This is a genomic window from Streptomyces phaeoluteigriseus, assembly GCF_001896135.2.
GTDB lineage: Bacteria > Actinomycetota > Actinomycetes > Streptomycetales > Streptomycetaceae > Streptomyces > Streptomyces phaeoluteigriseus.
In genome coordinates, this window is the sequence record NZ_MPOH02000019.1 from 110578 (window position 1) to 168248 (window position 57671).

46 protein-coding genes and 5 pseudogenes (1 of these 51 running past the window's edge) are annotated in these 57671 nt (G+C 70.9%); 15 read left to right on the plus strand and 36 right to left on the minus strand.

All coding sequences use genetic code 11. The features are described from left to right. From BM536_RS43340 to BM536_RS30100, 4 genes and pseudogenes are all read right to left on the minus strand, one after another. Positions 1–478, minus strand: a pseudogene (locus BM536_RS43340) (hypothetical protein); the annotation flags it as partial. Positions 479–632: 154 nt separating this feature from the next. Continuing rightward, positions 633–1043, minus strand: coding sequence for a DUF6113 family protein (locus BM536_RS30090; RefSeq protein ID WP_073498767.1), 411 nt, complete (start codon positions 1041–1043; stop codon positions 633–635). Then, positions 1043–1906, minus strand: coding sequence for an N-acetyl-1-D-myo-inositol-2-amino-2-deoxy-alpha-D-glucopyranoside deacetylase (gene mshB / locus BM536_RS30095; protein WP_073498769.1), 864 nt, complete (start codon positions 1904–1906; stop codon positions 1043–1045). Before mshB ends, BM536_RS30090 begins: the two co-directional genes overlap by 1 nt. A 77-nt stretch (positions 1907–1983) precedes the next feature. Then, positions 1984–2178: a hypothetical protein gene (locus BM536_RS30100; RefSeq protein ID WP_073498771.1), complete on the minus strand. Its 195-nt coding sequence runs from the start codon at positions 2176–2178 to the stop codon at positions 1984–1986. A 179-nt stretch (positions 2179–2357) separates the two neighbouring features. On the opposite strand from BM536_RS30100, the gene BM536_RS30105 reads away from it, so the two are divergent. Then, positions 2358–4511 carry a S9 family peptidase gene (locus BM536_RS30105; protein WP_073498772.1) on the plus strand — a complete coding sequence of 718 codons (2154 nt, stop codon included), beginning with the start codon at positions 2358–2360 and terminating at the stop codon, positions 4509–4511. A gap of 195 nt (positions 4512–4706) precedes the next feature. On the opposite strand, the gene BM536_RS30110 is transcribed toward BM536_RS30105, so the two are convergent. From BM536_RS30110 to BM536_RS30165, 12 genes are all read right to left on the minus strand, one after another. Continuing rightward, a complete protein-coding gene (locus tag BM536_RS30110; RefSeq protein WP_073498774.1) occupies positions 4707–5810 on the minus strand; it encodes an ABC transporter ATP-binding protein in 1104 nt (367 codons plus the stop codon). Next, positions 5803–6777, minus strand: coding sequence for an ABC transporter ATP-binding protein (locus tag BM536_RS30115; RefSeq protein WP_073498781.1), 975 nt, complete (start codon positions 6775–6777; stop codon positions 5803–5805). Before BM536_RS30115 ends, BM536_RS30110 begins: the two co-directional genes overlap by 8 nt. A gap of 7 nt (positions 6778–6784) precedes the next feature. After that, positions 6785–7798 (minus strand): ABC transporter permease, encoded by a 1014-nt coding sequence (locus tag BM536_RS30120; protein WP_073498776.1) that lies wholly within the window; start codon positions 7796–7798, stop codon positions 6785–6787. Continuing rightward, positions 7791–8714, minus strand: coding sequence for an ABC transporter permease (locus BM536_RS30125; RefSeq protein ID WP_073498778.1), 924 nt, complete (start codon positions 8712–8714; stop codon positions 7791–7793). The genes BM536_RS30120 and BM536_RS30125 overlap by 8 nt, the downstream gene beginning before the upstream one ends. 6 nt (positions 8715–8720) lie before the next feature. Further along, positions 8721–10349, minus strand: a complete 1629-nt coding sequence (locus BM536_RS30130) for a peptide ABC transporter substrate-binding protein (RefSeq protein WP_073498779.1) — start codon at positions 10347–10349, stop codon at positions 8721–8723. Between the two features lie 851 nt (positions 10350–11200). Next, a complete protein-coding gene (locus tag BM536_RS30135; RefSeq protein ID WP_073491987.1) occupies positions 11201–12337 on the minus strand; it encodes an ABC transporter ATP-binding protein in 1137 nt (378 codons plus the stop codon). 13 nt (positions 12338–12350) lie between these two features. Beyond that, entirely contained in the window at positions 12351–13412 is a 1062-nt protein-coding gene (locus BM536_RS30140; RefSeq protein ID WP_073491988.1) for an ABC transporter ATP-binding protein, read from the minus strand. A gap of 15 nt (positions 13413–13427) precedes the next feature. After that, positions 13428–14405, minus strand: coding sequence for an ABC transporter permease (locus BM536_RS30145; protein WP_073491989.1), 978 nt, complete (start codon positions 14403–14405; stop codon positions 13428–13430). 99 nt (positions 14406–14504) lie between these two features. Next, positions 14505–16298 (minus strand): ABC transporter substrate-binding protein, encoded by a 1794-nt coding sequence (locus BM536_RS30150; protein ID WP_073491990.1) that lies wholly within the window; start codon positions 16296–16298, stop codon positions 14505–14507. Between the two features lie 101 nt (positions 16299–16399). After that, positions 16400–17446: an ABC transporter permease gene (locus BM536_RS30155; protein WP_073491991.1), complete on the minus strand. Its 1047-nt coding sequence runs from the start codon at positions 17444–17446 to the stop codon at positions 16400–16402. Positions 17447–17864: 418 nt separating this feature from the next. Then, entirely contained in the window at positions 17865–19772 is a 1908-nt protein-coding gene (typA, locus tag BM536_RS30160) for a translational GTPase TypA (protein ID WP_073491992.1), read from the minus strand. Positions 19773–19934: 162 nt separating this feature from the next. Further along, positions 19935–22199, minus strand: coding sequence for an ABC transporter family substrate-binding protein (locus BM536_RS30165; protein WP_073491993.1), 2265 nt, complete (start codon positions 22197–22199; stop codon positions 19935–19937). A 297-nt stretch (positions 22200–22496) separates the two neighbouring features. On the opposite strand from BM536_RS30165, the gene BM536_RS30170 reads away from it, so the two are divergent. The 4 genes from BM536_RS30170 to BM536_RS30185 are packed head-to-tail and all read left to right on the plus strand — an operon-like array spanning position 22497 to position 26424. Next, positions 22497–22787: a hypothetical protein gene (locus BM536_RS30170; protein ID WP_073491994.1), complete on the plus strand. Its 291-nt coding sequence runs from the start codon at positions 22497–22499 to the stop codon at positions 22785–22787. A gap of 18 nt (positions 22788–22805) precedes the next feature. Further along, positions 22806–23624, plus strand: coding sequence for a hypothetical protein (locus BM536_RS30175; protein ID WP_073491995.1), 819 nt, complete (start codon positions 22806–22808; stop codon positions 23622–23624). A gap of 17 nt (positions 23625–23641) precedes the next feature. After that, a complete protein-coding gene (locus BM536_RS30180) occupies positions 23642–25651 on the plus strand; it encodes a fumarate reductase/succinate dehydrogenase flavoprotein subunit (RefSeq protein WP_073491996.1) in 2010 nt (669 codons plus the stop codon). Beyond that, positions 25648–26424 carry a succinate dehydrogenase/fumarate reductase iron-sulfur subunit gene (locus tag BM536_RS30185; RefSeq protein ID WP_073491997.1) on the plus strand — a complete coding sequence of 259 codons (777 nt, stop codon included), beginning with the start codon at positions 25648–25650 and terminating at the stop codon, positions 26422–26424. The genes BM536_RS30180 and BM536_RS30185 overlap by 4 nt, the downstream gene beginning before the upstream one ends. Positions 26425–26442: 18 nt before the next feature. On the opposite strand, the gene BM536_RS30190 is transcribed toward BM536_RS30185, so the two are convergent. The 3 genes from BM536_RS30190 to BM536_RS43345 form a co-directional block, all read right to left on the minus strand. Further along, the gene (locus BM536_RS30190) at positions 26443–27381 is read right to left on the minus strand and encodes a class I SAM-dependent methyltransferase (RefSeq protein ID WP_073491998.1); all 939 of its coding nucleotides are present in this window, start codon (positions 27379–27381) and stop codon (positions 26443–26445) included. A 173-nt stretch (positions 27382–27554) separates the two neighbouring features. Next, entirely contained in the window at positions 27555–28757 is a 1203-nt protein-coding gene (locus BM536_RS30195) for a hypothetical protein (protein ID WP_073491999.1), read from the minus strand. Between the two features lie 355 nt (positions 28758–29112). Further along, on the minus strand, positions 29113–29910 hold the full coding sequence (locus tag BM536_RS43345) for a hypothetical protein (protein WP_245873876.1): 798 nt from the start codon (positions 29908–29910) through the stop codon (positions 29113–29115). A gap of 331 nt (positions 29911–30241) precedes the next feature. Here BM536_RS43345 and BM536_RS43350 point away from each other — a divergent pair, with 331 nt between their 5' ends. Further along, positions 30242–30418: a hypothetical protein gene (locus BM536_RS43350; protein ID WP_245873877.1), complete on the plus strand. Its 177-nt coding sequence runs from the start codon at positions 30242–30244 to the stop codon at positions 30416–30418. A 13-nt stretch (positions 30419–30431) separates the two neighbouring features. Here BM536_RS43350 and BM536_RS30205 read toward each other — a convergent pair. From BM536_RS30205 to ychF, 11 genes and pseudogenes are all read right to left on the minus strand, one after another. Next, positions 30432–33073, minus strand: a pseudogene (locus BM536_RS30205) (SpoIIE family protein phosphatase). A gap of 340 nt (positions 33074–33413) precedes the next feature. Beyond that, on the minus strand, positions 33414–33878 hold the full coding sequence (locus BM536_RS30210) for an ATP-binding protein (protein WP_211362977.1): 465 nt from the start codon (positions 33876–33878) through the stop codon (positions 33414–33416). An 83-nt stretch (positions 33879–33961) separates the two neighbouring features. Next, positions 33962–34420 (minus strand): (deoxy)nucleoside triphosphate pyrophosphohydrolase, encoded by a 459-nt coding sequence (locus BM536_RS30215; protein ID WP_073492001.1) that lies wholly within the window; start codon positions 34418–34420, stop codon positions 33962–33964. A gap of 65 nt (positions 34421–34485) precedes the next feature. Continuing rightward, positions 34486–34677, minus strand: a complete 192-nt coding sequence (locus BM536_RS30220; RefSeq protein WP_073492002.1) for an SPOR domain-containing protein — start codon at positions 34675–34677, stop codon at positions 34486–34488. A gap of 396 nt (positions 34678–35073) precedes the next feature. Further along, positions 35074–35826: a GntR family transcriptional regulator gene (locus tag BM536_RS30225; RefSeq protein ID WP_094103741.1), complete on the minus strand. Its 753-nt coding sequence runs from the start codon at positions 35824–35826 to the stop codon at positions 35074–35076. 147 nt (positions 35827–35973) lie between these two features. Further along, entirely contained in the window at positions 35974–37206 is a 1233-nt protein-coding gene (locus BM536_RS30230) for a DUF4190 domain-containing protein (RefSeq protein WP_073492003.1), read from the minus strand. A 363-nt stretch (positions 37207–37569) separates the two neighbouring features. Then, on the minus strand, positions 37570–38217 hold the full coding sequence (locus BM536_RS30235; protein ID WP_094103742.1) for a sigma-70 family RNA polymerase sigma factor: 648 nt from the start codon (positions 38215–38217) through the stop codon (positions 37570–37572). Between the two features lie 144 nt (positions 38218–38361). After that, entirely contained in the window at positions 38362–39045 is a 684-nt protein-coding gene (locus tag BM536_RS30240) for a hypothetical protein (RefSeq protein WP_073492004.1), read from the minus strand. A 177-nt stretch (positions 39046–39222) separates the two neighbouring features. Beyond that, positions 39223–40641 (minus strand): ATP-binding protein, encoded by a 1419-nt coding sequence (locus tag BM536_RS30245; protein WP_073492005.1) that lies wholly within the window; start codon positions 40639–40641, stop codon positions 39223–39225. 188 nt (positions 40642–40829) lie between these two features. Then, positions 40830–40958: pseudogene (locus BM536_RS43355) on the minus strand (IS256 family transposase); the annotation flags it as partial. Between the two features lie 432 nt (positions 40959–41390). Then, complete coding sequence (gene ychF / locus BM536_RS30255; protein ID WP_073492006.1) at positions 41391–42479, minus strand: redox-regulated ATPase YchF; 1089 nt, start codon at positions 42477–42479, stop codon at positions 41391–41393. Positions 42480–42879: 400 nt separating this feature from the next. Between ychF and BM536_RS44445 the strand changes: the two genes are divergently transcribed. Next, positions 42880–43269, plus strand: coding sequence for a DUF6542 domain-containing protein (locus BM536_RS44445; RefSeq protein WP_073492007.1), 390 nt, complete (start codon positions 42880–42882; stop codon positions 43267–43269). An 18-nt stretch (positions 43270–43287) separates the two neighbouring features. Here BM536_RS44445 and ppgK read toward each other — a convergent pair whose 3' ends face one another. After that, the gene (gene ppgK / locus BM536_RS30265) at positions 43288–44034 is read right to left on the minus strand and encodes a polyphosphate--glucose phosphotransferase (RefSeq protein ID WP_073492008.1); all 747 of its coding nucleotides are present in this window, start codon (positions 44032–44034) and stop codon (positions 43288–43290) included. Positions 44035–44063: 29 nt separating this feature from the next. Further along, positions 44064–45089 (minus strand): 4-hydroxy-3-methylbut-2-enyl diphosphate reductase, encoded by a 1026-nt coding sequence (locus BM536_RS30270; RefSeq protein ID WP_094103745.1) that lies wholly within the window; start codon positions 45087–45089, stop codon positions 44064–44066. Between the two features lie 81 nt (positions 45090–45170). Here BM536_RS30270 and xseA point away from each other — a divergent pair, with 81 nt between their 5' ends. From xseA to BM536_RS30285, 3 genes are all read left to right on the plus strand, one after another. Next, positions 45171–46394: an exodeoxyribonuclease VII large subunit gene (xseA, locus tag BM536_RS30275; RefSeq protein WP_073492010.1), complete on the plus strand. Its 1224-nt coding sequence runs from the start codon at positions 45171–45173 to the stop codon at positions 46392–46394. Continuing rightward, on the plus strand, positions 46391–46615 hold the full coding sequence (locus tag BM536_RS30280; RefSeq protein ID WP_073492011.1) for an exodeoxyribonuclease VII small subunit: 225 nt from the start codon (positions 46391–46393) through the stop codon (positions 46613–46615). Before xseA ends, BM536_RS30280 begins: the two co-directional genes overlap by 4 nt. Positions 46616–46774: 159 nt before the next feature. Continuing rightward, the gene (locus BM536_RS30285; RefSeq protein WP_073492012.1) at positions 46775–47365 is read left to right on the plus strand and encodes a malonic semialdehyde reductase; all 591 of its coding nucleotides are present in this window, start codon (positions 46775–46777) and stop codon (positions 47363–47365) included. A gap of 233 nt (positions 47366–47598) precedes the next feature. Here BM536_RS30285 and BM536_RS30290 read toward each other — a convergent pair whose 3' ends face one another. Continuing rightward, complete coding sequence (locus tag BM536_RS30290; protein ID WP_073492013.1) at positions 47599–48126, minus strand: DUF4245 domain-containing protein; 528 nt, start codon at positions 48124–48126, stop codon at positions 47599–47601. A gap of 125 nt (positions 48127–48251) precedes the next feature. On the opposite strand from BM536_RS30290, the gene glpX reads away from it, so the two are divergent. Then, a complete protein-coding gene (gene glpX, locus BM536_RS30295) occupies positions 48252–49286 on the plus strand; it encodes a class II fructose-bisphosphatase (RefSeq protein ID WP_073492014.1) in 1035 nt (344 codons plus the stop codon). 159 nt (positions 49287–49445) lie between these two features. On the opposite strand, the pseudogene BM536_RS30300 reads toward glpX, so the two are convergent. Both BM536_RS30300 and BM536_RS30305 read right to left on the minus strand, forming a co-directional pair. Beyond that, positions 49446–49819: pseudogene (locus BM536_RS30300) on the minus strand (WhiB family transcriptional regulator). Between the two features lie 105 nt (positions 49820–49924). Next, the gene (locus tag BM536_RS30305; protein WP_073492015.1) at positions 49925–50614 is read right to left on the minus strand and encodes a DUF1707 SHOCT-like domain-containing protein; all 690 of its coding nucleotides are present in this window, start codon (positions 50612–50614) and stop codon (positions 49925–49927) included. A 179-nt stretch (positions 50615–50793) separates the two neighbouring features. Between BM536_RS30305 and BM536_RS30310 the strand changes: the two genes are divergently transcribed. The 4 genes and pseudogenes from BM536_RS30310 to BM536_RS30325 all read left to right on the plus strand — a co-directional run bounded on the left by BM536_RS30310 (position 50794) and on the right by BM536_RS30325 (position 57225). Beyond that, entirely contained in the window at positions 50794–52461 is a 1668-nt protein-coding gene (locus tag BM536_RS30310; protein ID WP_073492021.1) for a fumarate hydratase, read from the plus strand. Between the two features lie 208 nt (positions 52462–52669). Then, positions 52670–54055, plus strand: a complete 1386-nt coding sequence (locus BM536_RS30315; protein ID WP_073492016.1) for a class II fumarate hydratase — start codon at positions 52670–52672, stop codon at positions 54053–54055. Positions 54056–54128: 73 nt separating this feature from the next. Then, positions 54129–54820 (plus strand): annotated as a pseudogene (gene fomD / locus BM536_RS30320) (cytidylyl-2-hydroxypropylphosphonate hydrolase). A 296-nt stretch (positions 54821–55116) separates the two neighbouring features. After that, on the plus strand, positions 55117–57225 hold the full coding sequence (locus tag BM536_RS30325; RefSeq protein ID WP_094103747.1) for an ATP-binding SpoIIE family protein phosphatase: 2109 nt from the start codon (positions 55117–55119) through the stop codon (positions 57223–57225). Positions 57226–57250: 25 nt separating this feature from the next. On the opposite strand, the gene BM536_RS30330 is transcribed toward BM536_RS30325, so the two are convergent. Further along, positions 57251–57671, minus strand: partial view of a transglycosylase domain-containing protein gene (locus tag BM536_RS30330; protein WP_079274928.1) — the final stretch only. The gene runs 1991 nt beyond the window's last position; 421 of the gene's 2412 nt are visible here — the last part of the coding sequence; its start codon lies beyond the right edge, outside the window — the gene reads right to left on this strand; the stop codon is at positions 57251–57253.

Below are 57671 nucleotides of genomic sequence, written 5' to 3' on the forward strand. Positions count from 1 at the left end.
GCCCGCCGGTCCGCCGCTCTGGGCGCCCTTGGCGGGCGCCCCGGCCTGCGCGGGGCGAACCAGTCGCTCGGCATCTTGTCCTCGGCCGTCGCGCGTGGTCGCCGGGTGCGTCGGCACTGCCGTCGGCTCCCGGGCGTCCGGTGGCTCCCGTCGCGGGGGCCCCGCCCGCGGCTCCGGCGGGGCCGGTGCCCTGCGCGTCGGCGCCGGCGTCGTCGCCCGCCGGATCCGCGTCGGTGACGGGCGTGCGCACGACGACCGGCGGGATGGGCCGTGAACCCGGGATGTTGATCCGGATCCGGGTCGTCAGCGTGGTCTCGGTCTTGCGTTCCTCCGGCCGTGCGGCCGAACGGCCCGTGTCCGGGCCGCCGTCGGACACCATCGGGGTGCCGTAGGGCGGCGTGCCCGAGGGGTATGCGGCTCCGCCGCGCCCGTTGGACCCGTTGGGCCCGGAGGACGGACTGTCAGTTTCACGACTCAAGGCAGGTTCTCCAGGTTGGCTCCGCCGCCCGCCACGACCTCACGGGCAGCTCGGCGGCGCGCACCACCATACTGGCCACTACTGACCCGTATCCCATGACCGCCGTGGAAACCGTCACGGGACTCGCACGCCCGCGCCACGGCGAAGTGGTACGTCACTTGCCAAGTCGGACCCCGTCGCCGACCGGTTGCCGCCCCCAGCCGATGGTGGCGCAGATCACAGCAAGTGCCATGCCGCCGAGCAGGAAGAGGTAGGAACCGCCTCCCGCGCCGAACAGGAAGTCGCCCTCGGGGCGGCCCGCGGTGAGCAGGACGACGCCGATCATCCAGCCGGCGGCGGGCGAGACGGCCCCGCCCCGGCTGCCGAGGGCCCGCGCCCCGCCGAGGAACAGCCCGGCGGCGCCCGTGAGCGCGAGCAGCAGCCCGCCGGGGAACCAGCCGGCCTGGAGGAGCGCCCCGGCCAGCGCGGTCAGCGCGCCGAGCAGCAGGAGTCCGAGGTGGGCGGCGATCCGTCCGACGGGGGGCCGTTGGAGGGGCTGGGCGAGCAGGGAACCCTGGTCCGGCATCAGACGGCCTCCTCGACACCGGCGAACAGGTCGGTCTCCCGCTGCTGGGGCCGCTCCCCGCGGACGAGTTCGTAGTACTCGGTGGTGAAGAGGGGCTGGGCCAGCTCGTTGGAGAGCGCGAAGTGGCGTTCCCCGGGGGCGACCTCGATCTGGGTGGCGTGCGCGCGCATCGCGGCGGCCTTGGCGGCGGCGTACGCGCTGCCGTCGATCTCGGTGGTGACGCTCTCGTCGTCGACGACGCCGGGTACGTCCCCGATGTCGGCGCTCTTGGCGAAGGGCAGGCCGGGCAGCTCCTCCCGGAGCCGGGCGAAGGCGGCCTCGGCGACGGAACGCGGGACGCGGTTCCAGTAGACCTTGGGGACGCTCCAGCCGGCCCCGGCGGCCAGCTCGACGGCCCGCATGGCGACGCGGTGGGCCTGGATGTGGTCGGGGTGGCCGTAGCCGCCGTGCTCGTCGTAGGTGACGAGGACCTGGGGGCGCAGGGCGAGGATCACCTCGGCGAGGGATCCGGCGGCGGCGTCGACGTCGGCCTGCCAGAAGCAGGCGGGGTCGTCGTTGTCGGGCAGGCCCATCATCCCGGAGTCGGCGTGGCGCCCGACTCCGCCGAGCAACCGGAAGTCCTGGACGCCCAGTTCGCCCATGGCGGCGGTGAGTTCGCGCAGGCGGCACTCGCCCAGGGCGGCACCGGTGAGGTGCCGCAACTGCGGCGGGATGACCTCGCCACGCTCACCGAGGGTGCAGGTGACCAGAGCCACCTGGACGCCCTCGGCCGCGTACCTGGCCATGGTCGCGCCGTTGTTGATCGACTCGTCGTCCGGGTGCGCGTGCACCAGCAGCAGACGCCGGGCTGGCAGTTCCGTCATGGGGCAACCCTACGAGGCGGGCATACATCTCCGCCCGAGGGGCAGGCGCAGAGACGGACGCGGCGTCGGGCACCCGGTCAGAACTTGATGCTGCCGATCATGCTCGCCACGCTCGTCGTCAGGTCGCTGATGGTGGGCGCGATCGTCGAGGAGGCGAGATAGAAGCCGAGCAGGATGCAGACAACAGCGTGACCACCCTTCAGTCCTGACTTCTTGATCAACAAGAAGACGATGATCGCCAGCAGCACCACCGCCGAAATCGAGAGTGCCACGGCGGCTCACCTCCAAGAACCCGGGTACGTGGGGGAATGACAGAGCTAGGGAACCTGTAAATCCATACATCAGCCAGCAGGTTCATACCCACACAGCGCTAGTGATCATAACTATGGGTGCGTGCGCATCTCTCGGCGCACAGCCGCACAAGGGGGCGCATGGCCAATATGGTCGGGGGATGACGACCGAGTCCGACTCATTCCCCCGCCGGCACGCCCGGACCCAGCGGTTCACGCTCGGCGCGCCCCGTTCGTTCACCGTGGCGCCCGACGGCTCTCGCGTGGTGTTCCTGCGCTCCCGTGCCGGTGACGACCGCAGCAACGCGCTGTGGGTGCTCGATCCGGCCGACGGCCGCGAGCGCGTGGCCGCGGACCCGCGCATCCTCCTCGGCGGCGCCTCGGAGGACCTCTCGCCCGAGGAGCTGGCGCGCCGTGAGCGCAGCCGGGAGGGCGGCGCCGGGATCGTCGGGTACGCCACCGACGCGGCGGTGGAGCTGGCGTCTTTCACCTTGTCAGGGCGGCTTTTCACGGCTGAGTTGCGGGCCGGTACGGCGCGTGGGATCCGCGTTCCCGGACCGGTGATCGACCCCCGTCCGTCACCCGACGGGCGGCTCGTCGCCTACGTGACACGGGGCGCCCTGCGGGTCGTGGGCGCCGAGGGCGAGGGCGATGTGGCGCTCGCCGAGCCGGAGTCGGAGTCGGTTTCATATGGATTGGCCGAGTTCATCGCGGCGGAGGAAATGGGCCGTTCGCGGGGTTTCTGGTGGGCTCCGGAGTCCGACCGGCTGCTGGTCGCGCGGGTGGACGACACGCCGGTGGCGCGGTGGTGGATCTCCGATCCGTCCCAGCCGGAACGTGACCCACAACACGTCCCCTATCCGGCTGCCGGGACGGCCAACGCGGACGTACGGCTGTTCGTGTTCGGCCTCGACGGCGTGCGCACGGAGGTCGTCTGGGACCGGACGCGCTATCCGTATCTGGCGCGAGTGCACTGGTCAGCGGCGGGTGCCCCGCTGCTGCTCGTCCAGGCGCGCGACCAGCGCAGCCAGCTGTTCCTGGCCGTCGACACCGAGTCCGGGGCGACCCGGATGGTGCACGCCGACGAAGATCCGATTTGGCTTGATCTTTTCCCTGGGGTGCCCTGCTGGAGCCCCTCCGGGCAGCTGGTGCGGATCGCCGACGAGGGCGGTGCCCGAGTGCTCGCGGTCGGCGAACGTCCGCTGACCGGAGCCCAGTTGCACGTCCGGGCGGTGCTGGACGTGACGGCCGACGACGTGCTGGTCTCGGCCTCGGCCGGGGAGTCGGCGGAGAGGCCCGAGATCGGCGAGGTGCACGTCTACCGCGTCAACGAACTCGGCGTGGAGCGCCTGTCCGACGAGCCCGGCGTGCACTCGGCGGTACGGGCCGGGGACGTCACCGTCCTGGTCTCGGCGACTCTGGACCGGCCCGGGAGCCGGGCGCGGGTGCTGCGGCACGGGAAGGCGCCAGCCACTGTCCGGTCGTATGCGGAGGATCCCGGCCTCTTCCCCCGCGTGAAACTCACCCAGGGGGGCGCACGGCGGATCCCGTGCGCCGTGCTTATGCCTACGGACTACCCCGGTGACACCTCGCTCCCGGTCCTGCTGGACCCCTACGGCGGCCCGCACGGGCCCCGCGTGCTCGCCGCGCACAACGCGCACCTGACCTCGCAGTGGTTCGCCGACCAGGGGTTCGCGGTGGTCGTCGCCGACGGACGGGGCACACCGGGGCGCTCACCGGCCTGGGAGAAGGCGATCAAGGACGATCTGGCGGCCGTCGCGCTCCAGGACCAGGTCGACGCGCTCCAGGCGCTCGCCGCGGACTTCCCGCTCGACCTGAGCCGGGTCGCCATCCGCGGCTGGTCCTTCGGCGGTTACCTGGCCGCCCTCGCGGTGCTGCGACGCCCGGACGTGTTCCACGCGGCGGTGGTCGGCGCCCCGGTCACCGACCTGCGCCTGTACGACACGCACTATCAGGAGCGCTACCTCGGACACCCGCGGCAGCAGCCGGAGGTCTACCGGCGGAACTCACTGGTGGACGACGCCGGCCTGGTCGACCCCGCGGAACCGGCCCGCCCGATGATGATCATCCACGGCCTGGCGGACGACAACGTGGTGGTCGCCCACTCCCTGCGGCTGTCCTCCGCACTGCTCGCGGCCGGACGCCCGCACGAGGTCCTGCCCCTGGCCGGCGTGACCCACATGACCCCTCAGGAGACGGTCGCCGAGAACCTGCTGCGCCTTCAGCTGGACTTCCTCCGCCGCGCTCTCGGCCTGTCCGGGGAGCAGCCCCCCAGGGACCACCGCGACCACTGACGAAGCACCGGCCAGGTCCGCGGGAGCGGCGCCGGCTCAGGCGCAAAAAGGGGCAACGGGCCGGGAGACATGGCGCTCCCGGCCCGTTCACGGCACCCGCACGGCCGTACGCTGTTCAGCCTGACGCGTCCGTATATCGGAATCGCGTCGGTCAAGTTGCCTGCGTGTTAACGCGGTTGCGGCTCATATGTGCCTCTATGCCCCCGTGTCTCCATGGTCTTCCCGGGGTTCCTCGGGCGGGACCACCTGCTTCTCCTCCGCGAAATGGCAGGCCGAGTCATGGGCCGCGGGTCCGCCCGTGTGACGGAACTCGGCCGGGACGGCGAGGGCCGGCACCTCCAGGGCGCACCGCTCCTGTGCCTTCCAGCAGCGGGTGCGGAAGCGGCAGCCGGACGGGATGTTCGTCGGGGACGGCACGTCGCCGGAGAGGATGATCCGCTCCCGGTGCTCGCGCGCCTCCGGGTCCGGCACGGGCACCGCGGAGAGCAGCGCCTGGGTGTACGGGTGCGTGGGGTGCTCGTAGATCTCGGCGTCGCGGCCGGTCTCCACGATCCGGCCGAGGTACATCACGCCGACCCGGTCGGAGATGTGCCGGACGATCGACAGGTCGTGCGCGATGAAGATGTACGAGAGGTCGAACTCGCTCTGGAGGTTCGCCATCAGGTTGATCACCTGCGCCTGCACGGACACGTCGAGCGCGGACACCGGTTCGTCGGCGACGATCACCTCGGGGCGCAGGGCGAGCCCCCGCGCGATGCCGATGCGCTGCCGCTGGCCGCCGGAGAACTGGTGCGGGTAGCGGTTGATGTACTCGGGGTTGAGCCCGACCACGTCCAGCAGGTCCTGGACCTTCTTGCGCCGGTCCCCCTTGGGCGCGACCTCGGGATGGATCTCGTACGGCTCCCCGATGATGTCGCCCACCGTCATACGGGGGTTGAGGGAGGTGTACGGGTCCTGGAAGACCATCTGGATGTTGCGGCGTACGGCCCTGAGGGCCCGGCCGGAGAGCTTGGTGACGTCCTCGCCCTTGTAGCGGATCCGCCCCGCCGTCGGCTTCTCCAGGTTGACCAGCATCTTGGCGACCGTGGACTTGCCGCAGCCCGACTCGCCCACGATGCCGAGGGTCTCGCCGCGGTGGAGGACGAAGTCGACGCCGTCGACGGCCTTGACCGCGCCGACCTGCTTCCTGAAGAGGACACCCCGGGTGAGCGGGTAGTGCTTGACGAGCCCGGTCACCTCGAGGATCGGCTCGGCCGGCGAGGTCGCCGGGGCGGCCGGGGCGGCTGAGGTACTAGCCATGCAGGCACTCCCTCCAGAAGTGGCAGGCGCTGCCCCGCTCCTCCTCCACCTCGTACAGGGGTGGCTCGTCGGTGCGGCACACGTCCTGGGCCATCGGGCAGCGCGGGTGGAAGGCGCAGCCCGGCGGGATGTGCATGAGGTTGGGCGGCAGGCCCTTGATGGCGTACAGCTCCTGGCCCTTCTGGTCCAGGCGCGGGATGGAGTCGAGCAGGCCGCGGGTGTACGGGTGGGCGGGCGCCTTGTAGATGTCGTGGACGGGCGCCGACTCCACGATCCGGCCCGCGTACATCACGGCGATGCGGTCGGCGACGTCGGCGACCACGCCGAGGTCGTGGGTGATGAGGATCAGGCCCATGTGCAGCTCGCGCTGCAACTCCGCGAGCAGCTCCATGACCTGGGCCTGGACGGTGACGTCGAGGGCGGTGGTCGGCTCGTCGGCGATGATGAGCGCGGGTTCCAGGGCCATCGCCATCGCGATCATGATGCGCTGGCGCATACCGCCGGAGAACTGGTGCGGGTACTGCCGGACCCGCTCCTTCGCGGCCGGGATGCGGACCCGGTCCATCAGCTCCACGGCCTTGGCGCGGGCGTCCTTCCGCGACATTCCGCGGTGCACGACGAACATCTCGCCGAGTTGGTCGCCCACGGAGAGCACGGGGTTGAGCGAGGACAGCGCGTCCTGGAAGATCATCGCCATCTCGGCGCCCCGGACCTTGCGGCGCTCCTCCTCCTTGAGCGTCAGCAGGTCCCGGCCCTGGAAGAGGATCCGGCCGCCGGTGATCCGGCCGGGCGGGGTGTCGAGGATGCCCATGACGGCCTGGGCGGTGACGGACTTGCCGGAGCCGGACTCGCCGAGCACGGCGAGGGTCTCCCCCGCGTCGACGCCGTAGGTGACGCCGTTGACGGCCTTGGCGATCCCGTCGCGGGTACGGAACTCCACGTGCAGGTCGTGCACTTCGAGCAGCATCGGCACGTCACCTCAGCTTCGGGTCGAGGGCGTCGCGCACCGCGTCGCCGAGCATGATGAACGCCAGCACGGTGAGCGCCAGGGCGCCGGAGGGCCACAGCAGCGCGTGCGGGGCGTTGCGGATGTACGGCGAGGCTGCGGAGATGTCGATGCCCCAGGAGACGGTCGGCGGCTTCAGGCCGACACCGAGGTAGGACAGGGTGGCCTCCAGCGCGATGTACGTGCCGAGCGCGATGGTCGCCACGACGATCACCGGGGCCACGGCGTTGGGCGCGATGTGCCGCAGCAGCATGCGGGAGTTGGAGGCGCCGAGCGCCCGCGCGGCCTGCACGTAGTCGTTCTGCTTCGCGGTGATGACCGAGCCGCGGGCGATCCGGGAGATCTGCGGCCAGCCCAGCAGCACCATGAACCCGATGACGGGCCAGACGGTGTTGCTGGTGACCACGGAGAGCAGGACCAGGCCGCCGAGGACGACGGGAATCGCGAAGAAGATGTCGGTGATCCGGGACAGGACCGAGTCCCACACGCCGCCGAAGAATCCGGCGAGCCCGCCGAGGACGCTGCCGAACAGGGCGACGCCGAGCGTGGCCAGGACGCCGACCGTGACGGAGGTACGGGCGCCGTACACGGTGCGGGTGTACACGTTGCAGCCCTGGCCGTCGTAGCCGAACGGGGCGCCCTGCTGGGAGCCTTCCTGGGCCTTGGCGAGGTCGCACTTGAGGGGGGAACCGGAGGCGATCACCGAGGGCCACAGGGAGACGAACACCAGGAAGAGGATGACCAGGCCGGAGAGGATGAAGACGGGGTTGCGGCGCAGGTCGCGCCAGGCGTCCGACCACAGGGAGCGGGGCCTGTCGGTGGGGCCGGTGCCGTCCGGGCCGGCCGGGGCCCTCTCCAGGGTCTCGCCCTCGGCGGTGGCGAGGTCCATCGCGCCGCCCATGCCGGTCGCGGCGATGGCGCCGTCCTCCGGGACGCGGCCCCCGCCGGACAGGAGCGGCTCGGGCGGCATCGGTTCAGGCATAGCGGATCCTCGGGTCGAGTACGGCGTACAGGAGATCGACCAGCAGGTTGGCCACCAGGAACACCAGGACGAGGACGGTCACGAAGCCGACCACGGTCTGGGTGTTCTGGCGGAGGATGCCCTGGTAGAGCTGGAAGCCGACGCCGTGGATGTTGAAGATGCGCTCGGTGACGATCGCGCCGCCCATCAGGGCGCCGATGTCGGTGCCGATGAAGGTGACGACCGGGATGAGCGAGTTGCGCAGCAGGTGGCGGGTGACGACGCGGCGCCTCGGCAGGCCCTTGGCGATGGCCGTACGGACGTAGTCGGACCGTTTGTTCTCCGCGATGGAGGTGCGGGTCAGGCGGGTGACGTAGGCCAGTGAGACGCTCGCCAGCACCAGGCCCGGCACGATCAGCTCGCCGAAGGTGGCGTCCGAGGACACCGAGGGCTTGATCCAGCCCCACTTGACGCCGAGCAGCAGTTGGAGCAGCAGGCCGGTGACGAAGGTGGGGACGGAGATCACCACGAGGGTGACCAGCAGGACGCCGCTGTCGACGGGGCGACCGCGGCGCAGGCCGGTGACGACTCCGAGGGTGATGCCGATGACGATCTCGAAGACGATCGCGATGATCGTGAGCCGGATGGTGACGGGGAAGGCCGTCGCCATCAGTTCGGTGACCGGCTGGCCGTTGAACGCCGTACCGAAGTCACCGGTGAAGACGTTCCCCATGTAGGTCAGGTACTGCTGCCAGACGGGCTTGTCGAGGCCGAACTCCTTCTCCAGCTGGGCGGCGGTGGCGGGGTCGCACTGCCGGTCGCCGCAGAGACCGGCGATGGGGTCGCCCATCACGTTGACCATGAGGAAGATCAGCAGCGTGGCTCCGATGAACACCGGGATCATCTGGAGGAGACGCCGGATCACGTACCGCCCCATCGCGGGTCAGCTGACCTTGATCTCGTTGTACACCGGGACGGAGAACGGGTTGAGCTTGACGTTCGACAGGCGGTCCGAGTAGCCGGCGCTGCCGTTCTGGTACCAGAGCGGGATGGCGCCCATGTTGTCCCGGAGCACCTCCTCGGCCTGCTGGAACGTCTCGACGGCCTTGGCGGTGTCGGTCTCGGCGTTGGCCTCGTCGACGAGGTCGTCGAACTCCTTGTTGGACCACTTGCCGTCGTTGGAGGAGGCGTTGGTGTAGTAGAGCGGCTGGAGGAAGTTCTGGATGAGGGGGTAGTCCATCTGCCAGCCCGCCCGGAACGGGCCGCTCATCTTCTGGTCGCCGATCTGGCTGCGGAAGTCGGCGAAGGTGCCGACCGGGTTGCCGACGCAGGCCTTGTCGTTGCCCAGGGCGTTGTTGATGGAGTTGCAGACGGCGTCGACCCACTGCTTGTGGGAGCCGGTGTCCGCGTTGTACGTGATCTTGACCTGGCCGCCGGGGAGGCCGCCGCCCTCCTGGATCAGTTTCTTGGCCTCCGCCGGGTCGTAGTCGCAGGCGTCCCCGCACAGGCCTTCCTTGAAGCCGCCGTCCTCCCCGAGCACCGGGGACGTCCAGTCGGTGGCGGGGGTGCGGGTCTTCTGGAAGATCGTCTCGGTGATCTGCTCGCGGTCGATGGCCCGGGACAGGCCGGTGCGGACCTTGTCGGAGCCGCTCTTGTTCCAGTTCTCGTCGTAGAACGGGAAGGCGAGGGTCTGGATGATGCCGGCGGGGGTGTTGAGGTAGCGGTCCCCGAGGTCGTTCTTGACGTTCTTGAGCTGGGCCGCGGGCACGTCGTCGACCAGGTCGAGGTTGCCGGCCAGCAGGTCGGTGTAGGCGGTGTTGTTGTCCGTGTAGACCTTGAGGTCCACGCCGCCGTTCTCCGCCGCGTCGTCACCGGGGTAGTCCTCCCACTTGCGCAGGCTCATCTGGGAGCCCTTGGCGTAGGAGTCGACGGCGTAGGGGCCGTTGCCGATCGGCTTGGACAGCCAGCCCGCGTGGTCGGTGAAGAAGGCCTGGGGCAGCGGGGCGTAGGCCGGGTAGCCGAGGGTGTCGGGGAAGGTCGAGAACTTCTGGCTGAGCTTGACCGTGAAGGTCCTGTCGTCGACGACCTTCAGCCCGGAGAGGGTGTCGGCGGTCTGCTTGCCGCCGTCCTCGGGGTGCGTCTTGTCGTAGCCCTCGATGTACCCGAAGAAGTACGCGTTCTTCTGGTTGTTCTTCAGGCTGGCGCCGTAGTTCCAGGCGTCGACGAAGGACTTGGCGGTGACCTTCTCGCCGTTGCTGAAGGTCCAGCCGTCCTTGACGGTGATGGTGAAGTTCTGCGAGTCCGAGGTCTCGATCTTCTCGGCGAGCATGTCCTCGGCCTCGCCGGTCTCCGGGTTGTACTTCTTCAGGCTCCGGAAGATCATGTCGAGGACCTTGCCGCCCTGCACCTCGTTGGTGTTGGCCGGCTCCAGCGGGTTCTGCGGGTCTCCCCACGAGGAGCTGAGCACCGCACCGCTGTCGCCCCCGCTGTCGCCCCCGCCCCCGCAGGCCGTGGCCACGAGGGCTACGGCCGCCGCGCATGCGGCCCACTTGGCGTGCGTGGCTCCACGCATGGATGACTCCTCTCACCGCGCTTCACCCGAGCGCTGTGCCGTCGTGCCGACGTCCGTATTGACGTACTGATCCTTTATCGGCCAATATCACCGCAAAAGGTGCATGACGCACACGCGCGCCACCCGTCCGGGTGCCGAAACTCCGTGAACCGTGGACGGCCGGCGACAGCCGGGGAAGCTCACCGGCCGGGGTGCGCGGACCGCGGGGTGCCGACCGCGGGCACCACCACCGGCCGGGGCGTACGGACCGCGAGGTGCCGACCACGGGCACCACCACCGGCCGGGGTGCGCGGACCGCGGGGTCTGACCTCGGGCTCCACCACCGGCCGCGGCGTGCGGACCACGAGGCGCCGACCACGGGCTGCGAGACGCGGGAACCGGTGGTGCGGGAGGCCAGGGTGCGCCCGATGCGGGCTGCGGCACAGGACGGCGGCCGGGCGGGCCTGGGAGACGCGTCACGCGGGCCGGGTGCCCGGGGCGTCGCGGCGCGTGGACGCGGGCCGGGTGCCCGGGGACCTCCCCCCCTCCATGCGGTGGTGGGAGGAGGCCGACCTGCGACCGGGACGGACGGCACGCTCAGGTGCGTCGGCGTGGGGCCGGGCCCTCGCGCAACGAACGTACGACGACGGGAGGCGGGGTCGGTGACCCCGCCTCCCGTCGTGATCGTCACCGGCGCGGGCCGAACCCGGCGGCGACGCACACGCCGCGGGGCGAACCCCGGGCTGACACTCGGCTCGCACGGCGAACGCGGCGCCGACACGCTCGCGCCGCAGGGGCGCAGCCCGCTGCGACGCCTCCGCCCTACGGGCGAACCCCGCACCCGCGCCCGCCGCACGGCGAACCCGCGTCGGTCACTTCTTGCCGGCGGGACCGCCCTCCGCGTCGCTCTCCAGCGCCCTGAGCGCCGGGTCGAGGATGACGTCCTCGTCTCGGCGTTCCGTGGTCGGGTCCTCCGGGAAGTGGCAGGCCGTCAGGTGGCCGGGGCGGTTGCCCGAGAGCTGGACCAGCGGGGGCTCCTCCGTCGCGCACTTGTCCTGGGCCTTCCAGCAGCGGGTGCGGAAGCGGCAGCCGGACGGCGGGTTGATCGGCGAGGGAACGTCACCGTAGAGCCGGATCCGCTCGCGAGCGGGGGTCTCTCCCTCGATCTCGACCTCGGGGACGGCGGAGAGGAGGGCGTGGGTGTACGGGTGCCGGGGGCCGTTGTAGATCGACTCGCGGTCGCCGACCTCGACGATCTTGCCCAGGTACATCACCGCGACCCGCTGCGAGAAGTGCCGGACGACGGCCAGGTCGTGGGCGATGAACAGGAACGCGATGCCGAGTTCCCGCTGCACCTTCTGCAGCAGGTTGACGACCTGCGCCTGGATCGACACGTCCAGCGCGGAGACCGGCTCGTCCGCGACGATCAGCTTCGGCTGCAGGGCCAGCGCGCGGGCCACGCCGATGCGCTGGCGCTGACCGCCCGAGAACTCGTGCGGGAAGCGGTTGTAGTGCTCAGGGCTGAGGCCGACCAGTTCCAGCAGCTCGCGGACCCTGGTCTCGCGGCCGCCCGTCGGCTCGATCCCGTTGATCTCCATCGGCGACTTGATGATCGTGCCGACGGTCTGACGCGGGTTCAGCGAGGAGTACGGGTCCTGGAAGATCATCTGGATCTCGGAGCGCACCGGCGCCAGCCGGCGGCGCGAGGCGTGGGTGATGTCCTGCCCCGAGTACGTGATCCTGCCCGCGGTGGGCTCCAGCAGGCGGGTGATCAGCCGGCCGGTGGTCGACTTGCCGCAGCCCGACTCGCCGACCAGGCCGACGCTCTCGCCGACGCCGACGGTCAGGTCGACGCCGTCGACGGCCTGGACCGCGCCGACTTTCCGTTTGATCGGGAAGCCGCCGTGGATCGGGAAGTGCTTGGTGAGGCCCTCGACCTTCAGCAGCGGCTCGGGGGACGGGGTGTCGGTCGATCCCTGCTGTGTGGGGAGGGTGAGGTTGTCGCTCATGTCTCGGTGCTCCCTAGCGCAGCCGGGGCTGGATCTTGTCGATGAAGATGGTCTGCTTCTGCTCGGCCGTCAGATGACAGGCCGCGGCGCGCCCCGCGGCCAGCGTCGGCCGTTCCTGCGAGCAGAGGTCTCCCGCGACCTGGTCCTTGAAGGCACAGCGCGGGTGGAAGGGGCAGCCGGAGGGCGGGTTGAGCAGCGACGGCGGGCTGCCCGGGATCGGGTCCAGGGCCTGGTTGATGTCCCCGTCCAGGCGCGGCATCGAGCTGAGCAGACCCCAGGTGTAGGGGTGCTTCGGTGAACGCAGCACCTCCTTGACGGAGCCGCGCTCCACGGCCCGGCCGGCGTACATCACCAGCAGGTCGTCGGCCATGCTGGAGATGACGCCGAGGTCGTGCGTGATGAAGACGATCGCGGAGCCGAACTCCTGCTGGAGGTCCTTGAGCAGGTCCAGGATCTGGGCCTGCACGGTGACGTCCAGTGCGGTGGTCGGCTCGTCGGCGATCAGCAGCTCGGGGTCGCACATCAGCGCCATGGCGATCATCGCGCGCTGGCGCATACCGCCGGAGAACTGGTGCGGGTAGTCGTCGAAGCGGACCTTGGGCTGCGGGATGCCGACCTTCTCCAGCATCTGGATCGCCCGGTCCTTCGCCTCCTTCTTGGAGGCGCCCCGGTGCTTCATGTAGGGCTCGGACAGCTGTCGGCCCACGGTGTAGTACGGCGACAGGGCGGTCAGCGGATCCTGGAAGATCATCGCCATCTTGTTGCCGCGGAGCCGCTCCAGTTCCCGCTCGGTGGCGGTGACCAGTTCCTTCCCGTCGAGGAGGATCTCGCCCTCGATGGTCGTGGTCCGCGGGCTGTGCAGGCCGAGGACCGTCAGGTTGGTGACGGACTTGCCGGAGCCCGACTCGCCGACGATGCCCAGGGTCCTGCCGCGCTCGACGTCGAAGGACAGGCCGTCGACCGCCTTGACGATGCCGTCCTCGGTGGAGAACCGCACCTTCAGATCGCGCACCGACAGGAAGCCCTCCGGGCCGGTGGGGGCCGGGGCGTCCTCGGTCTTGGTCAGTGTGGTCACGATGGTTCGTTCTTCCTAGGAGAGCCGGACGCGCGGGTCGATCCAGGCGTACACGATGTCGACGAGGATGTTGAGGAGCAGGATGAAGAAGGCTCCGAACAGCATGACGCCCATCGTGAGCGGGAGGTCCTTGTTGACCGCGCCGTCCACGGCGAGGCGTCCGATGCCCTGCAGGGAGAAGGTGAGTTCGGTGACCACACCGCCGCCGAGCAGAGCGCTGATGTCGATGCCGAGCACGGTGACGATCGGGATGAGCGAGCCGCGCCAGGCGTAGCGGAAGAAGACGTACTTCTTGCCCATGCCCTTGGCGCGGGCGGTACGGACGTGCTCCTCGGCGAGCTGCTCGATCATGGAGGCGCGCGCCATACGCGTGTACTGCGCGGTGAAGATGGTGGCCATGACGACCATGGGGATCCACAGTCCGGCCAGCCAGCCGAACGGGCTCTCGGTGAAGGGCACGTACTTGGGGCTCTCCACCCACCCGGTGCTGTACACGAAGATCATCAGCACGATCGGGCCGAGGAAGTAGATCTGGAACGAGCTGAGCACCATGGAGGCGCCGGTGGCGAGCTTGTCGACCGTGGAGCCCCGCCGGTACGCGGCCAGCATGCCCGCGCCGATACCGATGGTGAGGAAGACGAGTATGGCGCCGGCGGTCAGCGACAGGGTCAGCGGGAAGCGGTCCATGATCGTGTCCCAGACGAAGTCGCCCGAGTAGAAGGACTGTCCGAGGCACGGGGCGGCGCAGTGGCCGTCGGGGAAGTCACGGCCGACCACGATGCCGGACATGAAGTCCCAGAACTGCTGGGCGACCGGCAGGTTGAGGCCGAGGGCCTCGCGGATGGACTCCAGTCTCGCGGGCGAGCAGTCCCTGCCACAGGCCAGAGAGGCGTAGTCGGACGGTGCGGCGACGAAGAGGAAGAAGGTGGCGGCGCCGATGAGGAACAGGGTGACGACGGCACCGACCAAGCGCCGGAGGATGAACTGAAGCATGGCGGGGAGGCTGCTCTCTGCGGAGACGGTCAGGTGGTTTCACGGAACCGCGGGGGTGCGCTCCGCCTGGTGCGCACCCCCGCGGTCAGCCGGAGAGAGTTACGACTTCAGGAACAGTCGGGTGACGTCGATGTAGCTCGACTCGGTGCTGTAACGGGCACCGCCGATGTTCGAGCCGTAGAGCTGGAACTGCTTGGTGTACCACAGCGGAGCGGCCGGGTTGACCTTCTCCAGGATGTAGTGGTGCGCCTCCTGCCAGGTCTTCGCCGCCTCGGTGGGCTCCTGGGTCAGGGCCTTCTGGATCAGCTCCTGCACCTTCGGGTCGTCGATGTGCGAGTAGTTCGACGAACCCTTCGCGACCTGGTCACCGTCGTAGATGGGCGTCACGACCGTGCCCGGGGACGGCCAGTCCTGGCCCCAGCCGGTGATGTAGATGTCGTACGGGTTGTCCAGCTCACCGATCTGCTGGTAGTAGCTGGCGGAGTCGATCTCCTTGGCGACCACGTCGATGCCCACCTTGCTCAGGGCGTCCTCGATGGCGACCTTGCGCTTCTGGCCCGCCTCGGTGTTGCCGTAGGCGAAGACGAGCTTCCTCTCGGCGGCCGGGACGTCGGCGAGCAGTTCCTTGGCCTTCTCGAGGTTGCCCTGCGGTGTCTTGAGGCGACCGTAGGGGTCGTAGGTGGCCTCGTAGCCCGGCAGGGTCGGCGCGAACAGGTTCGGGGCCACGTCACCGCCGTAGGCGCCACCCTCACCGGCGATCAGCGACTTGGAGTTCACCGCGTAGGTGACGGCGTCGCGGATCTTCTTGTTCTTGACCCGGTCCAGGTTGAACGTCAGCTGCATGACGTAGGGCTGGTAGCCCTTGATCGTGCGCTGGTTGACGGCCGGGGTGCCGATCACGTCCTGGATCTGGGTGGCGTCGACGCTGCCGGTGAACTGGATGGCGCTCTTGGCGTCACCCTGGTCGGAGATCAGACGCTTGGTCTGGGTCGACTCGGTGACACCGAACTGGACGTCCCACAGGTCCACGTACTGGTGGCGCACGGAGTCGGTCTTCGGGTCCCACTGGTCGTTCTTGACGAGCTTGAGGGACTTGCCGACCTTGTACTCGGAGATCTTGTACGGGCCGAGGGAGACGGGGGCCTTGTCGTACTTCTCCTTCGTGTCGGACCCTTCCGGAACGATGGAGTAGCCCGGCATGGCCAGCGTCTGCGGAAGGTCCGGACGCGGCTTGTCGAAGTGGAAGACGACCGTCTTGGCGTCCGGGGTCTCCAGGACCGAGTCCGGCAGGTGCTTGGCACCGTAGCCGCCGTCCGGCAGCGCCTTGCGGTACTCGGCACCGCTCAGCCAGGTCTGCAGGTAGGTCGGGCCGTCGAAGATGAACTCGGCGTAGGTGCGCTCGACGGTGTGGCGGATGTCGGCGGAGGTGATCACCTTGCCGTTCTGGTCCTTGACGCCGTCCTTCAGCGTGAACGTCCAGGTCTTGCCGCCGTCGGAGGACTTGCCGGAGTCGGTCGCGAGGTCACCCACGACCGAGACACCGCCCTTGCCGTCCTCCTCGAAGTTCGTCAGCCCGCGGAAGAGCAGGTTGGCGACCTGGCCGGCGTCGGAGACGTAGATCTGACCCGGGTCCAGGTGGGTCAGGCCCGCTTCCTGGTAGACGGTTATGGTGCCGCCGCTCTTGGCGCCGGGGACCTCCTCGGCCGGGCCGGTCGAGGCTGCGGCGTCGGCGTAGGTGACGGCCTTCGACTGGGAGGACGCCTCCTCCTGGTCCTTCTTGGAGTCCTTGCCCGAGCTCGAGCCCTTGTTCTCCGAGCAGCCTGTGAGCGCGAGGGAGCCGGCCGCGATGGCGACCACTACGGCGCGCGCTCTGCGCGAGGTGAACGACTTCATAGCGGTGAATGCACCTACCTGTCGGTTGTTATCCATGAGTACTGCCTGACGCGGCCGGTAGGCGTCGCGGGGGCGGCAGTCACCCCCCACCAATGGACGGTTTAGCGCCCGGACTTGGGGTCGAAGGCATCCCGTACCGAGTCTCCGAGGAGGTTGAAGCACAGGATGAAGATCACCAGCGCCACACCCGGGAAGAACATGAACGCCGGGTCCTGCTCGGCGTAGCGGGCGCCGGCGGCGAACAGCCGTCCCCAGTCCGGGGTGGGCTCGACGAAGCCGACACCGGCGAAGGAGAGGAACGCGATGGTGAGGATGGTGCTCGGCAGCTGGTACGTGAACTGCACCAGGATCGGCGAGACGATGTTCGGCAGGATCTCCTTGCGGACGATCCGCACCGGGGAGGCGCCGGCGACCTTGGCGGCCTCCACGAACTCGCGCTCACGCAGGGACAGCACGGTGGAACGGACGAGTCGGGCCATGCCCATCCACCCGAGCACCCACAGCACGATCAGAATCGCCACCGCCCGGAAGTACGTGGGGGTCTCCTCCCGGGGGTCCACGAAGAACGCGGTCACGACAGGCATGAAGGCGATGAAGAAGAGCTGCGACGGGAACGACAGGAAGAAGTCCGTGATCCTGCCGAGCCAGTAGTCGGTGCGGCCGCCGAAGTAGCCGCCGACCAGGCCGATGATGACGCCGGTCAGCATCACCAGCACGGTCACGCCCAACGCCATGAGCAGCGAGGTGCGCATGCCGTAGAGCAGCATGGCGAAGAGGTCGCGGCCGTACTGCGGCTCGACCCCGAACCAGTGGCTCCCCGAGACACCGCCGAACCAGCCGAGCGGCAGACCGAACTCGTCCAGCACGGGCTGATCGGCGTACGTGGGGTCCTGACCGTACAGGGTGTAGGGATCGGAGCCGCTGATCATGGTGAGCAGCGGCGCGCACAGCGCCACGACGAAGTAGAAAATCACTACGCCGGCGCAGATCATCCCTGTACGGTCACGCTTGAAGCGCTGCCACATCAACTGACCGGGGGAGCGGCCCTCAAGCTTCTTCGCGCCCTCGGCGACCTGCGAGGTCGCGTCGAGCTCAGGGTCCAAGGCGACCGCGGAGCCGGGGCCCTCGGTCTTTGCTGGACTGGTCATGTGTGTACTTCCCCCGGGGGTTGGAGAGTTGAGCGCAGCACAGATACCGGCAGGTTCTGTGGTTTGGGGGAACTTTCGCCAAGTAAGTCAACGCGCGTCAAGGCCGGAAGACATAGGGATCTCCCTACCGTCCATATTTTGAGCAAAAATTGCAAAGATTGACACCTGCGCGCGCTTGACAGGTGAAATGCTAAACGGTCATTTCAGACATGAAGTGACTATTTTTTGTTTACATGTCCGAAACGCGTTGGCCGGATAACCGATAACCGGACGGCTTCTCCTGCGGCTCGGACAGCGGGCTCGCACCCTGCCCGGGAAGCGCCGCGGCACACCCCTCACGCCCTCTCCGGAACCGGCCTCGAGCACGCCGAAGTCCCGGCCCTCCGCTCAGGAGGACCGGGACCCCGGTGAAGAACCGTCAGCCGTGCTTGGCGCGGCTCGCGGAGCGGGCCCGCTCGCGCTGGTCGAGAACGACCTTGCGGATGCGAACCGCCTCCGGAGTCACCTCGACGCACTCGTCGTCGCGGCAGAACTCCAGCGACTGCTCCAGCGACAGCTTGCGCGGCGGGACGATCGCCTCGAAGGAGTCGGCCGAGGCGGACCGCATGTTCGTGAGCTTCTTCTCCTTCGTGATGTTCACGTCCATGTCGTCGGCGCGCGAGTTCTCGCCGACGATCATGCCCTCGTACACCTCGGTGCCGGGGTCGGTGAACAGCACGCCGCGCTCCTGGAGGTTCGTCATCGCGAACGCGGTGACGGCACCGGCGCGGTCGGCGACCAGCGAACCGTTGTTACGGGTCGTCAGCGTGCCGAACCACGGCTCGTGGCCCTCGTGGATGGAGTGGGCGATACCCGTGCCGCGCGTGCCCGTGAGGAACTCGGTACGGAAGCCGATGAGACCGCGGGACGGCACGACGAACTCCATGCGGACCCAGCCCGAGCCGTGGTTGGACATGTTGTCCATCCGGCCCTTGCGGACGCCCATGAGCTGCGTGACGGCACCCATGTGCTCCTCGGGCACGTCGATCGTCATGCGCTCGACCGGCTCGTAGACCTTGCCGTCGACGAGCTTGGTGACGACCTGCGGCTTGCCGATGGTCAGCTCGAAGCCCTCACGGCGCATCTGCTCGACCAGGATGGCCAGCGCCAGCTCACCGCGGCCCTGCACCTCCCAGGCGTCCGGACGCTCGGTGTCCAGGACACGGAGGCTGACGTTACCGATCAGCTCGCGGTCCAGGCGGTCCTTGACCTGCCGGGCGGTCACCTTGCGGTCCTTGACCGCGGCCTTGTTCTCGGCGCCCTTGCCGGTACCGCCACGGCCGACCAGCGGCGAGGTGTTCGTACCGATGGTCATCGAGATCGCCGGCTCGTCGACCGTGATGAGCGGCAGCGCGACCGGGTTCTCCGGGTCGGCGAGGGTCTCACCGATCATGATCTCCGGGATACCGGCCACGGCGCAGATGTCACCCGGGCCGGCCTTCTCGGCGGGCTTGCGGGTGAGCGCCTCGGTCATCAGCAGCTCGGTGATGCGCACGTTGGACATCGTGCCGTCGCGCTTGATCCACGTGACGGTCTGGCCCTTGCGCAGCTCGCCCTGCTCGACGCGCAGCAGCGCGATACGGCCGAGGAAGTTGTCGGCGTCCAGGTTGGTGACGTGCGCCTGGAGCGGAGCCTCCTCGTCGTACTCCGGAGCCGGGACGTGCGACAGGATCGTGGAGAAGAACGGCTCCAGGTTCTCGCTGTCCTTCGGGACGGTGCCGTCCTCGGGCTTGCTCAGCGAGGCGACGCCGTCACGCGCGCACGCGTAGACGATCGGGAACTCGATCTGGTCCTCGTCGGCGTCGAGGTCGAGGAAGAGGTCGTAGGCCTCGTTGACGACCTCGTCGATGCGCGAGTCCGGGCGGTCCGTCTTGTTGATGCACAGGATCACGGGCAGGCGGGCCTGGAGCGCCTTGCGCAGCACGAAGCGGGTCTGCGGCAGCGGGCCCTCGGAGGCGTCCACCAGCAGCACGACGGCGTCGACCATCGACAGACCACGCTCGACCTCCCCGCCGAAGTCGGCGTGACCGGGGGTGTCGATGATGTTGATGGTCACGACGTCCCCCCCGTCCTTGGGGTGGTACTTCACCGCCGTGTTCTTGGCGAGGATCGTGATGCCCTTCTCACGCTCCAGGTCGTTCGAGTCCATCATGCGGTCGTCGAGCGACTCGGCGGCGTGCGCGGCGAAGGCGCCGGCCTGCTTGAGCATGGCATCGACCAGAGTCGTCTTGCCGTGGTCGACGTGGGCGACGATGGCTACGTTGCGAATATCGTGGCGCGTGGCCATAAAGCGGCGATCTCCCGGAGTGTGAGGGCGGCCCTGCTGCGTACGTCTGTGTTACGCGGGCCCTGCCGGGCTTGACACGCCACGGCCTCACCCCATCGTACGTGGCCCGGCGGGGGACGGCCTCCGCAGGGCCACACGGTTCATCCGACGATCACTCGGCGCTCACTTCTTCGAGGGGCTCGCGGAGACCTTCACGCCCTTCTTCAGGAAGCCCATGTCCTCGTAGACGGGGGTCTGGAAACCGAAGGCACCGACGTTGACCAGGTTCTTCCGTACGGCCGTGAGCTGTGGGCGCTGGTAGAGAGGAATCGATCCGGCAGCGGCCCAGATCCGGGCGTCGGCCTTGCGGATCAGGGACCGGCCCTCCTCCTCGTCGAGGGTGGAGACCGCCTGATCGAACAACTGGTCGACCTGGTCGGTGCCGACCCTCGTGTAGTTCTGCTCGACGCTCAGCGAGCCGTCGGCTCCCGGCACCGGCTTGGCGTAGATCGGCCGGGCGTCGGTGGCCGGGAAGGCGGAGGAGGGCCAGGAGTAGAGTGCCAGGTCGTAGTCGCCGGACGCGATGTGGTCCTTGAAGTAGCTCTCGTCGGAGACCTTGGTGGTCTCGGTGCGGATGCCGACCTTCTCCAGCATCCGCGTGATCCGCCCGGCCACCAGGTGCAGGGAGTCCGAGCCCGGACCGGTCGGCAGCACGAACCGCAGGGTGAGCGCCTTGCCGTCCTTGGCCAGCGCCTCGCGCGCGGCACCGGCCGGGGCGGCGGTGCCCCGGGGGGCGTAGGCGCCGGGAGCGCCCTGCCGGTTGAGGTACTGCTTGCCGTCCTGGGCGAGCCGGCTGCCGTGGTCCTCGTGGTCGCGGCCGTGCTCCGCGGGCGCCTTGCCGTCCTGGCCGACGATGTACGTGCCGTCGTCACCTCCCTCCGACCTGTCGTCGCGGCCGGCCTTCTCGCCGTCGCCGGCCTTCCTGTCGCCCTCCGCCTCCTTCTCCCCGTCGGACTTCTCACCCTCGGACCCGGCGGCCTTCTCGCCCTTCTCGCCCTTCTCCACCGGGCCGCCGGCCACCCAGCCCGCGTCCGCGAGCAGCGCCTGCGCCTCCTCGGTGTCCTGGCCGCCGAGCGCGCCGCTGTTGTCGGCGTACGCCTCCTGCCCGGAGAGCGCCAGGTGGCTGCCGACCGGCACGGCGGGCAGGCCGAGCGGCTTCAGCACCACCTTCGCCAGCTCCTTGCGGTCGAGCGCCCTGGCCACCGCCCGGCGCACCCGCTCGTCGGCGAGGGGGCCGTCCGCGCCGTTGAGGGCCAGCTGCGTGTAGGCCGGCTCCAGCGACCTGCGCACCTCGTAGCCCCGCAGCTCCTTCCGCTGCCGCTCCCAGGCGGCGACGGCCCCGCGCAGATCCCCGCGGGCGAGGACATCCCGGTCGCCCTGCTCCTGCTCCTGGTCCGCGTCCGCGTTCTCTTCCGCGTCCTCGTCGGAGGCGTCGACGACGGCCCACGAGTGCAGCGCCTTGGCCGCGGTGCGGCCGGCGCCGGGTCCCGAGAGCGGTCCGGCGGCACCCGCGGCACTGTCGAGGCCGCGGGCCACGGCCGGGTCGATCTCGGCCACCTCGAGGTCGCCCTCGGCGAGGTGGGCGGCCCGCTCATCGCGCGGTACGGCGGTCAGCACGATCTCGGTGAGCTTGGCGGGCCGGCCCCACCAGCGGGGGTTGCGGGTGAGCCGGATCCGGTCCTTCTCGCGGTCGACCTGCTTCAGGGCGAACGGCCCGGCGGTGACCTTGAGCTTGCGCCGCGCCCCGTCGTTGAAGGCGTCGGGCGTGCCCATGACGTCCTTCGGGTACAGCGGGGAGAACAGCGACCGCCAGTCGGCGTAGGGCCGGGCGAAGGTGACCCGGACCTCCAGGTCGTTGGCGCCCCGTTCGATCTTCTCGATGCGGTCGTAGCCGGCGTTGCGGGCGGTCCAGTAGGCGCTGTCCTTGCCGGACAGGGCACGCCACTGGGCGGCGAAGTCGGCGGCGCCGATCTCGCGGCCGTCGCTCCAGACCGCCTGCTGGTCGAGCCGGTACAGGACGACCTGCCGGGGCTCGGTGTCGACGACCTTGGCGGACTCCAGGAAGTCGGGGTTCGCCCTGGGCCGCCCGTTCGCGTCGAGCCGGTACATCGAGGGCAGGACGGCCTGGGCGACCCGGGTGGTGGTGGCGTCGGCGTCGGCCTGGAACGTGTTGAGGGTCTCGGGTACGGCGTCCACGGCCCAGCGCAGCGTGCCGCCGTCGGCGATCTGGGCGCGGGCGGCCGGTGCGATGTCCTGGGCGGCCAGCGGCTTGCCGGCCTCGTCCTCGGCGGAGCAGGCGGAGAGCAGGGGTACCGCGAGCGCCCCCGCGGTGAGGAAGGCGACCGAGCGCAGGGCCGCCGCGCGGGGTCCGAGGCCGTCGTGGGACATCTCTGCTTACCTCCGGGAGCCGCGGGCGTTATGTCACTTTTGCCGGTATATATGGAGCTGATCACATCTATCCGGCCACTGAAGAGGAAAGGGTTCGGCAGCGGACGGCGACACGGCGACGACAGCCGGGAAGCCCACCCGTGCGGCGCAACGCACCACGACATGCACCCCTGGGTCACCCGTACGCATCGGCCAATCGGTGCACGTCCCTTCCCACCGACCGGTGTGACGCGCAACACTCGCAGGCGCATGACCGTTGCCACCCACGGCCGCCAGGCGACGGAAGCGAGGTACGTCATGTCCGTGCACGACGAACTGAGGTCGGTACAGCGCTGCCTCGACGACCTGACCCGGTCGGTCGGGCGGCTGGAGCAGCAGCTGGGCAGCGGAGGGCTGGACATGCGCCGCGTCCGCACCGACACCGAACACCTGCGCGAGAGCGTCGCGATCCTGCGTGAGGCGGCCTCCTCCCCGGCCGCCATCGCCCGCCCGGACCTCGTGACCATCCCCGACACCCCGTACGACGACTCGCTGTGGATCGACACGGACGACGAGGGACTCGGCGCCCGCGACCGCCGCGCCCCCTGACCCGACCGGAGTCACACCTTGGCCACTGGTACGGAACCCCGTCCCCCCGGCGGCGTGCGGAGCAGTACGCGCGCCGCCATCGACGCCCCCCACCTGCGGACCGACCGCTGGTGGCTCGCCCCGGCGGTCACGGCCGCCGGGCTGCTCGCCTTCATCGTGTACTCGACCTGGCGGGCGTTCGCCGACGCCGACTACTACGCGGCGCCGTACGTCTCGCCCTTCTACTCCCCCTGTCTGGCGGAGCGGTGCGAGCCGATGCACGCCGGCCCCAACTGGGAGATCTTCGGCGGCTGGTGGGGGATCTCCCCCGCGATCATCATCCTGATCTTCCCGCTCGGCTTCCGGCTGACCTGCTACTACTACCGCAAGGCCTACTACCGGGGCTTCTGGGCGTCCCCGCCGGCCTGCGCGGTGGCCGAGCCGCACAAGAAGTACACGGGCGAGACCCGCTTCCCGCTGGTGCTCCAGAACATCCACCGGTACTTCTTCTACGCCGCGATCGTCGTCGCCGGAATCCTGACCTACGACACCGTGCTCGCCTTCCGCGACGAGCAATACGCGTGGGGCCACATGGGCCTGGGCACCCTCGTGTTCCTGGTCAACATCGTGCTGATCTGGGCGTACACGATCTCCTGCCACTCCTGCCGGCACATCGTCGGCGGCAAGCTCAGACACTTCTCCAAGCACCCCGTCCGCTACCGGATGTGGCAGTGGGTGGGGAAGCTCAACGCCCGGCACATGCAGCTCGCCTGGGCGTCACTGGTGAGCGTGGCACTCGCCGACTTCTACGTCTATCTCGTCGCGTCCGGCGCCTTCGACGATCCGAGGTTCTTCTAGATGAGTGGGGCCCTTTGATGTCCGTGGTCGACCGCCAGCAGTGGGACGTCGTCGTGGTCGGGGCCGGCGGCGCCGGTCTGCGGGCCGCGATCGAGGCCCGCGAGCGCGGCGCCCGTACGGCCGTGATCTGCAAGTCGCTGTTCGGCAAGGCGCACACCGTGATGGCCGAGGGCGGTATCGCGGCCGCCATGGGCAACGTCAACTCCGGTGACAACTGGCAGGTCCACTTCCGCGACACCATGCGCGGCGGCAAGTTCCTCAACCAGTGGCGGATGGCCGAACTGCACGCCAAGGAGGCCCCGGACCGGGTGTGGGAGCTGGAGACCTGGGGCGCCCTGTTCGACCGGACGCGGGACGGCCGGATCTCGCAGCGCAACTTCGGCGGCCACGAGTACCCGCGCCTCGCCCACGTCGGCGACCGTACCGGCCTGGAGCTGATCCGCACCCTCCAGCAGAAGATCGTGTCGTTGCAGCAGGAGGACTTCGAGGAGAGCGGTGACTACGAGTCCCGGCTGAAGGTGTACCAGGAGTGCACGGTCACCCGGGTCCTCCAGGACACCGCGTCCGACAGCGGCTCCGCCGCGGGCGGCCGGGTCGGCGGGGTCTTCGGCTACGCCCGCGAGTCCGGCCGCTTCTTCGTGCTGGAGGCGCCCGCCGTGGTGATCGCGACCGGCGGGATCGGCAAGTCCTTCAAGGTGACGTCGAACTCGTGGGAGTACACGGGTGACGGCCACGCACTGGCCCTGCTCGCGGGCGCGCCCCTGCTGAACATGGAGTTCGTGCAGTTCCACCCGACGGGCATGGTCTGGCCGCCGTCGGTGAAGGGCATCCTCGTCACCGAGTCGGTCCGCGGTGACGGCGGGGTGCTCAGGAACTCCGAGGGCAAGCGGTTCATGTTCGACTACGTCCCGGACGTCTTCAAGGACAAGTACGCCGAGTCCGAGGAGGAGGGCGACCGCTGGTACGAGGACCCGGACAACAACCGGCGCCCTCCCGAACTGCTCCCCCGCGACGAGGTCGCCCGCGCCATCAACTCCGAGGTCAAGGCGGGCCGCGGCTCCCCGCACGGCGGCGTCTTCCTCGACGTGTCGACACGGATGCCCGCGGAGGTCATCAAGCGCAGGCTGCCGTCCATGTACCACCAGTTCAAGGAGCTGGCGGACGTGGACATCACCGCGGAGGCGATGGAGGTCGGGCCCACCTGCCACTACGTGATGGGCGGCATCGCGGTCGAGTCCGACACGGCCGCCGCCCGCGGGGTGCCGGGGCTGTACGCGGCCGGCGAGGTGGCCGGCGGGATGCACGGCTCCAACCGGCTCGGCGGCAACTCGCTCTCCGACCTGCTGGTGTTCGGCCGCCGGGCGGGCCTGCACGCCGCCGAGTACGCGGCGGGCACCGCCCGGCCCGCCATCGACGACACCCAGGTCGACGCGGCCGCCGCGGAGGCCCTGCGTCCGTTCTCCGCGGAAGCTGCGGAAGCTGCGGAAGCTGCGGAAGCTGCGGAAGCTGCGGTACCCGGGGAGAACGGGAGGCTCGCGGGAGCCGCGCCGGAGAACCCGTACACCCTCCACCAGGAACTCCAGCAGACCATGAACGACCTGGTCGGCATCATCCGCCGGGAGGGCGAGATGGAGCAGGCCCTGGAGACGCTGGCGCGGTTGCGCGTACGGGCCCGGCGGGCCGGGGTGGAGGGGCACCGCCAGTTCAACCCGGGCTGGCACCTCGCGCTGGACCTGCGGAACATGCTGCTGGTCAGCGAGTGCGTGGCGCGGGCCGCCCTGGAGCGCGTCGAGTCGCGCGGCGGCCACACCCGCGAGGACCATCCGGCGATGGACCGCGCCTGGCGCAACGTCAACCTGGTCTGCTCGCTGACCGATCCCGACGACCTGCTGCCCGCCGTCGACCCGGCGCGCGGCCGGATCACCCTCACCCGTGAGACCACCGAGCCCATCCGCCCCGACCTGCTCGCCCTCTTCGAGAAGGAGGAGCTGGTCAAGTACCTCGCCGAAGAGGAGCTGTACGAGTGAGCAGCTACGAGGCCCGTTTCAAGGTGTGGCGGGGTGACGACCGGGGCGGCGGCCTGGCGGACTTCCGGGTCGAGGTCAACGACGGCGAGGTCGTCCTCGACATCGTCCACCGCCTCCAGGCCACCCAGGCACCCGACCTGGCCGTCCGCTGGAACTGCAAGGCGGGCAAGTGCGGTTCGTGCTCGGCGGAGATCAACGGCCGGCCGCGGCTGCTGTGCATGACCCGCATGTCGGTGTTCGACCGGGACGAGACGATCACGGTGACCCCCCTGCGGGCCTTCCCGGTGGTCCGCGACCTGGTGACGGACGTCGGCTTCAACTACCGCAAGGCCAGGGAGGTGCCGGCCTTCGTGCCGCCCGAGGGGGTGGGCCCCGGCGAGTACCGCATGTTCCAGGAGGACGTGGACCGGCCGCAGGAGTTCCGCAAGTGCATCGAGTGTTTCCTGTGCCAGGACACCTGCCACGTGGTCCGCGACCACGAGGAGAACAAGGCGGCGTTCGCCGGCCCCCGGTTCCTCATGCGGATCGCGGAGCTGGACATGCATCCGCTCGACGCGGCCGAGGAGAACGGCCTGGACCGCAAGCGCGCGGCCCAGGACGAACACGGCCTCGGCTACTGCAACATCACCAAGTGCTGCACGGAGGTGTGCCCCGAGGGCATCAAGATCACGGACAACGCGCTGATCCCCCTGAAGGAGCGGGCCGTGGACCGCAAGTACGACCCGCTCGTCTGGCTCGGCAACAGGATCAGGCGGCGGACCTCGTCGGAGTGAGGGCCGTGGCACCTGGGGTCAGGACGAGGCCCGCAGATACCCCGAGTGCGCCACACCGCCCAGGAACGTGAACCGCGTGTCGGTGGCCATGTGCTTGTCGAAGGCCTCCTTGATGCCCGGCCACTTGGGGTGCCCGAAGTCGTCCAGGACGACGATGCCGCCCGGCGCGACGATCTTCTCGGCCCACTCCAGGTCCGCCGCGACACCGGCGGCCGAGTGGTCGCCGTCGACGATGACCACGCCGTAGGAACGGTCGGAGACCAGGGCACGCACCTCGGGATCCTCGGAGAAGCCCTGCTGGATGCGGGTCGCGGCGCCGGCCGCGCCCGCCAGGGAGAGGTTGGTGCGCACGGCGGCCTCCCGCACGGGTGTGCCCGAGGCGTCGTCCGACATGGTGGTGCCGGGCTGCAACTGGGTCCCGGCGAGCGGGTCGACGATCGTCAGCCGGGGGTCTCGGCCCGCGCGCTCCATCATGCGGATGAGGGCCGCGCCGAACATCCCGTACAGGGTGCCGATCTCCAGCATGTCGTCGTTCGGCGGATCGAGCAGCGGTACGGCGGACAGCTTGCCGACGATGTTCATCGTGCCGCCGGCGATCCGGCCGACCCCGAGCGCCTCCAGGGCGATGAGCAGCCGGAACGCCTGGGCGACACTGCGCTCGGCGTCGGCCCGGTCGCCGGTCACCGCGGCGAGTTCGTCGATCAGCTGGTTCAGGTGGGTCGCGGACGGCATGCGCGCCATGCCGCGCCCGGTGCCGTCGAAGAAGATTTCCAGGGGGCGCTGGCGGTTGCGGAGCGCCTGGAGTTCCTGCTGAACCGCGTCGAGGGAGACGTCCGGGGCGGCGCGCCGCTCATCGCGGACGGCGCGGCGCACCTGGCGCTCGATGCGCTGGTCGATGAGTTCGGCCACCGGGCGCAGGGCTCGACGGACGGCCTTACTGGTGAGTAGCGATCGCATCAGAGTGTGACCCTTACAGGGATAGGAGATCTGGACGCTAGGGCGCTCACAGACCATGCACAACCAACACAGGCGGCCTTGGAAGCAAAGCTCGCATGACGTCCCGGCGACGGTTCGATGGCGTCCCAGGTGGCGGGGCGAAAGCCACGCGTGACGGGACGCCGGGCCGGGTATCAGCGCACCCAGCCCTCGCGGTACGCCGTCCAGTCCGCCTCCTCCGCCGCGAAGTCCACGTACAGCGCGACACCGAAGTTCGCGCGGTCGGCGTCGGTGCGGGACAGGCCCAGGCGGACGCCCCGGACGCCGGCGGGGACGGTCTCCGCGTGATTCCAGTGGCCGAAGCGGTTCTCGTGGTAGAAGGGCAGGCCCATCAGCAGGTCGGTGGTGGGCGGGGCGACCTCCAGGGCGAGGGAGGTCTGCTGGGCGACGTAGCCGCCGAAGGTGCTCTCCAGCGGCTGGATGGTGTCGTACGACATGACGGCGATCTGGTCGACGCGGCGGGCGACCTCGCCGAAGAACTTCTGCGACCACCACTTCGGGTGGCCGGTGGTCGTACCCCAGAAGGAGTGGAAGCCGGGCACCGGGTCGATCTGGTGGGCGGCGACGGACAGGGGCGCGTCCTGGGCGGCGGTGACGCGGTGCAGGGCGTCGAGGAGGGTCAGGTAGTTCCGGTCGCCGGAGTGCAGGGGCTCCAGGTCGAAGTGGACGCCGTCGAAGCCGGTGGCGAGGATCTCGCGCGTGGACCGTACGACCGCCGCGCGCGTCTTTGGGCGCTCCAGCCGCATACCGTGCGGGCTCTCGCTGGCGAGCACGTCACCGAGCCAGGCCTGGACCCGGATCTGCGGCATCTCCCGGTGGACGGCGGCGATGAACCAACGCGCGTTCGGATACGACGACTCGGGAAGCGTGCCGTCGTGCTCCAGGGGCCCGGAGTGGACGTACAGGTCGCGGATTCCGGTGTCCTTCAGACGGGCGGCCAGGGCCGTCACGTCGGCGTCCTTCTTGCGGCCGTCCACCCAGGCGTGGCCGAGCCAGATGGCGTCCTTGCCTCGGGTGTACGTGCCGTCGGCCGGGTCGCCCAGGTAGTTGACACGCAACGCGGTGAGGCCGACGAGGACCGGGAGCACGAGGAGAAGGAGGGGCACGGCCAGCGCGATCCGTATCCTGCGCCGGCGCAGGCGCCGACGCCGCAGCAGGGCCGCTTCCTCGGCGGGCGCCTCGGAGGGCTTTTCGGCAGACGCCCCGGCAACCTTCTCGGCGGGCTCGCCAGGCGCCGCCTCCGCCTCCGTGTCCGGCGCCGCCTCCGTGCCCGGCGTCACCCTCGCCTCCGTGTCCGGCGTCTCCTCCGCGTCCGTACCGGTGGACTGGTCCGTCACTGCTCCCCCTCTGTGTCGCCCGCCCCACGTGCCCCGTCTCGGGTGTATCCGGGTCGCGTGACCGCATGGGCGGCCATACGCTCCCGAATGTGACGTCGTCCAAGCTCCGAGGCCGGTCGCGGCGGGCCGGTCCGCAGGTGTCCGTGCGGGTGGTGCTCGCCGTGCTGGGCGGAGTGACGGGGATCGCGTGGCTGGTGTTGCCGGGGATGACGACGAGAACGGACGCTCCGGTTGCGATCACCGGACCCGTCGCCGCCTCGCCGGCCGTGGCACCCGCAAAGGACGGGGCGTCGACCGCCGACCTGGTCCTGCCGCTCGTCGCGGCCGGCGCGGCCGGGGCGCTCGCGGGGTACGGCTACCTGCGCCGCGTCCGACGCGCCCGCACCCGGACGACACCGGGCGGCAGCACCCCCTCCCCACCGCGGACAGAGCCAGGCGTACCGGACGACCGGGCCCGCACGGCCTCGTCGCCGCCGACGACCGGGTCCGGGCCGCCCGCGACGAACTCGGGTTTCCACGGGAGCTGTTCGGCGCGGAGGCGGTGGCGCCCTTCGCCGATGCGCTGCGCGAGGCCGAGCGGGAACTGGCCGCCGCGTTCCGGATGCGGCAACGCCACGACGACGGCGTACCGGAGGATCCGGTGGCCCGTCGGCAGGCACTCGCCGGGATCGTCGGGCGGTGCGCCGAGGCCGAACGGCGCCTGGACGCGGCGGCGGACGGCTTCCGGCGACTGCGGGGGCTGGAGCAGGGGGTGGGTGAGGCGCTGGCGGTCGCGGAGGCGCGGTTCCGGGAGCTGACCGGGCGGACGCCCGCGGCCGAGGCGGTCCTCGGCGAGCTGCGTGAGCGGTACGCGGCCACGGCGAGCGCCACCGTCACCGGGTACGTCGAACAGGCCAAGGACCGGCTGGTGTTCGCCACCGTCCGGCTCAACCAGGCCCGTCAGACGGACGACGCGGGCCACCCCGAGGAGGCGGCCCGGCACCTGCGTACCGCCGAGAGCGCCGTCGCCCAGGCCGCCGTCCTCGTCGGGGCCGTGGAGCGGACCGCGGCCGAACTGCGGGAGGCCGACGGGCTGCTCCCGGCCGCGCTGACCGGAGCGGAGGCCGAACTGGCCCCCCTGCGGGATACGGCAGGCACCGAGGCCCTCGCCCACGTGCTGCGCGCCGACGCGGTGCTGTCCCGCGTGCGCCAGGAACTGACGTCGGGACGGCCGTACGACCCGGTCGGCATCCTCCGCCGCGTCGTGGGGGCGATCTCAGCACCGGAACCGCCACGGGCCGGGGTGCTCGCGGCCGCCGGCCGGCTCACCGCCCGCAGCGCCACCGCCGCGGCGGCCGACTTCGTCGCGACGCACCGGGGGGGCGGTCGGCGCCACCTCCCGCACCCGCCTCGCGGAGGCCCACCGCCTCCTGGCCGACGGCGACACCGCCGGGGCCGACGCCCTGGCCCTGGAGGCCCGCGCCCTGGCCGAACAGGACGTACGCGTGCGGGGCAACCCGTACACCCCTGCGCCACCCGTCCCCGACGCCTCCCGCCCGGCGCCCACCGCCGGAACCGCCGGCGCCGTCCTGGGCGGCATCCTGCCGGCCGACGACCCGGAGAACGCCCACCCGGCCGGGTTCACGGGACGACCGGGCGCGTCCCGGACGCCACCCGCGTAGGGGCGGCGGGCCGTCAGAAGAGGCTCAGCAGCGCCTCCGCCGGGTCCGCGAGGCCCGTCTCACCGTCGGGGAGCGGGAGTTCGAACCAGACCGTCTTCCCGCGGGGCGTGCGGCGGGAGCCCCAGGCGGCGGAGAGCAGGCCGACGAGCTGGAGGCCCCGGCCGCCCTCGTCGGTGTCGCGGGCGCGGCGGCGGCGCGGCTGGACGAGGCCGGAGTCCCACACCTCGCAGACCAGGGTGCGGTCGAGCAGCAGCCGTAGCCTGATCTCCCCCTCGCCGTAGCGGAGCGCGTTCGTCACCAGTTCGCTGACGAGGAGTTCCGTGGTGTCGACGAGCGGTTCCATGTCCCAGCTGAGCAGTTGCCCGCGGGCGTACTCGCGGGCGCGGCCCACGCTGCGCGGCTCGCGCGGCAGCGTCCAGTCGCCGACGGAGTCGGCGGGCAGACCCTGGACGCGGGCCATCAGCAGCGCGATGTCGTCCTCGCCGTGGTGGGTGTCGAGGGTGTTGAGGACGTGGTCGCAGACGTCCTCCAGGGGGCTCGCGGGATCCGTCAGGGCGCCCACGAAGGCCTGGAGGCCCTCGTCGAGGGGGTGGTCGCGGGATTCGACCAGTCCATCCGTGTAGAGCGCGAGCAGCGCGCCCTCGGGGAGTTCGACCTCGACCTCCTCGAAGGGCTCCCCGCCGACGCCGAGCGGCATGCCCGGCGGCACGTCGAGCATCAGCGCGGGCTCGCCGGGTTCGACGAGCACGGGCGGCAGATGGCCGGCGTTGGCGAAGGTGCACCTGCGGGTCACCGAGTCGTACACCGCGTACACGCAGGTCGCGAGGTACACCTCGGACAGGTCGGCCTCGCGGGGCCGGCGGGCGGCACGGGTGGCCTGCTGGACGCCGCCGGGGGCGCCGAGGCCGCGCGCGATCTCGTCCAACGCGGAGAGCACCTCGGCCGGTTCGAGGTCGAGGAGGGCGAGGGTCCGGACGGCGGTGCGGAGTTCGCCCATGGCGACCGCCGCCCGCAGCCCGCGCCCCATCACGTCGCCGACCACCAGGGCCGTACGGTGGCCGGGCAGTTCGATGACGTCGAACCAGTCGCCGCCGACCTCGCTGGGGCGGCCCGAGGCGACGCTGCCCGGCAGGTAGCGGCAGGCGATGTCCAGGCCGGAGGCGACCGGGTCGCCCGGCGGCAGCAGCGACCGCTGGAGCATCAACGCCCGCTCGTGCTCGCGCCGGTACAGCCGCGCGTTGTCGATACAGACCGCCGCCCGCGCCGCCAGCTCCACCGCGAGATCCCGGTCCCGGTCCCCGAACGGCTCGCTGCCCTTCGTCCGCGAGAACTGCGCGAGGCCCACGACCGTGTCGTGCGCGACCATCGGAATGGCGAGCGTGGACTGCACGAGGCCGCCCTCCTCGCCGGGGATGCTTCCCGGACGGCCGGTGCGCAGGGCGTCCGCATGGGGCGAGTTGAACGGGAAGTGGTGGACCGCGCCGACCGCGACGGCCGTACCGCCGCCCGTCAGGGGCCCGTCGGACACGGCGGACGAGAAGGCCACCCGGCGCAGCTCGGCGCTGCCGTCGGCGAGGCCGGGCGGGGTCTCGTCGCCGGCCAGGAGCCCCTGGTAGAGGTCGACGGTGGCCAGGTCGCAGAATCCGGGCACGACGACGTCGAGGAGTTCGCGCGCGGTCGTCTCCAGGTCGAGGGAGTTCCCTATGCGGGCGCCGCCTCGTTCAGCAGCGCGAGGTTGCGCCGTGCGGCGGCGGCCTCGCGGGCGGCGGCGCGGCGGGCCGTGATGTCGGTGCCGAGCCAGGCGACGCCGATGGGCCGGCCGGAACCGCTGTGCACCCGGTAGAGGTTGATGGACCAGTGCCGGCGCTCGTCCGAGCCCGGCACGAAGCCCGTGACGTGCATGTCCGTGATGGAGTCGCCGGTCTCCAGGACCCGGCGCAGGACCGCGCTGACCCGCTCGGCCTCGGGCCTCGGCAGATAGTCCTGGACGCCCTTGCCGCGGTGGTCGTCGGGGGTGCCGCCGAAGACGGACGCGAACCGCTCGTTGGCGCGGCGGACCCGCAGTTCGGGGTCGATCAGCAGGAAGCCGAACGGGGATTGACCGAATATCGCCTGCGAGGCGGCCAGGTCGGTCTCGATGCTGCGGAGCGTGCGGACGTCGACGACGATGCAGACGGCGGCCTTCTCACCCTCCGGGGTACGCGTCGGCATGACGTACACCTCGGCGAGGCCCTGCTCGCCGCGCGCCCCGTCCTCGGCGTCGGGCAGCCGGAAGGGGAGGACACCGGTCCACTCCCGGCCGTCGAGGATCTCGGCCATCTTGCGCTGGCCGCGCTCGCGCCGGTCGGGGTCGACGAACGCGTCGATGGGGTCCATGCCGACGGCCCGGTCGGCGGGGATGCCGAAGATCTGCTCGGCGCGCAGGCTCCACTGGTCGACGAGACCGTCGGGGCCGATCGAGAAGGAGGCGACCTTGATGTAGTCGTAGATGGAGCCGGGCGGACTGCTCTGCCACAGGCTGTCGCCGGCCGGCACCTCGCCCTCGCCGTCGGCAAGGGTGTGTCCGGCGTCGCCCGCGAGCGCACCCGCGGTCTCCGCCCTCGCGCCGCCCGACGGGTCCTCGGACTCCGTGGCCTTCGCTGGTATCTCGCTCACGCGAACCGTCCCCTCCAGCTCACCGCGCCCGGCACCGGTCACCGGTTGCGGCTGCCCGCAGTATCCAGCACTACGGCGCCGCACGACACGGTGTTCACGATCACAGCACGGTCCAGGCTTTTTTCGGACCGTCCCGTGACAACACTTCCAGTCTTCTAACCAGCGGACACGTCGTCGAACCACACCTGACGGCACGGGTCGCGGGACTGGTGTCCGGGCGGCCGCCGGCCACGTCGCCGGCCGGGCCGCCGTGGCCCGGATCCCCGGCCTCGTGCGCGGTCGGTCCCGGCCTTCCGCCCCCGCGCGAGGGGCGGGATTCAGCCGGGACCCGGCCAGGAGTTCAGCCGGGGACCGCCAGCTCGAACCAGACCGTCTTGCCCGTGCTTCCCAGCCTGCTCCCCCAGCGGCGCGAGGAGGAGGCGACCAGTTGCAGTCCGCGGCCGCTCTCGTCCTCGGGCCGGGCGGCCCGCTCGCGGGGTGGGTCCGGCACCGGGTCGGAGACCTCGACGAGAAGCACCCCGGGCAGTCCGGCGGGCCGGACCAGACGGACCCCGATGGGACCGGTGGCGTGCCGCAGGGCGTTCGTCACGAGTTCGCTGACCAGCAGGGCGGCGATGTCACCGAGGCTGTCGAGGCCCCAGCCGCGCAACTGCCCCCGGACCGCGGCGCGGGCGGTGCGTACGGCGCCGGGTTCCGCGGGGAACGTCCACTCGGCGCGATCGCCTTCGGTGTGGATCACGCCGATCACTTCCCGGGCCAGCGAAGTACCCACCCATGTCTGGTTTCGTGGGGTTAATGGGGACATACCCGATATACGGGATGCAGTACCCCGAGACGGCGCATGGAGGCACCGAGGGCGCGCAAGGGCGGCGCGAGGAGGGCGGTAGGTCAGTCTCGGTCGGCCGCCGCCTGCGGCGGCTCTCCGGCGTCAGCACCGGCTCGCTCACCGGCCCTCAGCCGCGTGGCCACTTCCCGTACGGCCGGGATGTCCTGGTCGAGCCAGTCGACGTCCCAGATCTCCCCGGGCGTGAGCCAGCGCAGGCCGTCGTGGTCCTGGAGCGGGGCGGGAGCGGCGGAGGCGGGCTCCAGGCGCGCGGTCCACACCTGCAGGGCGTAGGGCGGCCGTAGCGGCCACTCCCCCGGGACGCGCTCCACGGTCCGCGCGTCGACGCCGAGTTCCTCGCGCAGTTCGCGGACGAGGGCTTCCTCGGGCCGCTCACCCGGTTCGACCTTGCCGCCGGGCAGTTCCCAGCGTCCGGCGAGTTCGGGGGGCGCGCTGCGGCGTGCGGCGAGCAGGCGGTCGCCGTCGAGAAGGGCGGCTCCGACCACCACGATCCGTTCCGTCATGTGCCGGAGCCTACGGGAGCATCCAGAGGAGCGGCCGGGGTGTCGGGTCGCCCCCTCGTCGCCGTTCAGTCGTGTGCGCCGTCGCCGTTCTGCCCGATGCGTTCGACCCAGTAGAGCTGCTTGTGGCCGCGCTGGTCGAGGCTGTCCGCGATCTTCTGGGCCTCGGCGCGGGTCGCGTACCGGCCGACGCGGTAGCGATTGCCGTTGTCGTCCTGGCGTATGACGAGCCAGGGCAGCGAGACGGTGCTGTCGTTCATCGCACCTCACGCCCCCTTCTCGCCCCGGCCAGGTCGGATCCCGTCCGCGGTGCGACCCGCGTCCCGCCCTCTGAGGAAACCGCAGTCCGCATATGCCCGAGCGTACGCCTAACCTTTACGCAGCGAACACGGCTTTTCACAAACAGGTACGCAACCAGCCAAGGCACAGGGGGCGCACGGGACCGAACGCGCCGTCCGCGCAACGTGATGCCTCCGGTCGGCGGGCTGCCGGACACGTGGCGGGCGACCTGCGGGAACGCACGGAAACGACCGGATTCCGACGGCCCCCGGAAGGCCGCGCGGCGGGCTGTTTCCGGGGGCAACTGCCAGGGGGGTGTGCGCCGCTGCCGCAAGGGTGTGCGCCGCTTCACCCCCGCACCGGGTCGGGCGTCCCCGTCACCTCACCGGCAGGTGGTAGGCGACCTGGTAGCGGTCGGCGGGGATGACCACGTCGGCCGTCTCGACCGGGCGGCCCGAGGCGTAGTACGTGCGCTGGACGACCAGGACGACATGCCCCGGTACGCCGCCGAGGGCGAGGAGTTCCTCGGCGAGGCCGGGGCGGGCGCCGACCTCCTCGGTGACGTTGTCCACGATCACGTCGATGGCGCGCATGCGCTCGACGACGCCCATGCCGCCGAGCGGACCCTCCTCGGGGAGCATCACGGGCGTGCGGCCGGTGACGGCGAGGGGCTCCCAGGAGGTGGAGAGCATCATCGCCTCGCCGGCCTCGCGGAACACGTACCTGGTGCACATCACACGGTCGCCGGGCTTGACGGCGAGCCGCTCGGCGACCGCCCGGCTCGCCTCGGCCTGCTCGCTGCGGGACTCCCAGGTGCCGCGCGCCCGGGAGTCGGCCTGCTCCTGCCGGAAGGGCGTCGCGCCGGTCTCCGGGCGGTACCCGGAGCGGGCGATCCGGCGTGGCACGGGCCGCTCGCGCACGTACGTCCCCGAACCGGAGCGGCCCTCGACCAGGCCCTCGGCCATCAGCACCTTGCGCGCCTCCAGCGCGACGGTGTCGGAGACGCCGTACTCCTCACGGATGCGAGCCTGGGACGGGAGGCGGGTGTGCGGTGGCAGCGAGCCGTCGACGATCTGCTTGCGGAGATCGCCCGCGACCCGCAGGTACGCAGGCTGCTCACCGAATGTCACTGGCCGCTCCCATCAGCTTGTACAGACAGCTACAGCGTGGCAACCATCAGTTGTCCTGTGCAAGCAAAGGCCAGAGAATCACTCGATGTGATGACTTCTCCCGGGGAAGGGCTTTACGCAGGCAGTTTCTCCCCGCTATGGAAGCGATCACACGTCCAGGCCGCCGTCACCGCCCCCGCCGCTGCCGCCCCCGCTGTCGTCCTCGTACGCCGGCGGGGTGGTGGCCAGCCCCAGAGCCTCGCGGGCGGTGACGGTCTCGTCGCCGTCGACGTAGGAGTAGGCGGTGTCGTAGTGCTCGTAGAAGGTGTCCACGTCGGAGGCCGTCGACGCCGCCGTCCACTCCTTGCCGGCCTTGCCCATGGTCTTCACGAGGTCGGCGACGGGCTGGCGGGCGGCGGACTGCCAACTGCGCCCGTTCAGCGCCTCGGCCTGCTCGGCGGTCGCGTCCGCCACGTCTTTGGCCCAGGCCTTGTTGACGTCCAGGTCGTCCTCGGCGTACTCCTCGGGTTCCTCGTAGAGCGCGTCGTCGAGGGCGTTGACGGCCTCGAGGAAGGCCAGTTGATCGGCGGTCAGCGTCGTGGCGTCGGAGCGCAGCGAGCCGGTCAGCTTGGACCGCTCGTCGGTGTGGGCGAAGACGCACACGATCTGGCGGTCGCCCCACTCCCAGCTCTCACGGGTGGGCGTGAGGTGGTAGACGTCGATCTCGTCGGTCAGCGTCCAGGTGTCCATCGTGTACCGGCTCTCGAGGGTGTAGCACTTGTCCTCGGCCTCGTCCGCCACGTGCGCGTCGCCCGGGTAACTCCCGCCGGAGAGCCGGACGGTGCCGAACACCTCGCCCTCGTGCTCACCGGCGCAGTCCACCGTGTCGACGTCGTAGACGTCCTCGTCGATCGAGTCGCCCGGCACGTCGAAGCAGTCGCCCTTGACCAGGGAGAGGCTGGAGTTGCCGTTCGCGCCCTCCTTGAAGCCCTCCCAGAACGAGGAGGCGCCTCCGGTGGCCAGCATCACCACCCACAGCGCGAGCCCGAGCGAGGACAGCACGGCCCCGCCGATCGCCATGCCCGTGCCACGCTCCCCCCGCTTCTTGATCTGGAGCAGCGCGATGACGCCGAGCACCAGGCCGACGGCCGGCAGGAAGCACAGCACGCCGAGGACGAGGGCGGCGATCGCGACCCCGTTGACCGGCGCGGGCCGGTTGAGGGGCAGGTACCCCTGCCCCCAGACCGCGTACGGCGCACCCGCGTACGGCGCCCCCGGGTACGGCCCCTGGGGCGCCTGCGGGCCGTACGGCTGCTGCGGATACGGACCGGGACCCTGCGGCTGCGGCGGCCCGTACGGGTCCTGAGGCTGCTGGGGCCCGGGGGGCGGGGGTATGGACACGAGTACCGTGCTCCTGGATCAGACGGGCGGGCGGGGCGGGCCGCACCAGGCTGCACACGGCGATGCAGAACTGACGTACGACTGGGCGCATGGTAAGCGCGGTACGCGCGGGGGCGGTACGGGAGGCATGAATACGACGATCCGGGCGGTGACCTGGCGTGCTCGGTGACCACCCCGTCTCCTCGGCCGCCGCACCCAGCCGTCACCGCAGCCGCCCGCCTCGCCGGCCAAGGGGCAGCCTCCGGAAGGCGCAAACCCGTTCCGCCGTACGCACGTTGGACCACACCCGACGGTCCTCACCACCGTCGGGCGTCCAAGGGGGCCGGTGGCCGGGTGTCCGGCGGGCACCGGCCCCCCCCCAGGTCACGCGGCCAGGGCAGCCGGGGCCGTGCCCGCGTGCTCCCGGCCGGCCGGCTCCGGGCGGTGCTCCTCGGCCTCGGCCAGCAGGCCCATGAGCGTCACGCGGGCGCGGGCCACACGGGAACGGACCGTCCCCACGGGGCAGTCGCTCACCGCGGCCGCCTCGGCGTACGGCAGGCCCAGGAGTTGGGTGAGGGTGAACGCCTCACGGCGCTCGTCGGGCAGTGCGGCCAGCAGGTCGAGGAGCGCGACGCCGTCGTCGAAGCCGGGCAGCCCGCGCGGCTGAGCGTGCTCGACCGCCAGGCGCCAGTCCCGTACGTCGGACAGGCGCGGCCGGGCGGCGGTGTGCCGCAAGCTGTCGATCACCGCACGACGCGCGATGGACAGCAACCAGGTACGGGCCGAGCAGCGGCCCTCGAAACGGTGCAGGCTGCCGAGCGCCCGCAGGAACGTGTCCTGGGCCAGGTCGTCGGCGGCCTGGGGGTCCGCCGAGAGGTGGGCGACGTAGCGTACGACGTCGCGGTGCAGGGCTCGTACGAAACGCTCGACGGCGTCCGGGTCGCCGTCACGGGCGGCCAGCGCCAGGGCGGTTGTCGACTCGTCACCCGACGTCGTCGTGTCGCGCGAGGCGAGCAGGGCAGGATCGGTCACCTGGTGTCCTTCTCGGGTCGTCCGGGATCCGGGACCCGCACGTGGGCGGGGCCGGTCCGGCGAGTGGAGTGGGCTGAGGGCCGTACGAGGACGTACGACCGAGGCCCGAGGCGCACACGGGCAGCCTCGGGGAACCGGCTGTCTTCAGACGACAGCGGTCCCCACGGGCGGCCCCCGAGAAGTGATCGCGTGGACGAGCAGCAGTGTTCGCGGCGCCCGGTCCGAGCGGCGGCGTACACGCAGGCGCGGGCGGTCGGGTGGCGTCGGCAGGGCGAGCGGCAGCCGCAGCGGCACGGTCAGCCGGCCGACCACGGCCCGCAGGATGCGGAAGGCGGCACGTTCCCCGTACGCGAGCCACAGGCCGCACAGCAACGCGGCCAGCAGGTGGGCGGAGACCATGCCGAACGACGACGTACCGCCCACGGCGTGCCCGAGATGGTCCATGTGGCCTGTGTCCATGGAATCCACGGAGTCCACGTGCAGGGAACCCATGTGCATGGAGCCCATGTCGTGTGCCCCGGAACTCATGTCCATCGAGGCCGTGTCACCGGATGCCGGAGCCACGGGGTGCGCACCGGACCGGGCCAGGGAGAACGCCGAGTGCAGGGCCGTCTGTGCGGCGACCACGACGGACACGACCAGCGGAAGCCCGCGCTCACGGCCTGCCAGACACCAGCCCACGGCGCCGGTCGCCGCCGCACCGGCGGCCAAGGTCCACCACGGCACCCGGCTGCCGGACATCAGCACGTGCCCCAGGGCGGCGAGCAACACACAGACGGCCGCGAACACCGCGGCCCGAAGCGTGCGAGAACACCACCCAGCAGTCATGACGGGCCTCATCCTTGCATCCGGGGTGCGGTCGTCAGGGTGAGGTACGGAAACCGCCCCGGCAGCAGGCTCAATCCGGGACACGTGATCCAGAACACAGCAACGGGCCGCCCCTCCGCCACGTCTCCGGCCGGATCGCGCTCCCCAACTCCCTTGCCTCGACCGCCATCCGCCAACTCACCGCGCCCAGGCGGTCAGCAAATCGCCAGGGCCGTAGGCGGCATCGAGCCCCGGACAGTCGACTCCGCTGCGCGAGACCGCCACGACTGGAACAGGTTCGCCGGTGAGGGCGGCCCGGTGTCGATGGAGAGCTGCCAGGTCGTGCCGATCGAAGGGCGACTGCTCCAGCCACTTGATGGAGCCGACGAAGAGCAGTTCCTTGGCAATGGGGGCGCGGTCCGCCCCGACGACATCGATCTCGACGTCGTTGGTACGGGTCCAATAGCCGCCCACTGCGGAGGCCGCGGGCAGCCTGTCATCGGGCAGTATCCGCGCCAGGGCCTCGCGGACAAGGGGTTCGACGGCTCGGCCGCGCCAGCTGGTCCAGTTCTCCCGGATGCGCGCCAAGGTCAGATCGCCCCGCCCCCGCTCGATCTCCTCCATGGACGGGCCGAGCAGGTGCAGCCAGAACCGCAGGTAGGGATCTGCCACCCGGTAGCGGCGATCCTTCGACGGACGCAGCGATACGGGCAGCTCCGCAGCGACGATCCGCTTGTCCGTGAGCAGCTCCAGCGCTCGCTGCAGGGGCGTGGCCCCGATTCCGCCGGCTGCACGGGCGATGTTGGTGAAGGTCCGCTCGCCACTGCCGATAGCCGCCAGCACCGTACGCGCCTGAGCCTGCGGAGGGAATTCGGCAGCCAGCGAGCGCTCGGCCGATACCAGTAGGGCCGAGACCGGGTCGCTCAGCGCCTCGCCGAGGAAGTCCCACAGCCCTGCGCCTGGCGGCCACTCCGCGCAGACCAACGGCAGCCCGCCGGTGACCAGCGCGGCGTCGAAGGCTGCCGCCGGTTCCAACCCGAGCATCTGCCCCACCTCGGCGGGGTTCAGTGGTCCTAGCACCATCTCCCGGCCGCGTTGATGGAAGGGGCGTCCGTAGCTGTTCAGGGCCTCCATCATCGACAGATCGGAGCCGATGAGGACCAGCAGCACTGGCCTGGTCTCCAGCACCCGGTCCCAGGCCCGTTGCAGCATCCCCTCAAAGGCGCCATCGGCATCCATCAGGTATGGCACCTCGTCGATGATCAGCACGCTCGCCCGGTCGGCGGGCAGCGCCGCAGCCAGCACGTCGAACGCGGCGTCCCAGCTCTCCGGCCGTGCGGCGGCCACGAGCCGCGCCATCGGCAGCGTCGATGCCTGGGCGTCCCGGGCAAGCCGTGCAAGATCATCTCCAGGGGACGCACCGGTCGCCGCGTAGAACAGGAATGGGGCCCCGGAGCGCTCCGCAAACCGCTCGACCAGCCGCGACTTGCCCACCCGGCGCCGCCCACGCAACATCACGCACCGACCGGGTCGCTCCCCGCCAACCCCTGCCGCCACCTTCTGCAGCTCTCGCTCCAATGTCGCCAGCTCCTGCCGACGACCTACAAAGTCCACCACGCCCGCCGACCTCCACGCATGATACTAACGACAACGTTACTAACATTGACATTAGTAGATGGCTTCGCCGGTTGTCGCCCACGATCACGAGTCATGGACCTGCGTTTCGAGGGCCGTGCGACATCGGGCCGGTCGCGCAAAGCGGGGGCCAAGGCTTCCCGCTTTTCGTCGTCCAGGTGGATGCCGAGGAGGTGGTCGGCGATCTCACCCTGGAGCGCGGACTCCAGCAGCCGCTTGGTCAGCTGCTGAAGCAGCCCACCCCCGCCAGTCAGCCGGAGGCCGTCGACCTGGGCACGGCCGACCAACTCGTCGATCAGCCGACCGTCACCGCCTTCGCCTGCTGCGCCGCCTCGAGAGTCTCGGTCTCGGGGGACATAACGGGCCCTGGCCGCCGCGCTTCCCGGCCCCCGAGGGCTCGCCGTTCACCGACGCGGCCGCGGACCCGGATGCCGACGCGGGCGCGGGCACGTTCACGCCGGGGGCGGCGGACGGCGCGGGCGAACCGAACCGGCCCGCCGCACCTCGCGCACGGGCGAGGACGACGAGGACGGGAGCTGATCCGGTAGAGGCCGTGATGGGCTACGGCTCGGAGCCGTGAGGAAAGTGTGAGCGCAGGCTGCTCGACCGCCCCGCAACCCCTCCTACGGGGCTGTGGCCCACGGAAATCAACCAGGGGCCCAACCCCGAGAGGCCGGACCCCTTCTGACCTGCATGTTTGCCAGATCATCGAAGTGATGGTGAAGCACCCGCTACACGTTGAAGCGGAACTCCACCACATCCCCGTCCTGCATCACATAGTCCTTGCCCTCCATGCGGGCCTTGCCCTTGGCGCGGGCCTCGGCCACTGAGCCGGTTTCCACCAGGTCGGCGAAGGAGATGACCTCCGCCTTGATGAAGCCCTTCTGGAAGTCGGTGTGGATGACGCCGGCGGCCTCGGGGGCGGTGGCGCCCTTCTTGATCGTCCAGGCGCGGGATTCCTTGGGGCCGGCCGTGAGGTAGGTCTGGAGGCCGAGGGTGGTGAAGCCGACGCGGGCGAGGGTGGCGAGGCCGGGCTCCTCGGCGCCGACCGACTCCAGCAGCTCCATGGCGTCCGCCTCGTCCAGCTCGGCGAGGTCCGACTCCAGCTTGGCGTTGAGGAAGATCGCCTCGGCGGGGGCGACCAGGGCGCGCTGCTCGTCCTTGAAGTCCTCGTCGACCAGCTCGTCCTCGTCGACGTTGAAGACGTAGAGGAAGGGCTTGGTGGTGAGCAGGTGCAGGTCGTGCAGGAGTTCGTTGCGCTCGGTGCCCTGGACGATGCCGTGCGAGAAGAGCGTGTCGCCCTTCTCCAGGATCTCCTTGGCCTCCTCGACGGCCTTCACCTTCGGGACGATGTCCTTCTTGATGCGCGACTCCCGCTGGAGCCGGGGAAGGACCTTCTCGACGGTCTGGAGGTCGGCGAGGATCAGCTCGGTGTTGATCGTCTCGATGTCGTCCTTCGGCGAGACCTTGCCGTCGACGTGCACGACGTTCTCGTCCTTGAAGGCGCGGATGACCTGGCAGATCGCGTCGGACTCGCGGATGTTGGCCAGGAACTTGTTGCCCAGGCCCTCGCCCTCGGACGCACCGCGCACGATGCCCGCGATGTCGACGAAGTCGACGGTCGCGGGGAGGATCCGCTGCGAGCCGAAGATCTCCGCGAGCGTGGCGAGCCGGGCGTCGGGAACGCCCACGACACCGACGTTCGGCTCGATCGTGGCGAACGGGTAGTTGGCCGCCAGCACGTCGTTCTTGGTCAGGGCGTTGAACAGGGTCGACTTGCCGACATTCGGCAGACCGACGATTCCGATCGTGAGCGACACGTTGCGACTTCCCGTAGTGAGAGGGCCAGGGGGCCAGAGGGCTGGCCGATCCACCAGTTTACGGCGTGTCCGCGCCCGCCCCGGCGGACCTGTCGAACGCATGGCCAAGGTCGCCTCTCCGGCGTGTCCCGCGCCCGATTCGGCACATAAACCGACCTAGGTTGGACGGGTGGAGCATCACAGGACGCGACGCGGCACCGTGCCCCTGCCGCCGCAGACCGGCCGCGGCGGGAGCGGTGACACCCGCCGCGGGAACGGTTCGGTGCGCGCCGGCCGGGCGGAGCCGCCACGCGGCTCACGTTCCGGCTCCGGCACGCCGCCCCGGGCCGGCGGTGCGCCCCGGCCCCCGAAGCCGGCCCGCTCCCCCGCCTGCGCCGCGCCGCCCGCCGCGAGCCGGCACATGCCCAGCCCCCGGCTCACCGGTCTCGGCACGGGCCTGTTCAGCGTGCTGGTGATGGTGACGCTCGGCTGGCTCGACCGGCTGCTGCTGGGCGCCTCGCAGACGGCGTACGGCGTGCTGTTCGTGCCGGTGTGCGTGCTGTGCGGGCTGTGGGTGCGCCGGGCCGACCTGGTCGCCGCGCCGGTCGTGATGCCCATCGCCTTCGCCCTGGGCATCCTGCCGCTCGCGAAGGACGGCGGCGGGCCCGGCGCCCGGCTGATGGCACTGGCCACCGCCCTGGCCACCCAGGTGGGCTGGCTGTACGGCGGGACACTGCTGGCCGCCCTGACCGTGCTGGTGCGCCGGGTGGTCCTGGTGGCCCGGCGCCGCCGGGCCACCGCCCGCCGCTAGCGCCGGGCCGGACGGCTGCTAGCGGCTCTCCGCCGCCCGCATGGCCGCGCCCACGATCCCCGCGTTGTTCTGGAGCTGCGCCGGGACGACCTCGGCCTTGATGCCGTCGATGAAGTGCAGGAACTTCTCCGACTTGCGGCTGACACCGCCGCCGATGATGAACAGTTCGGGCGAGAAGAGCATCTCGACGTGGGCGAGGTACTTCTGGACGCGGTGCGCCCAGTGCTCCCACGTCAGGTCGCCGTCCTCCTTGGCCTTGCTGGAGGCGCGGGTCTCCGCGTCATGGCCGTGCAGCTCCAGGTGGCCCAGCTCGGTGTTGGGGACGAGGACGCCGTCCACGAAGACGGCGCTGCCGATGCCGGTGCCGAAGGTCAGGAGGATGACGGTGCCCCGGCGGTCGCGCCCGGCGCCGAAGGCGACCTCGGCGACACCCGCCGCGTCGGCGTCGTTGACCACGGTCACCGGCAGTCCGCCCAGCCGCTCGCTGAACAGGGCACGCGCGTCCGTGTCGATCCAGCCCTTGTCGACGTTGGCCGCCGTACGGATCGTGGAGCCGCCGGTGACGACGCCCGGGAAGGTCAGGCCGACCGGGCCCGTCCAGCCGAAGTTCTCGATCACCTGCCGCACGCCGTCGGCCACGCCGTCGGGCGTCGCCGGGTGCGGGGTGAGCACCTTGAAGCGCTCCTGGGCCAAGTCGCCCCTGTCCAGGTCCACAGGGGCGCCCTTGATCCCGGATCCACCGATGTCCACGCCGAAGATCTGCATGGCTCCACGTTACGACGGCGGACTGACGGTCACTCGGCCGAGGTCTCCACCGGGCCGCTCCCGCCCCGCCCGGCCACCAGCGCGGCGGCCTCCTCGCGCAGGTCACGGCGGAGTTCCTTCGGCAGCGAGAAGATGATGTGCTCCTCGGCCGCCTTCACCAGCTCCACATCGCCGTAGCCGCGCTCGCCGAGCCAGCCGAGGACCTCCTCGACGAGGATCTCGGGGACGGAGGCACCGGAGGTGACGCCGACCGTCGTCACACCCTCCAGCCACGCCTCGTCGATCTCGCTCGCGAAGTCCACCAGGTACGCCTCGCGGGCACCGGCGAGCTTGGCGACCTCGACGAGCCGCTTGGAGTTCGAGGAGTTGCGGGAGCCGACGACGATCACCAGCTCCGCCTCGGCGCCCATCTGCTTCACCGCGAGCTGACGGTTCTGCGTGGCGTAGCAGATGTCGTCGCTGGGCGGCGAGATCAGCTGCGGGAACTTGTCCTTGAGGGCGTCGACGGTCTCCATCGTCTCGTCGACGGAGAGGGTGGTCTGCGACAGCCAGACGACCTTGGACGGGTCGCGGACCTCGACCTTGGCGACGTCCCCGGGCCCGTCGACGAGCTGGATGTGGTCGGGGGCCTCGCCGGAGGTGCCGATGACCTCCTCGTGGCCCTCGTGGCCGATCAGGAGGATGTCGTAGTCGTCCTCGGCGAACCGGACGGCTTCCTTGTGGACCTTGGTGACGAGGGGGCAGGTCGCGTCGATGGTGGCGAGCCTGCCGCGCTCGGCCTCCTGGTGGACGACCGGGGCGACGCCGTGCGCCGAGAACATGACGATGTTGCCCGGCGGGACCTCTTCCGTCCGTTCGACGAAGATGGCGCCCTTCTTCTCCAGCGTCTGCACGACGTACTTGTTGTGGACGATCTCGTGGCGGACGTAGACGGGAGCGCCGTACTGCTCCAGGGCTTTCTCGACGGCGATCACGGCGCGGTCCACACCCGCGCAGTAGCCCCGGGGGGCGGCGAGCAGGACACGGCGGCCAGACGAAGCAGTCATGCGTCCCATCGTAAGGCCGGGCGCGGGGGCGCAGAGATCGCGTACGCTCCCGGGCCCCGGGTTGTCAGCGGGGGCCACTACTCTCGCGGCATGGCTGTCAACACGTCCGCTGAGGCTCCGCTGCCCGTCGGTGAGGTCTCGCGGCTCATCGGGGGGTGGATCGAGCGACTCGGCGCGGTGTGGGTCGAGGGGCAGATCACCCAGTTGTCGCGGCGGCCGGGTGCGGGTGTCGTGTTCCTGACACTGCGCGACCCGTCGCACGACATCTCCGTCGGCGTGACCTGCTTCCGCCAGGTCTTCGACACGGTCGCGGACGTCGTCGGGGAGGGCGCGCGCGTCGTCGTGCACGCCAAGCCGGAGTGGTACGCCCCGCGCGGGCAGCTGTCGCTGCGGGCCGTCGAGATACGGCCGGTGGGTGTCGGGGAGCTGCTGGCGCGGCTGGAGCAGCTGAAGAAGTCCCTCGCCGCGGAGGGCATGTTCGCCGCCGAGCGCAAGAAGGCGCTGCCCTTCCTGCCGCAGCTCATCGGGCTGGTGTGCGGGCGGGCCTCCGCCGCGGAGCGGGACGTGCTGGAGAACGCCCGGCACCGCTGGCCCGCGGTCCGCTTCGAGGTGCGAAATGTCGCCGTACAGGGCGTGCACGCCGTACCGCAGGTCGTCCAGGCGGTGAAGGAGCTGGACGCCCAGGCGGACGTGGACGTGATCATCGTCGCGCGCGGGGGCGGCAGCGTGGAGGATCTGCTGCCGTTCTCCGACGAGCAGGTGGTGCGGGCGGTCGCGGCCTGCCGTACGCCGGTCGTGTCGGCGATCGGGCACGAGCCCGACAACCCGCTACTGGATCACGTGGCCGACCTGCGGGCCTCCACGCCCACCGACGCGGCGAAGAAGGTCGTGCCGGACGTCGGCGAGGAGCTGGAGCGGGTGCGGATGCTGCGCGGCCGGGCCCGGCGGTGCGTGGAGGCGTTCGTGGAGCGCGAGGAGCGCGGGCTCGGCCACGCGCTCGGCCGGCCGGTGATAAGGGATCCGCACCGGATGATCGACGAGCGGGCTGACCAGGTCTCCTCGCTGGCCGACCGCTCCCGGCGCACGCTCGGGCATCTCCTCGACCGGGCCGACTCCGAGCTGTCGCACACCCACGCGCGCGTGGTCGGGCTGTCCCCGGCGGCGACACTCAAGCGTGGCTACGCGGTGCTCCAGAAGGCCGACGGCGACGTGGTCCGCGACCCGGCCGAGGTCGCGGCCGACGAAGTGCTGCGGGCACGGGTCGCCGCGGGTCAGTTCACAGTTCGAGTCGACGATCAGGGATTGGGTGCATGACGAGCAAGACGGACGAGGCGCTCGGGTACGAGCAGGCGCGCGACGAGCTGATCGAGGTCGTACGCCGCCTGGAGGCCGGGGGTACGACGCTGGAGGAGTCCCTCGCCCTGTGGGAGCGCGGGGAGGAGCTGGCCAAGGTGTGCCGACGCTGGCTGGAGGGCGCGCGGGCCCGGCTGGACGCGGCCCTCGCCGAGGAGGAGGGGGCGACGGAGCAGGAGTAGGAGGAGGAGTGGAGGAACGAGGGGGCTTCCACTGGGGCGTGTGAGGCCGGTCACCGGCACCTCGGGTTTTGTTGAACGTTGAAGTTCTGTCCCGTAGTGTCGAACACGTCAACCGGCCCGGCGTTCGGGTTCCGGACGCCCACCCGAGGAAGATCGCTCATGTCTCTCGTGCTTGACCCCGCCGCCCAGGACCTGCTGTTCCGCGAAGCCCGCACCGCGAACACCTTCACCGACGAGCCGGTGACCGAGGAGCAGGTCCAGGCGATCTACGACCTGGTCAAGTTCGGCCCGACCGCCTTCAACCAGACGCCGCTGCGCATCACGCTGGTCCGCTCCGCCGAGGCCCGTGAGCGCCTCGTGCGGCACATGGCCGAGGGCAACCAGGCGAAGACGGCCTCCGCCCCGCTGGTCGCGATCCTCTCCGCGGACAACGAGTTCCACGAGGAGCTGCCGACCCTGTTCCCGGCGTTCCCGCAGGCCAAGGACCTCTTCTTCGCCGAGCGCCCGGCCCGTGAGGGCTCCGCCACGCTGAACGCCGCCCTCCAGGCCGCCTACTTCATCGTCGGCATCCGCGCCGCCGGTCTCGCCGCCGGCCCGATGACCGGCTTCGACGCCGAGGGCATCCGCAAGGAGTTCCTGGACGACGACCACACCCCGCTGATCGTCGTCAACATCGGCAAGCCGGGCGAGGGCGCCTCCTACCCGCGCTCCCCGCGCCTGTCGTACGAGCAGGTCGTCACCACCGTCTGAGACGCGACGCGCGTGACACGGCGAAGGCACCCGGCGGATCAGCCGGGTGCCTTCGCCGTTCTCGGGAGCGCTCGTGGCGCTGGAGATGCAGGAGACGCTCGAAGGCGCCCGAGGCGCTCAGGATGCTCGGGGCACCCGAGGCACCCTGCGGGGAACGCGTCCAGCAACGCGAGGAGTGCGCCGCGCTGCCCGGCCTCCGTGGCACCCGAGGCCCCCGAGGCACCCGAAGGTGCTCATGCCAGCTTCAGCGCGCCCGCCATCTTGGCCAGCTGGGCGAACGAACCCGTACCCGCGACGACCGTCGTGGCGCCGCCGGTGTCCTCCAGGACCAGGGCGTCGTATCGGCCGCCGGTGTACCGGATCCAGGTGCGGCCGCCGATCTCCTCGGTCACCTTGGTCTCCCGGGCGCCCTGGCTCGCGTCGTCGATGAACCGCGCGCGCTTCTCGGTCGACTGCTCCACCGTCACGTACTCCCCGTCGGGGGAGTGGAAGCCGAGGTGCCAGGCGTCGAACTGAGCGCCGTCGAAGCGCACCGAGGTCGCCTTCCAGTCCGAGGACAGGCCTTCGGGGGCGGCCACCGGGTAGGAGGCCGCACGGCGCGCCGTGAGCAGCTCCACCCGGTAGTCGACCCGCTTCACATCGGGAGCGGCGCTGTCGTCGTGCGGGATGAAGAAGTACATCACCAGACCGGCGACCATGATCAGACCCAGGGAGAGCACCATGTCCCGGACCGTCTGCGTCTTGCCTTTCGAACCTGCCACGCCCCCTATCGTCGCAGGTGCCGGGTGCGCTCATCCGTGGGGTCCCCTGCTCATTTTTTCGGACTGACGATAGAGTCGGGTCGAACCCTCATCCGGCCGTCGTCGTATCAGAAAGGTGCGCTCCGATGACCGAGAATCATCATCTGCCGTCCGAACTCGATGTCCCCTCCGAGGCCCCCGACCGCAACCTCGCCCTTGAACTGGTCCGGGTGACCGAAGCGGCGGCCATGGCCGCCGGCCGCTGGGTGGGACGCGGCGACAAGAACGGCGCCGACGGTGCCGCGGTGCGTGCCATGCGGACCCTCGTCTCCACCGTCTCGATGAACGGCGTCGTCGTCATCGGTGAGGGTGAGAAGGACGAAGCCCCGATGCTCTTCAACGGCGAGCGCGTCGGTGACGGGACCGGGCCCGAGGTCGACATCGCCGTCGACCCGATCGACGGCACCACGCTGACGGCAAAGGGCATGCCGAACGCGATCGCCGTCCTCGCGGCCACGGAGCGCGGCGCCATGTTCGACCCGTCCGCCGTGTTCTACATGGACAAACTGGTCACCGGCCCCGACGCCGCCGACTTCGTCGACATCGACGCCCCGGTGTCGGTGAACATCCGCCGGGTCGCCAAGGCCAAGCGGGCCACCCCGGAGGACGTCACCGTCGTCATCCTGGACCGGCCGCGGCACGCGGGGATCATCGACGAGATCCGCCGGACCGGTGCCCGCATCAAGCTCATCTCCGACGGCGACGTCGCCGGGTCCATCCTCGCGCTGCGGGAGGGCACCGGCGTCGACCTTCTCCTCGGCATCGGCGGCACCCCGGAGGGCATCATCTCGGCCTGCGCCGTGAAGTGCCTGGGCGGCACCATCCAGGGCAAGCTGTGGCCCAAGGACGACGAGGAGCGGCAGCGGGCGATCGACGCCGGGCACGACCTCGACCGCGTGCTCACCACCGAGGACCTGGTGACCGGGGAGAACGTGTTCTTCGTCGCCACCGGGATCACGGACGGGGAGCTGCTGCGGGGGGTGCGCTACCGGTCCGAGACCGCCGTCACCGATTCGATCGTGATGCGGTCGAAGTCCGGGACGGTGCGCAGGATCGACTCCGAGCATCGGCTCAGCAAGCTGCGGGCGTACAGCGCGATCGACTTCGACCGGGCGAAGTAGCGGCTTTCCGGTTCGTCGCCGGCAGCCGCCCCCCTGGGCAGCCGCACGTCCGGCAGAGCGAAGGGCGCCCCCGGTGCGGTGGGGGCGCCCTTTCGCCTGGGCGTGGGGTTTAACCTGCCACGCTATGCGGGGTCCTGACCTGCGACCGCTGTGCGGGGTCTAACCTGCGGCCGCTATGCGGTCCGTCGGCCTGCTCGCCTTCTTCAGTTCCACGTCTCGGCGGCGACGGCGGGCCAGGACGACCCGGCGTTCCGCGGCGGTGAGGCCGCCCCAGACGCCGTAGGGCTCCGGCTGGAGCAGGGCGTGCTCTCGGCACTCCACCATGACCGGGCAGCCGCCGCAGACCCGCTTGGCCGCCTCCTCGCGGGAGAGCCGGGCCGCGGTGGGCTCCTTGGAGGGGGCGAAGAACAGGCCTGCCTCGTCGCGTCGCACACCGCTTCGGTGTGCCAGGGCGCGTCTTGGTCCCTGTCTCGCGCTGGCACCCGCTGGGCCGGTACGGCAGCGACCTGGGACGAATGCGGCGATTGCAGCACGGTCTACTCCTGACGACGGCTTCGCGAGCGAGAGACGATGCAGCAAGGCCTACCCGCTGTGCGCACGCCTATGCACTGAGTCCCCAACCGCCGGATTCACGACCGTCAACGGTCCAGGTGTCTGCGCAAACTCCGGTCGACCTTGCGGTGGACCCGGTCGAGGATGTCCGCGACGAGCTTGCCGCGCTTGGGGCGGGCCTCGATGTTGCCGAGGACGGACCAGCCGTCGACGTAGATGACGGGGGCGTCGGGGTCGGACGAATCGAGGGTGTCCACCTCGAAGTTGCCGAGGACGCCGCCACCGGTGCCGCGCAGCGACACGTTCTCCGGGACGCGGATCTCGACGTTGCCGAAGACCGAGAACGCCTTGATGACGACCTGCTGGTACTCGAACAGCGCCTCGCTCAGGTCGATCTCCACACTGCCGAAGATCGCGTAGGCGTGGATACGGCGGCCCGCGCGCCAGCGGCCCCTGCGGACGGAGGCGCTGAAGACCGCGATCAGGTTGTCGTCCGGGTCGGCCGGGATGGCGCCGGCCGTCGGGCGGTTCGGGGCCGGCATGCGCGGTGAGGCATGCCGCTGGTGCGCGGCGGGCAGGTCCCGGACGAACACGTCCAGCTCGCCGACCGTCCTCGCGGCCAGCACGCCCTCGACGCGCTCGGCGTGCTCCTCGGCGGTCAGCCGCCCCTCGGCGAGAGCCTCGCGAAGGATGTCGGCGATGCGGTCACGGTCGGCGTCCGAGGCGCGCAACTCGCTCACCGCGGCAGGCGGTTCGGTCTGCTTCTGAAGGTCCACGGCAGCAGCGTACCGAAACACGATAGATCGCGATAGCCCTCCTCCGGGGCTGATCGGTACCGGACCGAGGTCGAACTGAGCCTTACCTCACAAGCTCGCTGTCAGTTGCACGTTCTACGCTGGTGGACGCTTGCCAATGGAGGCCGGCCGCGCTGTCTGTCGAGTGAGGAATGGGCGAGATGCCTGAGTTCGCGTACACCGATCTGCTCCCCATGGGAGAGGACACCACCCCCTACCGGCTGGTGACCTCCGAGGGTGTCTCCACCTTCGAGGCCGACGGGCGGACCTTCCTCAAGGTGGAGCCGGAGGCGCTGCGCAAGCTCGCCGAGGAGGCGATCCACGACATCCAGCACTACCTGCGCCCGGCCCACCTCGCGCAGCTGCGCCGGATCATCGACGACCCCGAGGCGTCGGGCAACGACAAGTTCGTCGCCCTGGACCTGCTGAAGAACGCGAACATCGCGGCCGCCGGCGTGCTCCCCATGTGCCAGGACACCGGCACCGCCATCGTCATGGGCAAGCGCGGGCAGAACGTGCTGACCGACGGCGGCGACGAGGCGGCCCTCTCGCGCGGGATCTACGACGCGTACCTGAACCTGAACCTGCGCTACTCGCAGATGGCTCCCCTCACCATGTGGGAGGAGAAGAACACCGGCTCCAACCTCCCCGCCCAGATCGAGCTGTACGCCACCGACGGCGGCGCCTACAAGTTCCTCTTCATGGCGAAGGGCGGCGGCTCCGCCAACAAGTCGTTCCTCTACCAGGAGACGAAGGCCGTCCTGAACGAGGCCTCCATGATGAAGTTCCTGGAGGAGAAGATCCGTTCGCTCGGTACGGCCGCCTGCCCGCCGTACCACCTCGCGATCGTCGTCGGCGGCACCTCCGCCGAGTACGCGCTCAAGACCGCCAAGTACGCCTCCGCGCACTACCTGGACGAGATCCCCGCCGAGGGCTCGCCGCTCGGGCACGGGTTCCGGGACAAGGAGCTGGAGGAGAAGGTCTTCGAGCTGACGCAGAAGATCGGGATCGGCGCGCAGTTCGGCGGCAAGTACTTCTGCCACGACGTGCGGGTCGTGCGGCTCCCGCGGCACGGGGCCTCGTGCCCCGTCGCCATCGCGGTGTCGTGCTCCGCCGACCGGCAGGCCGTCGCCAAGATCACCGCCGAGGGAGTCTTCCTCGAGCAGCTGGAGACCGACCCGGCGCGTTTCCTGCCGGACACGACGGACGAGCACCTCGAGTCCGACGGGGACGTCGTGCGCATCGATCTCAACCAGCCGATGGACGACATCCTCGCCGAGCTGACCAAGTACCCCGTGAAGACCCGGCTGTCCCTCTCCGGGCCGCTCGTCGTGGCGCGTGACATCGCGCACGCCAAGATCAAGGAGCGGTTGGACGCGGGGGAGGACATGCCGCAGTACCTCAAGGACCACCCGGTGTACTACGCCGGGCCGGCGAAGACGCCCGAGGGCTACGCGTCCGGGTCGTTCGGGCCGACCACCGCGGGGCGGATGGACTCCTACGTCGAGCAGTTCCAGGCGGCGGGCGGCTCCAAGGTGATGCTGGCGAAGGGCAACCGGTCGGCGCAGGTCACCAAGGCGTGCGACGCGCACGGCGGCTTCTACCTGGGCTCGATCGGCGGCCCGGCGGCCCGGCTCGCGCAGGACTGCATCAAGAAGGTCGAGGTCGTCGAGTACGAGGAGCTGGGCATGGAGGCCGTCTGGAAGATCGAGGTCGAGGACTTCCCTGCCTTCATCGTCGTGGACGACAAGGGCAACGACTTCTTCCAGGATCCGGCGCCGGCGCCGACGTTCACGTCGATTCCGGTGCGGGGGCCGGGGCTGGCGTAGGGGGCCCTCGCCCCGCCGCCCCTTCCCGTTCCGGACCTGTCGCCCCCGGACCCCGCTTCGGCCCGAACGGCCTCGTTCCCGAACGCCGGACGAACGCCGGACGGGCCGGACGCAGCCACCGAGTCGGGGGGGCGGCGGGCAGGCACGGGCCGGCCCCGAACAGCCCACCACCCGGAACAACCGGGGCCGGCCGCACGCTGTACCCCGTATGACCGAATACCGCATCGAACATGACTCCATGGGCGAAGTCCGCGTACCGGCGGATGCCAAGTGGCGGGCGCAGACGCAGCGGGCCGTGGAGAACTTCCCCGTGTCCGGGCAGCGCATCGAGCGCGCGCACATCGAGGCTCTCGCCCGGATCAAGGGTGCCGCCGCGAAGGTGAACGCCGAGCTGGGCGTGCTCGACGAGGAGATCGCCGGGGCGATCCAGGAGGCGGCCGCCGAGGTGGCCGGGGGGAAGTGGGACGAGCAGTTCCCGGTGGACGTGTTCCAGACGGGCTCGGGAACCTCGTCCAACATGAACACCAACGAGGTCGTGGCCACGCTGGCGACCGAGCGGCTCGGCCGGGACGTCCATCCGAACGACCATGTGAACGCCTCGCAGTCGTCCAACGACGTCTTCCCGTCGTCGATCCACATCGCCGCCACCGCCGCCGTCACCCGCGATCTGATCCCCGCTCTGGAGCACCTGGCCGCCTCGCTGGAGCGCAAGGCGGAGGAGTTCGCCGATGTGGTGAAGTCGGGGCGCACCCACCTCATGGACGCCACGCCCGTGACCCTGGGACAGGAGTTCGGCGGGTACGCCGCGCAGGTGCGGTACGGCGTCGAGCGGCTGACGGCGTCCCTCCCCCGGCTCGCCGAACTGCCGTTGGGCGGCACCGCCGTGGGCACGGGCATCAACACCCCGCCCGGCTTCTCCGCGGCCGTCATCCAGGAGGTCGCCCGGGTCACCGGGCTGCCGCTGACGGAGGCGCGCGACCACTTCGAGGCGCAGGGTGCGCGCGACGGCATCGTGGAGACCAGCGGGCAGCTCCGGACGATCGCCGTAGGACTGACGAAGATCGCCAATGATCTGCGGTGGATGGCTTCCGGGCCCAGGACGGGACTCGCGGAGATCTCGCTGCCCGATCTCCAGCCGGGTTCCTCGATCATGCCGGGCAAGGTCAACCCGGTGATCCCGGAGGCCGTGCTGATGGTCGCCGCGCAGGTCGTCGGGAACGACGCCACCGTGGCGACGGCGGGCGCCGCCGGCAATTTCGAGCTGAACGTGATGCTGCCGGTCATCGCCAAGAACGTGCTGGAGTCCATCCGGCTGCTCGCCAACGTGTCGCGGCTGCTGGCCGACCGGACCGTGGACGGGATCGTCGCCGACCGTGAACGGGCCCGCGAGTACGCCGAGTCGTCGCCCTCCGTCGTCACCCCGCTGAACAAGTACATCGGGTACGAGGAGGCCGCCAAGGTCGCCAAGAAGGCGCTGGCGGAGCGCAGGACGATCCGCGAGACGGTGCTCGACGGCGGGTACGTGGAGCGCGGTGACCTGACACTGCGACAACTCGACGAGGCGCTCGATGTCCTGCGGATGACACGCCCGTAACCTTTCACGCCCCGGCGTGAGAACCGTGACGCGCGCCGCAGCGTCGTATGCCCATGGCACCTAATATCTCCGCATGGCAGACGGTGGAGCGGTGAGACGCGGGGGAACGGACGGGGCGGCGGGCTTCTGGCGGCCCGGGGACCAGATCCTGTGGCGGTACCGGGAGAACGGCGGCGCGGGCATTCACATCGCCCGCCCCGTCACCGTCGTCCGGGACGACGAGGAACTGCTCGCCGTGTGGCTGGCCCCCGGCACCCAGTGCGTCAGGCCCGTGCTCGCCGACGGCACTCCCCCGCACCAGGAACCGCTGCGCACGCGCTACACCAAGCCGCGGACGGTGGTGCCGGGCCGCTGGTTCGGCACCGGGGTGCTGAAGCTGGCCCGGCCGGGTCAGCCCTGGTCGGTGTGGCTGTTCTGGGAGCCGGGCTGGCGGTTCAAGAACTGGTACGTCAACCTCGAGGAGCCGCTCGTCCGTTGGGACGGCGGCGTCGACTCCGAGGACCACTTCCTCGACCTGTGTGTGTATCCCGACCGGTCCTGGGGCTGGCGCGACGAGGACGAGTTCGCGCAGGCTCAGCAGGACGGACTGATGGACGTGTCGGTGGCCGAGCGGGTCCGGGAGGCGGCCGGTCGGCGGTGGAGGTGATCCGTGTTTGGGGAGCCCCGTTCGCCGACGGCTGGGAGAACTGGCGCCCGGATCCGTCCTGGGCCGTACCGTTGCTGCCGGAGGACTGGGACCGAACGCCCGCGCACCTGTCCACATGAGACCCTTGCTGCGCCCCCGGGCGGCAAACGTAGGATCAACCTCCGCAAGGGCGCTTCAACCGCAACTCCCGGAGCGGGCGCCGGGTCTGACCTAACGTCACCGAGGGGCGGCAGGACGTGAGCGAGGGGTACGAGGGCAGTACCGGCAAGGGACGCGGCAGGTCCACCGGTTGCACAGGAACAGCCTCTGACCACGCGGGAATCCCGTTCCAGGGACATGTATTCCGGGTATCGGGTTATCTGCGGGACCGACTGCACGCGCGGCGCGCAGCCCCGGACGGACGGATTCGACACGCGTGACGGAGCAGCCCACCTCCTACGAACGCCCTCAGGGCGTGGACCCCACGGATGCCCGCGGGGCGCTCCTGCGTACCCAGGGGCCCACGCCGGGCGCCACCGCCTTACCGCCCGCCGCCGCCCAGGCCCGTACCGACGGCACCCCGGACACCACCACGCCGGGCGGCCCGGCGCCCCGCCCCCAGGGGAAGGATCCGGCCGTTTCCGACGCCGAGCACTCACAACCCGCGGCGGCCGCCGAGCCGGACACCCACCGGCCGCGCCCCGCGCCCGAGGCCGTACCGCTCCAGCCGGGCGCCGAGACGCGCGCGGAGCGGCCCCCGGACGGCCGGGACCGGCGTACCGGGCAGGCGCCCACGGCCGGCCGGCAGCCCACGCCGATGCGGCGGGACGGCGACCGGCTGCGCTTCGTGGGCGCGGCGACCCGGCGGATCGCCCGTGGCCTGGACCTCGACGAGATCGTGATGGGGCTGTGCCGGGCCACCGTGCCGACCTTCTCCGACGCGATCCTGGTCTATCTGCGCGACCCGCTGCCCGTGGGTGACGAGCGGCCGGCCGCCGACCGGGTCGTGCTGCGGCTGCGGCGCACCGACCGGATCCCCGAGGAGCGCGAGCCCGAGCCCGGGTTCGCGCAGCTCGGCATGCCGCCTCCGGAGACGCCTGAGCTGTCCGAGCTGTCCGCGGCGATCGCGGAACTGTGCGAGGTGCGGCCGGGCGGGGCGCTCGCGGAGGTGCTGCGCGGGGTGCGTCCGGTGTTCGCGGACACCCCGGCGGCGACCGCCGCGCTGCCCGAACTCCTCGGCGCGGAGAGCCGGCTGGACATTCCGGGCGGCCAGCGGGCGATCCTCGCGCCGCTGCGCGGCCGGCGCCGGGTGATCGGCGCCGCGGTGTTCATCCGCCGCCCCGAACGCATCCCGTTCGAGCCGGACGACCTGCTGGTGGCCGCCCAGCTCGCCACGCACAGCGCCCTGGGCATCGACAAGGCGGTGCTGTACGACCGTGAGGCGTACATCGCCGACGAACTCCAGCGCACGATGCTGCCGGAGACCCTGCCGCGCCCCACGGGCGTGCGGCTGGCCTCCCGCTACCTGCCGGCCGCGGAGACCGCGCGGGTCGGCGGCGACTGGTACGACGCGATCCCGCTGCCCGGCAGCCGCGTCGCGCTGGTGGTCGGCGACGTCATGGGCCACTCCATGACCAGCGCGGCCATCATGGGCCAGCTCCGCACGACGGCCCAGACGCTGGCCGGCCTCGACCTGCCCCCGCAGGAGGTCCTGCACCACCTCGACGAGCAGGCCCAGCGCCTCGGTACCGACCGCATGGCGACCTGCCTCTACGCCGTCTACGACCCGGTGTCGCACCGCATCACCATCGCCAACGCGGGCCATCCGCCGCCCATCCTGCTGCACCTGGGCGGGCGGGCCGAGGTGCTGCGGGTGCCGCCGGGCGCCCCGATCGGGGTCGGCGGCGTCGACTTCGAGGCCGTGGAGCTGGACGCGCCCGCGGGGGCCACCCTGCTGCTGTACACGGACGGTCTGGTGGAGTCCCGGCTGCGGGACGTGGCGACCGGCATAGAGCAGTTGCGCGAGAAGCTCGCCGCGACCGCGCAGCTGACCGGGCCGGATCACCCGCCACCGCTGGAGGCGCTCTGCGACGAGGTGCTCGACATGCTCGGTCCGGGCGACCGGGACGACGACATCGCGCTGCTCGCCGCCCGCTTCGACGGGATCGCGCCCAGTGATGTCGCGTACTGGTTCCTGGAGCCGGAGGACGCGGCTCCCGGGCGGGCCCGGCGGCTGGCCCGGCGGGCGCTGGTCCGCTGGGGCATGGAGGACATGACGGACTCCGTCGAGCTGCTGGTGAGCGAGGTGGTCACCAACGCGGTCCGGTACGCCACGCGGCCCGTGTCGCTGCGGCTGCTGCGCACCGATGTGCTGCGCTGCGAGGTCGGCGACGACGTACCGCAGCTGCCCCGGCTGCGGCAGGCCCGCGCCACGGACGAGGGTGGCCGCGGCCTGTACCTGGTGAACCGGCTGGCCCGGCGGTGGGGGGCGACCCGGCTGAGCACCGGCAAGGTGGTCTGGTTCGAGCTGAACCGGGGCTCGTAGGACGCGTCGTCCTGTGCCCTCGCCCCTACGGGCCGAACTGCGGATCCAGCGGATTCTCGGGTTCCTCCGTCGACGGCTCCCCCGTGGTCGGCTCCTCCGACGGCTCCTGTGTCGTCGGCTCCTCCGACGGCTCCTCGGTGGTCGGCGTCTGCGACGGCGTCTGCGTCTTCGGCGGCTTGGTCGACGGGGTCGCCGTGCTCGGCTCCTCCGACGGCTCCTCCGAGGGCGTCGGCGAGGGGCTCGCCGTGATGGTCGGCTGGACCGCCGCCCCCTGGTCGGTCCTCAGGTCGAACCTGCTGACCTTGTTGGAGACGCCGAAGGTGTACGCCGCCCAGATCTGCGCCGGGTAGCCACCGCCGTTGATACGGCCCTTGCCGGGGAGCAGGCCGGTCGCGCCGGTCATGGTGACCTGGGGGTGCGGCGGCTTGGCGGACTCGCCGAACAGG

Coding starts and splice junctions, on each gene's coding strand:
- BM536_RS30090 (WP_073498767.1), bottom strand. CDS start 1,043: ATGCCGGACCAGGGTTCCCTGCTCGCCCAGCCCCTCCAACGGCCCCCC.
- mshB (WP_073498769.1), bottom strand. CDS start 1,906: ATGACGGAACTGCCAGCCCGGCGTCTGCTGCTGGTGCACGCGCACCCG.
- BM536_RS30105 (WP_073498772.1), top strand. CDS start 2,358: ATGACGACCGAGTCCGACTCATTCCCCCGCCGGCACGCCCGGACCCAG.
- BM536_RS30110 (WP_073498774.1), bottom strand. CDS start 5,810: ATGGCTAGTACCTCAGCCGCCCCGGCCGCCCCGGCGACCTCGCCGGCC.
- BM536_RS30115 (WP_073498781.1), bottom strand. CDS start 6,777: ATGCTGCTCGAAGTGCACGACCTGCACGTGGAGTTCCGTACCCGCGAC.
- BM536_RS30120 (WP_073498776.1), bottom strand. CDS start 7,798: ATGCCTGAACCGATGCCGCCCGAGCCGCTCCTGTCCGGCGGGGGCCGC.
- BM536_RS30125 (WP_073498778.1), bottom strand. CDS start 8,714: ATGGGGCGGTACGTGATCCGGCGTCTCCTCCAGATGATCCCGGTGTTC.
- BM536_RS30130 (WP_073498779.1), bottom strand. CDS start 10,349: ATGCGTGGAGCCACGCACGCCAAGTGGGCCGCATGCGCGGCGGCCGTA.
- BM536_RS30135 (WP_073491987.1), bottom strand. CDS start 12,337: ATGAGCGACAACCTCACCCTCCCCACACAGCAGGGATCGACCGACACC.
- BM536_RS30145 (WP_073491989.1), bottom strand. CDS start 14,405: ATGCTTCAGTTCATCCTCCGGCGCTTGGTCGGTGCCGTCGTCACCCTG.
- BM536_RS30150 (WP_073491990.1), bottom strand. CDS start 16,298: ATGAAGTCGTTCACCTCGCGCAGAGCGCGCGCCGTAGTGGTCGCCATC.
- BM536_RS30155 (WP_073491991.1), bottom strand. CDS start 17,446: ATGACCAGTCCAGCAAAGACCGAGGGCCCCGGCTCCGCGGTCGCCTTG.
- typA (WP_073491992.1), bottom strand. CDS start 19,772: ATGGCCACGCGCCACGATATTCGCAACGTAGCCATCGTCGCCCACGTC.
- BM536_RS30165 (WP_073491993.1), bottom strand. CDS start 22,199: ATGTCCCACGACGGCCTCGGACCCCGCGCGGCGGCCCTGCGCTCGGTC.
- BM536_RS30170 (WP_073491994.1), top strand. CDS start 22,497: ATGTCCGTGCACGACGAACTGAGGTCGGTACAGCGCTGCCTCGACGAC.
- BM536_RS30180 (WP_073491996.1), top strand. CDS start 23,642: ATGTCCGTGGTCGACCGCCAGCAGTGGGACGTCGTCGTGGTCGGGGCC.
- BM536_RS30190 (WP_073491998.1), bottom strand. CDS start 27,381: ATGCGATCGCTACTCACCAGTAAGGCCGTCCGTCGAGCCCTGCGCCCG.
- BM536_RS30210 (WP_211362977.1), bottom strand. CDS start 33,878: ATGTCCCCATTAACCCCACGAAACCAGACATGGGTGGGTACTTCGCTG.
- BM536_RS30215 (WP_073492001.1), bottom strand. CDS start 34,420: ATGACGGAACGGATCGTGGTGGTCGGAGCCGCCCTTCTCGACGGCGAC.
- BM536_RS30220 (WP_073492002.1), bottom strand. CDS start 34,677: ATGAACGACAGCACCGTCTCGCTGCCCTGGCTCGTCATACGCCAGGAC.
- BM536_RS30240 (WP_073492004.1), bottom strand. CDS start 39,045: ATGACTGCTGGGTGGTGTTCTCGCACGCTTCGGGCCGCGGTGTTCGCG.
- BM536_RS44445 (WP_073492007.1), top strand. CDS start 42,880: ATGCCCAGCCCCCGGCTCACCGGTCTCGGCACGGGCCTGTTCAGCGTG.
- ppgK (WP_073492008.1), bottom strand. CDS start 44,034: ATGCAGATCTTCGGCGTGGACATCGGTGGATCCGGGATCAAGGGCGCC.
- BM536_RS30270 (WP_094103745.1), bottom strand. CDS start 45,089: ATGGGACGCATGACTGCTTCGTCTGGCCGCCGTGTCCTGCTCGCCGCC.
- xseA (WP_073492010.1), top strand. CDS start 45,171: ATGGCTGTCAACACGTCCGCTGAGGCTCCGCTGCCCGTCGGTGAGGTC.
- BM536_RS30280 (WP_073492011.1), top strand. CDS start 46,391: ATGACGAGCAAGACGGACGAGGCGCTCGGGTACGAGCAGGCGCGCGAC.
- BM536_RS30285 (WP_073492012.1), top strand. CDS start 46,775: ATGTCTCTCGTGCTTGACCCCGCCGCCCAGGACCTGCTGTTCCGCGAA.
- glpX (WP_073492014.1), top strand. CDS start 48,252: ATGACCGAGAATCATCATCTGCCGTCCGAACTCGATGTCCCCTCCGAG.
- BM536_RS30310 (WP_073492021.1), top strand. CDS start 50,794: ATGCCTGAGTTCGCGTACACCGATCTGCTCCCCATGGGAGAGGACACC.
- BM536_RS30315 (WP_073492016.1), top strand. CDS start 52,670: ATGACCGAATACCGCATCGAACATGACTCCATGGGCGAAGTCCGCGTA.